Source organism: Labrys sp. (in: a-proteobacteria) (genome assembly GCF_047605565.1).
GTDB lineage: Bacteria > Pseudomonadota > Alphaproteobacteria > Rhizobiales > Labraceae > Labrys > Labrys neptuniae.
In genome coordinates this window covers 113,567-166,702 of record NZ_JASGFM010000009.1, presented here as the reverse complement: position 1 = coordinate 166,702, position 53,136 = coordinate 113,567, and the positions used below count along the sequence as shown (strand labels likewise).

Annotated in this window: 48 protein-coding genes (1 of these 48 running past the window's edge); 14 read left to right on the top strand and 34 right to left on the bottom strand. The window is 65.1% G+C overall.

What is annotated here, in order from left to right:
• Nucleotides 1-62 precede the first annotated feature (62 nt).
• The 11 genes from QM672_RS11410 to QM672_RS11360 all read right to left on the bottom strand — a co-directional run bounded on the left by QM672_RS11410 (nucleotide 63) and on the right by QM672_RS11360 (nucleotide 12,655).
• Complete coding sequence (locus tag QM672_RS11410; protein WP_415082644.1) at nucleotides 63-599, bottom strand: GFA family protein; 537 nt, start codon at nucleotides 597-599, stop codon at nucleotides 63-65.
• Nucleotides 596-1,231 (bottom strand): TetR/AcrR family transcriptional regulator, encoded by a 636-nt coding sequence (locus QM672_RS11405; protein WP_415082642.1) that lies wholly within the window; start codon nucleotides 1,229-1,231, stop codon nucleotides 596-598. The genes QM672_RS11410 and QM672_RS11405 overlap by 4 nt, the downstream gene beginning before the upstream one ends.
• 150 nt (nucleotides 1,232-1,381) lie before the next feature.
• Nucleotides 1,382-2,170, bottom strand: a complete 789-nt coding sequence (locus QM672_RS11400) for an enoyl-CoA hydratase-related protein (protein WP_149253381.1) — start codon at nucleotides 2,168-2,170, stop codon at nucleotides 1,382-1,384.
• Between the two features lie 242 nt (nucleotides 2,171-2,412).
• Entirely contained in the window at nucleotides 2,413-4,479 is a 2,067-nt protein-coding gene (locus QM672_RS11395) for an acetate--CoA ligase family protein (protein ID WP_311937945.1), read from the bottom strand.
• 163 nt (nucleotides 4,480-4,642) lie between these two features.
• The gene (locus tag QM672_RS11390; RefSeq protein WP_311937943.1) at nucleotides 4,643-5,380 is read right to left on the bottom strand and encodes an SIS domain-containing protein; all 738 of its coding nucleotides are present in this window, start codon (nucleotides 5,378-5,380) and stop codon (nucleotides 4,643-4,645) included.
• A 254-nt stretch (nucleotides 5,381-5,634) separates the two neighbouring features.
• Nucleotides 5,635-6,813 (bottom strand): acyl-CoA dehydrogenase family protein, encoded by a 1,179-nt coding sequence (locus tag QM672_RS11385; RefSeq protein WP_415082639.1) that lies wholly within the window; start codon nucleotides 6,811-6,813, stop codon nucleotides 5,635-5,637.
• Between the two features lie 86 nt (nucleotides 6,814-6,899).
• On the bottom strand, nucleotides 6,900-8,492 hold the full coding sequence (locus QM672_RS11380) for a 5-guanidino-2-oxopentanoate decarboxylase (RefSeq protein ID WP_415082637.1): 1,593 nt from the start codon (nucleotides 8,490-8,492) through the stop codon (nucleotides 6,900-6,902).
• A 176-nt stretch (nucleotides 8,493-8,668) separates the two neighbouring features.
• Nucleotides 8,669-9,856, bottom strand: a complete 1,188-nt coding sequence (locus tag QM672_RS11375) for a pyridoxal phosphate-dependent aminotransferase (protein ID WP_415082635.1) — start codon at nucleotides 9,854-9,856, stop codon at nucleotides 8,669-8,671.
• A gap of 185 nt (nucleotides 9,857-10,041) precedes the next feature.
• Complete coding sequence (locus tag QM672_RS11370) at nucleotides 10,042-10,932, bottom strand: hypothetical protein (RefSeq protein ID WP_415082633.1); 891 nt, start codon at nucleotides 10,930-10,932, stop codon at nucleotides 10,042-10,044.
• 188 nt (nucleotides 10,933-11,120) lie between these two features.
• Complete coding sequence (locus QM672_RS11365) at nucleotides 11,121-12,176, bottom strand: SPFH domain-containing protein (RefSeq protein WP_415082631.1); 1,056 nt, start codon at nucleotides 12,174-12,176, stop codon at nucleotides 11,121-11,123.
• 173 nt (nucleotides 12,177-12,349) lie between these two features.
• A complete protein-coding gene (locus QM672_RS11360) occupies nucleotides 12,350-12,655 on the bottom strand; it encodes a hypothetical protein (protein WP_415082629.1) in 306 nt (101 codons plus the stop codon).
• Nucleotides 12,656-12,889: 234 nt separating this feature from the next.
• Here QM672_RS11360 and QM672_RS11355 point away from each other — a divergent pair, with 234 nt between their 5' ends.
• The 4 genes from QM672_RS11355 (at nucleotide 12,890) to QM672_RS11340 (ending at nucleotide 17,192) form a co-directional block, all read left to right on the top strand.
• The gene (locus QM672_RS11355) at nucleotides 12,890-13,585 is read left to right on the top strand and encodes an NUDIX hydrolase (RefSeq protein WP_415082627.1); all 696 of its coding nucleotides are present in this window, start codon (nucleotides 12,890-12,892) and stop codon (nucleotides 13,583-13,585) included.
• 125 nt (nucleotides 13,586-13,710) lie between these two features.
• Nucleotides 13,711-14,130, top strand: coding sequence for a RidA family protein (locus tag QM672_RS11350; protein WP_394312529.1), 420 nt, complete (start codon nucleotides 13,711-13,713; stop codon nucleotides 14,128-14,130).
• Between the two features lie 120 nt (nucleotides 14,131-14,250).
• Nucleotides 14,251-15,609 carry a hypothetical protein gene (locus tag QM672_RS11345; protein ID WP_415082625.1) on the top strand — a complete coding sequence of 453 codons (1,359 nt, stop codon included), beginning with the start codon at nucleotides 14,251-14,253 and terminating at the stop codon, nucleotides 15,607-15,609.
• A 341-nt stretch (nucleotides 15,610-15,950) separates the two neighbouring features.
• The gene (locus QM672_RS11340; RefSeq protein WP_376717690.1) at nucleotides 15,951-17,192 is read left to right on the top strand and encodes an MFS transporter; all 1,242 of its coding nucleotides are present in this window, start codon (nucleotides 15,951-15,953) and stop codon (nucleotides 17,190-17,192) included.
• Nucleotides 17,193-17,223: 31 nt separating this feature from the next.
• Here QM672_RS11340 and QM672_RS11335 read toward each other — a convergent pair whose 3' ends face one another.
• A complete protein-coding gene (locus tag QM672_RS11335) occupies nucleotides 17,224-18,234 on the bottom strand; it encodes a GlxA family transcriptional regulator (RefSeq protein WP_311937918.1) in 1,011 nt (336 codons plus the stop codon).
• A 128-nt stretch (nucleotides 18,235-18,362) separates the two neighbouring features.
• On the opposite strand from QM672_RS11335, the gene QM672_RS11330 reads away from it, so the two are divergent.
• Entirely contained in the window at nucleotides 18,363-19,184 is an 822-nt protein-coding gene (locus QM672_RS11330; RefSeq protein ID WP_311937916.1) for an alpha/beta hydrolase, read from the top strand.
• A gap of 87 nt (nucleotides 19,185-19,271) precedes the next feature.
• Here the strand turns inward: QM672_RS11330 and QM672_RS11325 are convergent, their stop codons facing one another.
• Nucleotides 19,272-20,048, bottom strand: a complete 777-nt coding sequence (locus QM672_RS11325; RefSeq protein ID WP_394312536.1) for a HugZ family protein — start codon at nucleotides 20,046-20,048, stop codon at nucleotides 19,272-19,274.
• A gap of 201 nt (nucleotides 20,049-20,249) precedes the next feature.
• Between QM672_RS11325 and QM672_RS11320 the strand changes: the two genes are divergently transcribed.
• The 6 genes from QM672_RS11320 (at nucleotide 20,250) to htpG (ending at nucleotide 27,033) form a co-directional block, all read left to right on the top strand.
• Nucleotides 20,250-20,948 (top strand): response regulator transcription factor, encoded by a 699-nt coding sequence (locus tag QM672_RS11320; RefSeq protein ID WP_149253366.1) that lies wholly within the window; start codon nucleotides 20,250-20,252, stop codon nucleotides 20,946-20,948.
• A 130-nt stretch (nucleotides 20,949-21,078) separates the two neighbouring features.
• Nucleotides 21,079-22,821 (top strand): sensor histidine kinase, encoded by a 1,743-nt coding sequence (locus QM672_RS11315; protein WP_311937911.1) that lies wholly within the window; start codon nucleotides 21,079-21,081, stop codon nucleotides 22,819-22,821.
• A 3-nt stretch (nucleotides 22,822-22,824) separates the two neighbouring features.
• Entirely contained in the window at nucleotides 22,825-23,292 is a 468-nt protein-coding gene (locus tag QM672_RS11310; protein ID WP_367623872.1) for an HPr kinase/phosphorylase, read from the top strand.
• 294 nt (nucleotides 23,293-23,586) lie between these two features.
• Nucleotides 23,587-23,988 (top strand): PTS sugar transporter subunit IIA, encoded by a 402-nt coding sequence (locus tag QM672_RS11305; protein ID WP_068296680.1) that lies wholly within the window; start codon nucleotides 23,587-23,589, stop codon nucleotides 23,986-23,988.
• Between the two features lie 233 nt (nucleotides 23,989-24,221).
• Nucleotides 24,222-24,500, top strand: a complete 279-nt coding sequence (locus QM672_RS11300) for an HPr family phosphocarrier protein (protein ID WP_311938009.1) — start codon at nucleotides 24,222-24,224, stop codon at nucleotides 24,498-24,500.
• Between the two features lie 616 nt (nucleotides 24,501-25,116).
• Complete coding sequence (gene htpG, locus QM672_RS11295; RefSeq protein WP_415082620.1) at nucleotides 25,117-27,033, top strand: molecular chaperone HtpG; 1,917 nt, start codon at nucleotides 25,117-25,119, stop codon at nucleotides 27,031-27,033.
• Nucleotides 27,034-27,279: 246 nt separating this feature from the next.
• Here htpG and QM672_RS11290 read toward each other — a convergent pair whose 3' ends face one another.
• From QM672_RS11290 to QM672_RS11245, 10 genes are all read right to left on the bottom strand, one after another.
• Complete coding sequence (locus QM672_RS11290; RefSeq protein WP_415082618.1) at nucleotides 27,280-28,254, bottom strand: ABC transporter permease; 975 nt, start codon at nucleotides 28,252-28,254, stop codon at nucleotides 27,280-27,282.
• Nucleotides 28,255-28,503: 249 nt separating this feature from the next.
• On the bottom strand, nucleotides 28,504-30,381 hold the full coding sequence (locus QM672_RS11285) for a sugar ABC transporter ATP-binding protein (RefSeq protein WP_415082616.1): 1,878 nt from the start codon (nucleotides 30,379-30,381) through the stop codon (nucleotides 28,504-28,506).
• Between the two features lie 115 nt (nucleotides 30,382-30,496).
• Nucleotides 30,497-31,480 (bottom strand): substrate-binding domain-containing protein, encoded by a 984-nt coding sequence (locus QM672_RS11280; RefSeq protein WP_149253360.1) that lies wholly within the window; start codon nucleotides 31,478-31,480, stop codon nucleotides 30,497-30,499.
• 98 nt (nucleotides 31,481-31,578) lie between these two features.
• Entirely contained in the window at nucleotides 31,579-32,340 is a 762-nt protein-coding gene (locus QM672_RS11275) for a FadR/GntR family transcriptional regulator (RefSeq protein ID WP_415082613.1), read from the bottom strand.
• Nucleotides 32,341-32,572: 232 nt separating this feature from the next.
• On the bottom strand, nucleotides 32,573-33,340 hold the full coding sequence (locus QM672_RS11270) for an ABC transporter ATP-binding protein (protein ID WP_415082611.1): 768 nt from the start codon (nucleotides 33,338-33,340) through the stop codon (nucleotides 32,573-32,575).
• Nucleotides 33,341-33,636: 296 nt separating this feature from the next.
• The gene (locus QM672_RS11265) at nucleotides 33,637-34,995 is read right to left on the bottom strand and encodes an ABC transporter substrate-binding protein (RefSeq protein WP_311937894.1); all 1,359 of its coding nucleotides are present in this window, start codon (nucleotides 34,993-34,995) and stop codon (nucleotides 33,637-33,639) included.
• A 99-nt stretch (nucleotides 34,996-35,094) separates the two neighbouring features.
• The gene (locus tag QM672_RS11260; protein WP_415082609.1) at nucleotides 35,095-36,165 is read right to left on the bottom strand and encodes a branched-chain amino acid ABC transporter permease; all 1,071 of its coding nucleotides are present in this window, start codon (nucleotides 36,163-36,165) and stop codon (nucleotides 35,095-35,097) included.
• A 2-nt stretch (nucleotides 36,166-36,167) separates the two neighbouring features.
• Nucleotides 36,168-37,049, bottom strand: coding sequence for a branched-chain amino acid ABC transporter permease (locus QM672_RS11255; protein ID WP_415082607.1), 882 nt, complete (start codon nucleotides 37,047-37,049; stop codon nucleotides 36,168-36,170).
• A gap of 9 nt (nucleotides 37,050-37,058) precedes the next feature.
• On the bottom strand, nucleotides 37,059-37,829 hold the full coding sequence (locus QM672_RS11250) for an ABC transporter ATP-binding protein (protein ID WP_415082605.1): 771 nt from the start codon (nucleotides 37,827-37,829) through the stop codon (nucleotides 37,059-37,061).
• A gap of 5 nt (nucleotides 37,830-37,834) precedes the next feature.
• Nucleotides 37,835-39,259: an LLM class flavin-dependent oxidoreductase gene (locus QM672_RS11245; RefSeq protein ID WP_415082603.1), complete on the bottom strand. Its 1,425-nt coding sequence runs from the start codon at nucleotides 39,257-39,259 to the stop codon at nucleotides 37,835-37,837.
• A gap of 227 nt (nucleotides 39,260-39,486) precedes the next feature.
• Here QM672_RS11245 and QM672_RS11240 point away from each other — a divergent pair, with 227 nt between their 5' ends.
• Nucleotides 39,487-40,725 carry an acyl-CoA dehydrogenase family protein gene (locus QM672_RS11240; protein ID WP_367623861.1) on the top strand — a complete coding sequence of 413 codons (1,239 nt, stop codon included), beginning with the start codon at nucleotides 39,487-39,489 and terminating at the stop codon, nucleotides 40,723-40,725.
• Between the two features lie 251 nt (nucleotides 40,726-40,976).
• Complete coding sequence (locus tag QM672_RS11235; protein ID WP_415082600.1) at nucleotides 40,977-41,927, top strand: AEC family transporter; 951 nt, start codon at nucleotides 40,977-40,979, stop codon at nucleotides 41,925-41,927.
• Nucleotides 41,928-41,937: 10 nt separating this feature from the next.
• On the opposite strand, the gene QM672_RS11230 is transcribed toward QM672_RS11235, so the two are convergent.
• Entirely contained in the window at nucleotides 41,938-42,858 is a 921-nt protein-coding gene (locus QM672_RS11230) for a LysR family transcriptional regulator (RefSeq protein ID WP_415082598.1), read from the bottom strand.
• A gap of 95 nt (nucleotides 42,859-42,953) precedes the next feature.
• Between QM672_RS11230 and QM672_RS11225 the strand changes: the two genes are divergently transcribed.
• Nucleotides 42,954-44,972, top strand: a complete 2,019-nt coding sequence (locus QM672_RS11225; RefSeq protein WP_415082596.1) for an FUSC family protein — start codon at nucleotides 42,954-42,956, stop codon at nucleotides 44,970-44,972.
• A 324-nt stretch (nucleotides 44,973-45,296) separates the two neighbouring features.
• Here QM672_RS11225 and glnT read toward each other — a convergent pair whose 3' ends face one another.
• The 10 genes from glnT to QM672_RS11175 form a co-directional block, all read right to left on the bottom strand.
• Nucleotides 45,297-46,604: a type III glutamate--ammonia ligase gene (glnT, locus tag QM672_RS11220; protein ID WP_068296614.1), complete on the bottom strand. Its 1,308-nt coding sequence runs from the start codon at nucleotides 46,602-46,604 to the stop codon at nucleotides 45,297-45,299.
• 221 nt (nucleotides 46,605-46,825) lie between these two features.
• The gene (locus tag QM672_RS11215) at nucleotides 46,826-48,151 is read right to left on the bottom strand and encodes an FMN-binding glutamate synthase family protein (RefSeq protein ID WP_068296611.1); all 1,326 of its coding nucleotides are present in this window, start codon (nucleotides 48,149-48,151) and stop codon (nucleotides 46,826-46,828) included.
• A gap of 89 nt (nucleotides 48,152-48,240) precedes the next feature.
• Entirely contained in the window at nucleotides 48,241-48,939 is a 699-nt protein-coding gene (locus QM672_RS11210) for a GXGXG domain-containing protein (RefSeq protein ID WP_311937874.1), read from the bottom strand.
• A 33-nt stretch (nucleotides 48,940-48,972) separates the two neighbouring features.
• A complete protein-coding gene (locus QM672_RS11205) occupies nucleotides 48,973-49,869 on the bottom strand; it encodes a glutamine amidotransferase family protein (RefSeq protein ID WP_311937872.1) in 897 nt (298 codons plus the stop codon).
• A 146-nt stretch (nucleotides 49,870-50,015) separates the two neighbouring features.
• Nucleotides 50,016-50,297, bottom strand: a complete 282-nt coding sequence (locus QM672_RS11200) for a hypothetical protein (RefSeq protein WP_156771760.1) — start codon at nucleotides 50,295-50,297, stop codon at nucleotides 50,016-50,018.
• A 95-nt stretch (nucleotides 50,298-50,392) separates the two neighbouring features.
• Complete coding sequence (locus QM672_RS11195; RefSeq protein ID WP_394312556.1) at nucleotides 50,393-51,094, bottom strand: hypothetical protein; 702 nt, start codon at nucleotides 51,092-51,094, stop codon at nucleotides 50,393-50,395.
• Between the two features lie 21 nt (nucleotides 51,095-51,115).
• Nucleotides 51,116-52,537, bottom strand: coding sequence for an APC family permease (locus tag QM672_RS11190; protein ID WP_311937869.1), 1,422 nt, complete (start codon nucleotides 52,535-52,537; stop codon nucleotides 51,116-51,118).
• Nucleotides 52,534-52,716 (bottom strand): hypothetical protein, encoded by a 183-nt coding sequence (locus QM672_RS11185; protein ID WP_068296597.1) that lies wholly within the window; start codon nucleotides 52,714-52,716, stop codon nucleotides 52,534-52,536. Before QM672_RS11185 ends, QM672_RS11190 begins: the two co-directional genes overlap by 4 nt.
• A gap of 10 nt (nucleotides 52,717-52,726) precedes the next feature.
• Complete coding sequence (locus tag QM672_RS11180; RefSeq protein ID WP_068296588.1) at nucleotides 52,727-53,125, bottom strand: hypothetical protein; 399 nt, start codon at nucleotides 53,123-53,125, stop codon at nucleotides 52,727-52,729.
• Between the two features lie 9 nt (nucleotides 53,126-53,134).
• Nucleotides 53,135-53,136 carry a 2-nt sliver of a hypothetical protein gene (locus QM672_RS11175; protein ID WP_068296585.1) on the bottom strand. The gene runs 292 nt beyond the window's last position, so only 2 of the gene's 294 nt are visible here; its start codon lies beyond the right edge, outside the window — the gene reads right to left on this strand; its stop codon straddles the right edge of the window (only 2 of its three bases are visible, at nucleotides 53,135-53,136).

The window sequence follows — 53,136 nt, the reverse complement described above, 5'->3', positions numbered from 1 at the left end:
GTGCGAGATCAGACCCCCTTCAAGGCATGACACTCGCTCAACTACAGTTGCCGGAATCTCCCTCAGGCCTCGACCTTCGTCACGATGTTCAGCTTGGGAACGCGGAAGCCCATGGCGATCCATGCCCCCAGCAGCTTGGCGTAGAATGAGATCGTATGGGTCTTCAGATTGGGAATGTCATCGGGAAGGCCGGAGGCGTCGTTGAGGTCGCCGACCATGGTGCGCATCTCCACTTTCGGCCGCGCCTGTTCGGGCCATAGATGCAGATAGAGGCTGAGCCAATGCGCGCCCTTCATTTCCAGGAAGACGGGCGTGTTGCAGCAGGTGGCGACCACGCGGCGCGACCCGGCCTTGTCGGAAAGCCGAAATTCGCTCAGATGTTCGGCGCCGGAAAGGATGGTGATGCGATCCTTGCGATATTCGGCGCTGGGCGTGGCCTCGTGGCAGGTCAGCATGGGCCTGGCGCCGGGCAGCTTCGCCAGCCGCCCCGCTGCGGCCCGGCAAGAATTGCACAGGCATTCGGATACCAGGATCGGCGCGCCCCTGACCTCCAGGCGTGTCCGTCCGCAGTTGCAGCCGATCGTCATGGTCCCGCTCATGGTGTTTGCTCCCCGCTGAGATGAAACAGATGCCGGATATATCGGTCGAGATGATCGAGGCTTTCCCGCGCCAGTCCGGGATCGTTGCCGGCCTTGGCCAGCACGAAGCCGCCCTGGATGACGGCCTGTGTGTGCCGCGCCAGGCTTGCGGCCGTCCAGTCACCAGCCATGCCGCGCTCGCGCCGCGCCGCCTCGATATCGGCCTCCAGCGTGGCGGCATGGCCGAAGATGCTGTGCCCGCAGGCATCGCGGATGTCGGGGGCGGTCGCATAGACCTCCTGCGCCATGGTGCCGACCAGGCAGGTGAACTCGGGCAATTCGCCCACGATGATCGCCTTGCGAAAGGCGACATAGGCCAGAACGCGTTCCAGGGGATCGGCCGGGGCGTGATAGGGCGCCACCTGGAAGAAGCCGGCGGTCGTCTCCTCCCAATATTCGGCGGCGGCGACGCCCAGCGCTTCCTTGCTGCCGAAATGATGGAAGAACGCCCCCTTGGTGACATCGGCCGCGCGGCAGATGTCGTCGACGGAGGTGGCCGCGAAGCCCTTGGCGCGGATGACGTCCCGCGCCGCCTCCAGCAGGCGGTTTCGGGCATGGCCGCGTTCGGGCGATTGCTTGGTGGGTCTTGACATGTGATATACATACCAAATGGTTGGTATGCGTCAAGCGTGAAGTCAGAATGGCATTTCGGGAGGCCGGCCTTTCCCTGCCGGCCTCCCCTTCTGCGTTGGCGCAATGTTGTAAATGGATATTGTCAGGCGGCCTGAAGGTCCGGCCCCCGATCACCGGCCCTTCCAGACCGGCTCGCGCTTTTCGACGAAGGCCTTGGCGCCTTCGCGCGAATCCTCGGAAAGCTGCATGGCGCGGTGCTCGGGCACCTTGCCGGCATAGACATGCTCATAGGCCTCGCGCACACCCATGCCTTCGGTGGCGGCGAGGATAGCCTTGACTGCGGCGATGGACAGCGGCGCGTTGGCCGCGATGGTATCGGCCAGTTCCCGCGCCGTGGCCATCAGGTCGGCCATCGGCACGACGCGGTTGGCAAGGCCCCAGCCATGGGCCTCCTGCGCCGTGAAACGGCGGCCGGTGAGCAGCAATTCGCTGGCGATGGCGAGCGGAATACGGCGCGGCAGGCGCTGGATGCCGCCGGCATCGGCGACGAGGCCGACGGTGACTTCCGACAGGGCGAATTCGGCATGATCGGCCACCACCATGAGATCGGCGGCCAAAGCCAGCTCGCAGCCCCCGGCGATAGCGACGCCGTTGACCGCCGCGATCACCGGCTTGGTCAGCTCCCAGAAGGCAGTCAGGCCGGCAAAGCCGCCCGGTCCGAAATCGGTGTCGGGCTCTTCGGCACCGGAGGCGGCCGCCTTCAGGTCCCAGCCGGCCGAGAAGATGCGCTCGCCGCCCCCCGTGAGGATGGCGACGCGCAGCTCCGGATCGTCCTGCAGGGTGCGGAAGGCGGCATGCAGCGCCTTGGAGGTGGCGAGGTCGATGGCATTCGCCTTCGGACGATCCAGCGTGACCTCCAGCACCGCGCCGCGGCGTTCGAGCTTGACGGATTCAGACATGGCAATCTCCTGAAAATGCTAGCGCAACGATCGGCATGCGCAACTTTCACCCTCCCCTGGATGTCCGCAACTCTCTTGAGTTGCGTAGGGAGGGTCGGCCTGAAAGGCCGGGGTGGGGTGAGGAGGCACCGGCGGAAATGGCCAAAACGACTTCGCCTGCTGACGTCGTCACTCCACCCCGACACTGCGTGTCGACCCTCCCCCTCCAGGGGAGGGTGAAGGCTGTTCTGGCGCCCTTGGTCTCAATCCAGCATGCGAACGAGTGCATCGGCAGCGATGGCTCCGCGCCCCTCGGGCAACACAAAGAGCGGATTGACGTCGAGTTCGACCAACCGGTCGGCATGGCGTTCGGCAAAATCGGCGATCGCCAGGATGGCCTTGATGGTGCCACGGATGTCGCCGCGCGGCTTGCCGCGGAAGCCTTCGAGCAGGCGTGCGACGCGCAGGCTCATCAGCTTTTCGCGGATCTCCTCGGCGGTGACCGGCAGCAGCATCACGGCCGCGTCCTTGAGCATCTCGACCAGCACGCCGCCGGCGCCGACGGTGAGCGTCGGGCCGAACTGGGGGTCGCGCACCACCCCGACGATCAACTCGGCAACGGCGCCTTCCACCATACGCTCGACCAGGAAGCGGTCGCCCAGATGCGACATCGAGGCGACGGCGTCGGTCACGTCGGCCCGCGAACGCAGGCCGAGCTTGACGCCGCCGACATCCGATTTATGGGCAATCTTGTCGCTGTGGATCTTGATCGCCACCGGAAAGCCGAGGGCAGCCGCTGTGGACGGGGCCTCGACCGTGCCGGCGATACGGCTCGGCGGCAGCTCGAGGCCGTGGCGGCCGAGCAGATGCTTGGATTCATATTCGCTGAGCAGGCGTGCCTTGCCGACATCGATGCGCGCGACCTTGCGCAACGGGACGAGCTTCTCCCAGCCGGCACGCGCCATGGTGAAGTCGACGCCATGGGTGATGGCGGTCAGCGCATCGCCCATGCCCTGCATCGGCAGCACACCGTCGGCAAGCAGTGCCTTGGCATCGTCCTCCTGCATGTTCTCCGGCAGCGAGGACACCACGGCGGCGCGGGCGCCCGAGGCTGCGGCAGCACGGGTGATCGCCGCGCGAGCGGCGGCAAAGCCGCCATCCGGCACCAGGCCGCGATCGGTGCGCGGCTGATCCAGCACCAGGAGGTTAAGGTCGAAGCCCGAGTTCAGCATCTCGGTGAAGACAGCCTCGTTGGCCGGCTCGTTGCCCCAGATATAGGTGTGGTAGTCGAGCGGGTTGGAGACATGCACCTTGTCAGTGAGCAACTCCTGCAGGCGAGCGGCGTTTTCCGGCGGGATCGGCGCGAACTCGAGGTCGCGATCGGCCGCGAGGTCGGCGATCAGCGCCGCCTCGCCGCCCGAACAGCTCATCGAAGAGATGCGCTTGCCCGGCAGACCGCCGAACAGGTGCATGAGCTTGAGCGTCTCGACGAACGCCGGGACGTCGACAACACGCGCCACGCCGTAGCGGGCGAACAGGGCGTTGTAGAGCGCATCGGCGCCGGCGAGCGAGGAAGTATGGCTCATGGCGATCTCTGAGCCGATCTCCGAGCGCCCGGTCTTCAGCACGACCAGGGGCACGCCCTTTTCGAGCGCCTTGATCGCCGCCTGGGAGAACAGCGCGACGTCGTCGATCGATTCCACATGCAGGCCGATGGCCGTAACGCGCTCGTCCGCCAGCAGCGCCTCGATATAGTCACCATGGTCGCCGATCGCCTTGTTGCCGACGGCAATGACATAGGCGATGGGCAGCGCACGCCGCTGCATCGTCATGTTGAGGGCGATGTTGCCGGACTGGGTGATGATGGCGACGCCCTTCTCCACCCGCTCGGCGCCATGGGTATCGGGCCAGAGCACGCAGCCGTCGAGCAGGTTGAGCACGCCGTAGCAATTGGGGCCGACGATCGGCATGCCCTTGGCGAGCTCGACGAGCTTCTTCTGCAGCGCCGCGCCCTCCTCGCCGACCTCGGCGAAACCGGCGGCATAGCAGACGGCCGCACCGGCTCCCCGCTCGGCCAGCGCCGCGACGATGTCGACCGTGGGCTCACGCGGCGTCGCCACGAAAACGGCATCGGGCGCCTCCGGCAGATCGGCGACGGTCCTGTAGGCCTTGTGTCCCGCGATTTCGGTCTTGTCGGGATGAATGGGCCAGATCGGACCGGCATAGCCGATGCGGTCGCATTCACGGATGATCACGGAGGCCAATCGCCCCCCCGCGACGGCAATGTGGCGGGGTTTGAGCAGGCGGCGGAGGCCATCGACGACGGACATGCGGTGGGACCTATGGAGACAAAGCAGGCGGGAAACCTCGCACCCTAGGGAGGAGGCGTTGCTACAAGGTTGACGAGCACGGGACCGGCGTCAATCTGCTCATGTAGATTGATACCGCTTCGTGTAAAAATTCTGTCATGGACCGCCATCATCGACGACGATCTCAAAGATGCGGGTTGCGCGGCCGATACTGCGCAACCAGCCCGGCATTGATCTCCTTGGCGCCCGGCATGTTGGCGCTGCGATAGATCGGGGCATTGCCGCCCTCGGCCTGCAGGCGCGCCGCCGCTTCCGCGAAGACCGCGTTGAGCAGGGCCGCACCGATCGAGGTCGAGACCGGGCCCGTGCGCAATTCGCTGTCCGGCAGCGCCATCACGGCATCGCCGGGCGGTGCGCCATTGTCGAGCACGACATCGGCCAGATCGGCAAGCCGGGGCCGGCCCTGTGCTGCCTGGCTCGAATAAGCGAGCGAGGTAATGGCGACGATGGTGGCACCGGCCGCCCTGCCGATCTCCGCCGCCTCGATGATGGCGGCATTGACGCCGCTGTTGGAGGCGATGATCAGCATGTCCTTGGCCCCGATCGGATAGCGCGCCAGCACGGGCGCCACCATGCCCGGGATGCGCTCGAAAGCCGTGCTGGCCACCGAGCCGTCATGCAGCATGGTCACCGCCGACAGGATCGGCACGGTCAGGGCCAGGCCGCCGGCGCGATAATGCGCCTCCTCGGCCAGAATGTGGCTGTGGCCGGTGCCGAAGACATAGACCAGGCCGTCCTGCCGGGCCGTGCGCTCGACGGCAACAGCCGCTGCTGCGATGGCCTCGGCATTGGCCCAGAACAGGGCTCCGATGCGCCGGGTGAGATCGGCGAGATAGGCGGCGGCGGTCGGTATGTCGGTCATGGCAATCTTCCGGGAACTGGCTGCTGCATGCGGGAGAGGTGTTCCTTCCTGCACGATCATGATGCTCCCGCCAAGCGCCGCCATTTTGGGCTCATCCGTCACGAAACGAATCGAGATGGTTCGACCTCTGTCATTGCCGGGCTTGATCCGGCAATCCAGTTCCTCCCTCCGGATCTCGGCGACGGGGCCTCTGGATGCCCGGGTCAAGCCCGGGCATGACAAAGGTGGCGCCTCAATCGTTACGGGACATCGCCTCAACGCCCCTCGTGCGGGCGCAGCATCTGCCGCGCGATGATAAGGCGCTGGATCTCGCTGGTGCCGTCCCAGATGCGCTCGACCCTGGCGTCCTTCCACCAGCCGGCGATCGGCAGGGTGTCCATCAGGCCCATGCCGCCGAAGGTCTGGATCGCCCTGTCGGTCATTTTGCCGAGCATCTCGGAGGCCGCCAGCTTGGCCATGGCGAAATCGGCATCGGTCGCCTTGCCCTGGTCGAGCAGCCAGGCGGCCCGCAGGGTGAGAAGGTCGGCTGCTTCAAGCTCCACCGCGAGATCGGCGAGCGGGAAGGAAATACCCTGGAATTGCGAGATCGCCTGGCCGAACTGCTTGCGCTGGCCGGCCCAGGCCAAGGTCTCGTCCATCACCCGGCGCGCCCGGCCGACCGAGGTGGCCGCCACGGTGAGGCGTGTGGCGCCGAGCCATTCGCTCATCAGGTCGAAGCCCTTGCCTTCCTCGCCGAGAAGCTGGTCGGCCGGGATGACGCAGTCGTCGAAATAGAGCTCGCAATTGTGATAGCCGCGATGCGACAGCGCATGCGGGCCGGGGCGCACCGTCAGGCCGGGCGTGTCCTTGTCGACCAGGAAGCCGGAGATCTGGTTGCGGGGGCCGCGCTTGGTTTCCTCGGTGCCGGTGACGGCGAACAGGATGATGAAATCGGCCTTGTCGGCATGGCTGATGAAGTGCTTCTGGCCATTGATGACATAGCTGTCGCCCAATTTAGCGTCATGTCGGCAGACGGCCTTGGTCTTCATCGAGCGCACGTCGGAACCGGCGCCGGGCTCGGTCATGGCCAGGCAGTCGACGCGCTCGCCGCGGATCGCCGGCAGCAGCCAACGCTCGCGCTGGGCGCCCCGGCAGCCCTGGAGGATGTTGGAGGGGCGGGCCACCACCATCTGCAGGCCGTAATTGGCCCGGCCGAGCTCGCGCTCCAGCAAGGCGATGCCGACGGCATCGAGGCCGCCGCCCCCCAGTTCCACCGGCATGTTGGCGGCATAGAGCCCGAGCTCCATCGCCTTCTTCTTGATTTCGGCGGCGAGGTCGTCAGGCACTTCGTCGGTGCGCTCGACCAGCGCCTCATGCGGATAGAGCTCCTCCTCGACGAAACGGCGCACCGTTTCGACCAGCATGTCCTGCTCTTCGGTCAATGCGAACTGCATCGGCGTTTCCCCTCGGTACAACGGAAATTCGATCGGCGCCCTTTCTAGTCTTTTCATGGCGCCGATCATGCCGATCGCGACATGGATCAAGCGTATTGCGACGCATCCATCTCGACGATGGTGGTCACCGGCGCACCCGCGGCCGCGAGCAGGGCTTCCTTGACCTCGCCGAGGGAGCGGGCGGCGACATGCCTGGCGCCAAAGGCCTTGGCGGCGGCACTGAAATCGGTCGCCTGCAGGCGCACGCCGAGCGGGGCGATCTGGTTGCGGACCATGTATTCCTCGATCTCGCCATAGCGCTGGTCGTTCCAGAGCAGCACGATGATCGGGGCGCCGGCGTCGGCCGCGCTGGCGAGTTCGGGCAAGGTAAACTGGAAGCCGCCATCGCCGATGATGCAGACCACGGGCACCTTGGGACGGCCGACCTTGGCACCGATAGCCGCCGGCAAGGCATAACCGAGCGTGCCGAAGCCGGTGGCCGCACTCATCCAGCGTCGGGCCGCCGGCGGTTCGGCCATGAAGTTGCCGCCATAGCTGGCCGCGGTGGAATCGGCCGCGACGACGGCCTCGGGCAGTACCTGCCAGATCGCGTCGAGCAGCGGGCGATGCCGGACATAGCGTGGATCGGCCCCCTCGAGACGCGCGGCCTGCAACTGCCGGGCATAGGCGGCCCCACCCTCGATCGTCTTCACGAGCGGCGCCAGGGCGGCGGCAAAGCGCCCGGCATCGCCCACCACCGGCAGGGTTGGGCGGGCATTGCGATGCAGCTGGCGCGGATCGATGTCGACGCGGATCACCGCACCGTTGAGCTTCAGCCCATCGAGCTCATACCAGAACTCGGTTTCGCCCAACTCGGTGCCGAGGGCCAGCACGAGATCGGCCTCGCCGATCGCGCGGTGCAACGCAGGAGTAAGCATGCAGCCGCCGGCCAGCAGCTTATGCCCAGCCGGCAGGATGCCCTTGGCATTGGCAGTGAGCAGGGTGGCGGCGCCCAGCTTCTCGATCAGTTCACGAACGGCATCGGCCCCGGCAACCGCACCGCCGCCGGCGATCACCAGCGGCTTCTTCGCCCTGGCGATCAAGGCTGCAGCCGCTTCGACATCGTCGGCGCGTGGTACCGGCGGGCCGGCCGGCTTGCGCATAGCGGTCACGGGCCCCGGGAAGGGCTCGGACAACAGGTCGATCGGGATTTCGATCAGCACCGGGCCAGGACGCGCGGAGGCCATGAAGGCGAAGGCTTCGTCGAAGGCGGGAATGAGCTGGTCTGCGGTCCAGATCGTCAAGGCGAGGGCAGACACCTCGCGGCCGACCACGGACTGGCCGCGCAATTCGTGGAGATGCCCCTCGCCCCGGCCGAGGGTCTGGCGCGGATTGAGCGTGGTGATCACCAGCATGGGCACGCTGTCGGCCAAAGCCTGCCCCATGGCGGTGGCAATGTTGAGAAGCCCGGGGCCGGTGACGATGAAGCAGGCGGCAGGCTTGCCGGTCGCCCTGGCATAGCCGTCCGCCATGAAGCCGGCGCCCTGCTCGTGGCGCGGCGTGATATGGGTGAGGCCCGAGCCCGGAATGCCGCGATAAAGCTCGACCGTGTGCACGCCGGGAATGCCGAACACCGTATCGATGCCGCGTTCGACCAGCAATTGCGGAATGAGCGTGCCGAGATGAGGATGGTCGGCCATGGTTCCCCCGTGGATGCGGTTATTGTCTTGCAGGACACGTCTCCCTTCTCCCCTTGCGGGAGAAGGTCCCGGCAGGGGGATGAGGGGTGGCACGCCATATACGGCTGGCGTTGCAAGACCCCTCATCCGTCCCTTCGGGACACCTTCTCCCGCAAGGGGAGAAGGAAAATCTTGCCTCAGGCGGCCTTGCCCTGGCTCAGCCGGATCGCCAGGCTGACCATGCGGCTGGCGGCTTCGCGCAACTGCGAGGCATCGGAACTGAGGGCGACGCGCACATGGCCCGCTGCCTGCTGGCCGAAGGAGGCGCCGGGCATGACGGCGACCTTCTCCTCTTCGAGCAGGCGCCAGGCAAAGGCCTCGCCGTCAATGCCGGTGCCGGAGACGTCGACCATGGCGAACATGCCGCCTTCCGGCTTCGGGCAACGCAGGCCCGGCGCATTGGCGAGCATTTCCGGCAGGATCTCGGCCCGCACGCGGAAGCTCTCGGCGCTCTCGGCGCATTCGGCGAAGGTCTCGCTGAGCGCATAGGCCGCCATGTCCTGGATGAAGGGCTGGCCGCCGAACAGCATCATTTCCGACAGCGGCAGCAGGCGTTCGATGAACTCCACCGGCCCGACGCACCAGCCGGCGCGCATGCCCGGCAGCATATGCGACTTGGAGAGCGAGGATACCACCACGGTACGCTCGGTCCCCTCGGCCAAGTCGAAAGGCGAGGCGAAGGGGGCGCCATAGGACAGCATCTCATAGACTTCGTCGGAGACGATCCACAGATCGTGCCGCCGGCAGACATCGACGATGGCAGCGATTTCCTCGCGCGACAGGGTGGCACCGGTCGGATTGTGCGGGGAGTTGAGCAGCAGGACGCGCGAACGCGGCGTGATGCGGGCTTCCAGGTCCTCGGCACGCAGATGGAAGCCATTGACCGGGTCGAGCGGCACCAGCACGATATCGGCACCACTGGCACGGATCACGCCTTCATAGGTGGCATAGAGCGGATCGCCCACCAGGACCTCGTTGCCGGCTTCGGCCAGGGCGGCGAGCGCGGCATAGAGGGCGGTCTGGGTGCCTGGCATATAGGCGGTGTTGTCGGTGGTGATGGTGCGACCGGTGCGCTTGGAATATTTGGCAGCGATGGCCTGCAGCACGGATGGCTCGCCGCGCCCGCCCGAATAGCGGATGCGGCGTGCCTGCAGGCTGGCGATGGCGGTATCGATCAGGGCCTGCGGCGCCGGCGTGTCAGGCTCGCCGATGGTGAGCTCGATGATCGGCTCGCCAGCCGCGACACGGCGGCGCGCTTCGAAATGCACGGCCCATTTCGCCGCACCCAAATCGGCCAAACGATCGGTCACGGAAGCAAAGCGCACGGTACACTCCTAAGAACTGTCCTCCCGGGATGTCGGTGTTTCGGGGAGGAGACGCATCGAGGCCAACCTGATGAATGGTTGATGACACCGAATGAGATGAGCAAGCCGATACCATGGCGCGCGATCCGGCGTAACCCCCGCGACGTCTTGCCCCAAGGGCCAGCTCCAAGGGCCTTGCCCAAGGCTCACGGCACGGCCAGCCTCAGCCGCCTCGCCGAGGGCGCGATCTCGACACGGCGGCCCCAGTCGAAGGCGAGATGGTCGCTTTCGATGCCATCGGCGAAGATGGTGCCGCCATCCATTTCGGAGGTCACGACGACAGGCGCCTCCTCCACCAGCCCCCGTACCAGCTCGGTGCCGGTGGCGGGGCTCGGCCAGGCCTCGCGTACCAGGAAGCCGAGGCGCGGCTGCACCGGCGAGAGGTCCAGGCTGGCATGGGTGGCGTTGAGGATCGAGGCCGCCCAGCCGGTGGCACCGGTCCCGGTGGTGACGATCAGGCCGGAAGAGGACTGGCGTTCGCTTTGGCCGCCGCAGGACAATGTGTAGCGTGCCGACTGGTGGCTGGCATGGCCCACGAAGATCTCGTTGAGGGCGAGCAATCGCTCGCCCTGGTCGAGACGCGCTTCCGCCATCACGCGCTCCTCGACGCGGATACTGCCCTTCACGGCCTCCTGCAACGCGTCGCCGGTATCGCTCACCCCGAACCGCACCAGGACGCCAGCGTTCTGCCCCGGAAAGGGATCGATGCCGATGACGACCTGACCATCGAGATATTTGGCGACATTGGCGACCAGCCCATCCTGGCCGATTGCCAGCACGACATCCTCCGGACCGAAGACGAAACGTTCGACATCGGCCCGCAGGATGGTAGCCTGGCGCCAGTCGGCCGGGATGGCGGCCCTGATGCGATGCAGAGCCTCGGTAAAGCGCCGATGCGTGTCCTCCACCGCTTCCAGCGTCAGGCCCTTGCGCTCCAGTACGAAGCGTGCAGCGGCAGCGCTGGTGTAGCTTGCCCGGATGCGGTCGAGATCGGTCTCGCGCCGGACCAGGATGACACGGGGGGCGAGAAGGGACATGGCGGGCTCCGGGGTTCGCGGGATAGTTTCCTTCTCCCCTTGCGGGTGTCGTCAACTCTCTTGAGTTGACTAGAGGTCCCGGCGGGGGATGAGGGGGAGAAACGTGACCTTGTCGGCTAGGCGCCTCCACCCCTCATCCGCCCCTTCGGGGCACCTTCTCCCACAAGGGGAGAAGGCAAAAATGCCACTCAACCTGCCTGCTCCTCGCCCTTGGCCAGGGCCGCGCCGAGCACGGTACCGAGCTGGGCCAGCACGTCGGGGCCGAGATTGAGCGTGCCGATCCTGGCATTGGCGAAGGCCTCCTTGAGGGCTTCGGCCACCGGGATCAGCACTGGCAGGGTGTTGGCGATCTCGGCACGGACACGCTCGCCGGCGAGCTTGGCCTCGTCGAGCCGGCGGATCGCTTCGGCTTCGGCCTCCGAGGCGACACCGCGTGTCACAGCCTGGCTGCGCGCCGTTAGCTCGCGGGCCGTCGCCTCGCCCTCGGCCGCCACCATGTTCTTGTCGACAGCCGTGCGTGCCTGGGCGAGCTCGTTTTCGCGCTCGCGCTCAAACAGGCGCCCACGCTCTTCCTCCAGCCGGATCTTGGCCTTGGTCTCGTTCTCGGCGATCGCGGCCTCCTTCTCGACAGCGGCGGCGCGGCGGGCAAAGGTCGCCTCGTCGGCGGCCTGCTGCAGCTTTTCCGCCGTCGGCTGGCGCAGGGCCCTCACCAGTTCCGGTGCCGGCGTGAGATCGGACAAATGAATACCGGTGAGGGCAATGCCGATCGCCGACAGCGCGGCGGTAGCGGCAAGATCCCGCTCCACCTCGGCCAGCAATGTGCCGACGCCTTCGGCCAGCACGACACCGATGCTGCGGCTGGAAAGGAAACGCTCGACCGCGGTCTTCACCAGCCCGTCGATCAGGTTCTCGACCTGGCTCAAGGGATCGGCGCGATAGGCGCCGGTGCGCAGGTCGACGGAGAAGTCGATGCGCTCGGCCAGCAGCGCCGGCTCCTGGGCGCGCCAGCTCGCCAGCCCCTGCACGCTCACTGCCTGGAAATCGGCGGTGCGACCGGTGACGGCGACGATATGGTTGCGGTCGTCGGCCGGCACCTCGACCAGCGAGGTGCTGCCCTGGGGCGAGAACCACACGGCCTGGCCCCGGCCCGACCGGGCGAGGCGGCCGCGACGGTAGACGCCGAGGAAGGATGAGGCCTCGACGCGGGCGTGGCTGAAGAAGGGATAGCGGCGAATGGTGGCCATGGCTGGCTCCTGCGTTGTCGAGATCGATTGAACTCGTTTTAATTTATTAAATTACAAAGTGCAAATTGTATTTTGTATATTTATGCCATACTTACATCGACCCTGTGTCGAACAGCACATGCAGGTGGTCGGAGCGCACCAGCCTCGACCGGGAATGAGGGAGGCAGACGTCCCTACCGCCTATCCTTGGTCGGGTAGCCGTGCTTGTTGCACCAGCGATAGGAACTATGCGTGGGCGTGACGACCCCGGCACAATAATTTTCGTCAACCGAGTTCCCTGTCTGATCGAAGGAACTACTCGAGGAAGAAGGTGGTGCCGGCTCCGGCCGCGGAGGTTCCGGCAATCCGGCCGCCGCTTCGTAATTGCCGGGTATCCTCGGCACATGGCCGGTGAAGGGCTTGACGATGACCGTGGATTGCGGCGCCGCGCAGCCGGCGACGAGGGTGGCCAGCAAGGCAGACGACAGAAACGAGCGCATGTCTTCCTCTGCTCCGGATCGGATGCCGTTTCACCACGGATCGCACCATCGGTCAGTTCCCAAGCGAACAGGCGGCGACGGGAAGGCATCTGCGCCAGCCAATAAAATCACAAATTGCATTTTGCGCCTTGATCTCGCCACCGCTTCCGGCTGTGCTAGGACGATTTGACGGAATTGGCACCGCGGGCAGGGAGTGCCCTGGGTTCCACCGTTGCCCTGTTTATGGATGTCGAAATGCCTGTCGTTTCCTATGCCGGGCCTGAACAGCGCCCGATCGCCACGGTCGACATCGTTCTCGTCACCTTGAACGAAGACGGCCTGCGGCTCTGCCTGCAACGGCGCGAATACGATCCCCATGCCGGCGAACTCGCCCTGATCGGCGGCTATGTCAGGCCGGAGGAGGATGCCGACATCGAGGCGTCGGCGCGGCGCATCCTGACCAGCAAGGCCAGGCTCGATGGCCTCTATCTCGAACAGGTGCGCAGCTTTGGCGGCCCGGATCGCGACCCGCGCGGCTGGTCGATCGCCATCGTCTATCTGGCTTTGGTGCCGGACGAGCGCCTTGCCGCCGCCGAGGCAGCCGGCGCTCCCCGTTTCGAGCGCATCGATCCCGACCATTGCCCGCCTCTGCCCTTCGACCATGGTAGGCTGATCGCCGCCGCCCTGGAGCGACTGCGCTCGAAAGCGAGTTATTCCACCCTGCCGGCCTTCCTGCTCGGCGAGCAATTCACCCTGCCCGAGCTCAAGGCCGTCTATGAGAGGGCCATGGGCACGCCGCTCAACGACAGCGCCTTCCGCCGCAAGCTGATGGAAATGCAGATTCTCGAGGAGATCGATGCCAAGGCGAGCGCCACCGCCGAACGCAAGCGCCCGGCGCAGCTCTACCGGCTGGCCAGCCGGGCGCTGACGGAATTCGACAGGACGGTGTGATCCAACCTTTCTCCTTCCTTCATGCTTAGCCAAGAAGAACCCTGCCAGCCTTCCTGGATAATGCTCCAGTCGAGACAGCGTCATCATCGCCTGCGAAAACAGACCGACAGAGTAAGGAGACCATCATGCTGCGCCCTATCAATCCGCCCGGCTCCGCCATTCCCGGCATTTCCCAGGCCATGCTGGTCGAAAGCGGGCGGCTGCTGCTGCTTTCCGGCCACGTGCCCTTCGACGAAACGGGCAAGGTCGTCGGCGATGACCTCGCCTCCCAGCTCGACAAGGTCTTCGCCAACCTGCTCGCCACCCTGCAGGCGGCCGGCGGCGATTTCAGCGCGCTGGCCCGGGTGACCATCTATGTGCGAGACTACGATCCCAGCCAGTTGCCTGTGATCCGGGCGGTGCGTGATCGCTGGATCGGCAAGGAGCGGCCGCCGGCCAGTTCTCTCGTCGGCGTCGCCTCGCTGTTCCTCCCCGACGTCCTGGTGGAGATCGACGCCATCGCCGTGCTGCCGGAGCAGAAGGGAAGCACGGATACAGGCCGATAACGGGCGGGTCACGCGTCCCCCCTATTCAGTGGATACTCAAAACGCCGGACACCGCTAGTGTCGGCAAACCGAGAACATCCATCGCGAGACGACAGTACCGATCGCGAGAAGGAGGATCGCATGCCCCTCCGTGCGCGCGTAGGTCGCCACGCCTCGACCGGCGCCCAGTGCCAGAACTGGGCCGAAGACCAGCAGATCGTCATCGCACTCCTCAATCTCATTCCCAAGATTGACGGCGGAGCCCAAGCCGGTATTGCAGGCCGCGTCGTTGGCGGCATCGCCAGCGACGCGCTGTGCAGTGCCATCCTCACGTTCCAGAAGAAATACTTCCCGGCGCACCAGACAGGTTTCATCGAGCCCACCGGCGCAGCCATCGCCAAATTGGAGGAACTCGCCTCACGCCCCTCGCCGACGCCGGCTGCCACCCCGACCGGGCCTTGGGGCGTATTCCAGAGCAACTCGGTACCGAAAGCCCTGCGCGCGGCCTTGGCCGACGATCACCATCTCAACCATGTCGAGGTCGTCGAGATCCTGCGCGCCACCCTGCAGGACGGCCGGGTAACGCAGAGCGAACTCGCCGACCTGAAGATGATCGCAGAGAAGTCCAACACCATCATGCCGCGGTCGAAGGCGATGCTGGAGCGCTTCGTCGACCTGGCCGGCACGATGATCGCAAAATGGCCGTTCGACGTCTCATCGGTCCAGCGCAGCTATGCCGTCGGCCGTGCCTGCGACTTCATGCGCAAGCTCGGTCGCGGCCAATGGCCCAATCTCGACCGGGACGAAGTCGGCATCGGCATCATCATCCGCGTCGCCTATCCGGGCACGCTCGACCAGAACCAGACGAATTTGTGCGGACCAGCGGCTCTGGTCTTCAATGTCCTGCGCGACCGTCCGGGAACCTATGCCGCCTACGCCTGCGACATGTACGACAAGGGCGAGGGCGTGCTCTACAGACTTCCGATCAAGCCGAAAGCCGATCTGCGCCATGCCGCCCCCTCGTCCTCCGATATTGCCCCTGTCGACTGGCTGACGCTGGCGAGCATCCGCAACTCCAACGACTGGGCCATCCATTACGATTCGACCGACGGCGGATTCTCGGGCATGACGACCCCGATGGAGCTGGCCTACTGGTTCGACCAGGCCGGCTACACGGATGTGCGGGAGGATGCGAACTTCTTCCGCCACCAGCGCGACACCGACAACATGAAGGAAGCGAACCGCCTGCTCGCGGCGGGCTACCATGTCGTCCTGCTCATCGGCTCCAACATGGTCGATGGCCATCAGACCCAGAGCTCCGACATTCGCGACGATCACTGGGTCGTGCTGCAATCGCAGATGAAGGTGGAGAATGGCGAAGTCACGTTCCACATCTATACCTGGGGCGACGGCTATCGCGAGGTGCCCTTGAGCGGAACGCTCACGCTGGATGACTTCCTGATGAACTATTATGGCTATGTGGCTGCCAAGCCCTATTAGCCAGCATCAGGGTCACGGGCAGCCGTGCTCGGCCTTGGAAACAAGGCACCAGGCCAACCTCGTGAAGAACCCGGATAGAGGCTCCTGCGGCCGAAACTCCAGCTTTCCGGACCGCCGCATTTTCAAGCGCGGACGAGACGTCCGTTTCCCAGGCATAGCTCGGCCCCGAGCCATGCCGAAATGCAGACGTAAACCGATTTACATTTTCCCCTTCGGAAGCAATATTGCGGTGCAATACATCGTTCCCAAATCGTTGATTCAAGCCATTGCCAGCCTGCGGCCTCTCGCCGTGAGGTTTCTCATCTTGTTTGTTTCGCGCCATTCGCCCTGAAAGCCCTCCCGTGACCCATCCGGCCACCGCTTCCCTCGCCGATCTCAACGCCGACAGCCCCTCCCATCGCCATCGCGCCGCCTGGATCGAGTTCGCCCTTGCCGTCGGCGCTTTCGGCGTCGGCGCCGGCGAATTCGCCTCGATGGGCATCCTGCCCAACGTCGCCAACGGTCTCCTGGTCACCGAGCCGCAAGCCGGCCACATGATCAGCGCCTATGCGCTCGGCGTGGTCGTCGGTGCGCCGGTCATCGCCGTGCTTTCGGCCCGTATGGCGCGCCGCACCTTGCTGCTCTGGCTGATGGTGGTGTTCGCCGCGGCCAATGCCGCCAGCGCCCTGGCGGGCGGCTATTACCAGCTGATCGGCTTCCGCTTCCTGGCGGGCCTGCCGCATGGCGCCTATTTCGGCGTCTCCTTCCTGGTCGCCGCCGGCATGGCCGAGCCCAATCGGCGCGCCCAGGCGGTCGGGCGCGTGATGATGGGAATCACGCTCGCGACGCTGGTCGGCTCCCCCCTCGCCACCTGGCTCGGCCAGACCCTGGGCTGGCGCCTCGCCTTTGCGACCGTCGGCGCCATCGGCGCTCTTACCGCCGCGCTGATCCTGGCCTTCATGCCGCTCGACAAGGTCAAGCCCGGCGCCAGCCCGCTGCGTGAACTCGGCGCCCTCAAGCGCAAGCAGGTCTGGCTGACCCTGGCGATCCCGGCCATCGGCCTGGGCGGCATGTTCGCCGTCTACACCTATGTCGCCTCCACCCTCACCCAGCTCAGCGGCTTCTCGCCCGCTTTCGTGCCGGTGGCGCTTGTGCTGTTCGGCATCGGCATGAATGTCGGCAACATCGCCGGTTCCTGGCTGGCCGACCGCGCCCTGATGGCCACCATCGGCGGCATGCTGGTCTGGGTGATCGTGGTGATGGCGCTCTATGGCCTCACCGCATCCAATCCCTGGATGATCTCGCTCTGCATCTTCCTGATCGGCTGCAATTTCGCCATCTGCCCGGCGATCCAGACCCGCCTGATGGACGTGGCCGGCGATGCCCAGACGCTCGCGGCCGCGCTCAACCATTCGGCCTTCAACATCGCCAATGCCCTCGGCGCATGGCTCGGCGGTGTCGCCGTCGCGGCCGGCTTCGGCTGGGCCTCGACAGGCTGGGTGGGCGCCCTGCTGGCCGTGGCCGGCCTCGCGGTCTTCCTGGTGTCCTGGGGCCTGGAGCGGGCCGACAGGCGCGAGCCCGAAGCCGCCGCCGTCGCGGGTTAGGAGCGACGGGTTGGAGCTGCGGCGAGCCCGCTTAGGCCGCTGCCCCGATCGCCGGCCCGGCTCCGAAACGACGCCGGTAGTCGCGCGGCGACAGCCCCATCAGCTTGGCGAACACCTTGCGGAAGGCCGCCGGATCCTCATAGCCGACCGACCAGGCGATCTGGTCGACATTGCGATTGGTGGTTTCCAGCAGGGAACGGGCCCTGCTGACACGGATATGCTGGAAATACTCGGTCGGCTTCAGGCCCGTCGCCTTGTGGAAGCGGCGCAGGAAGGTGCGTTCCTCCAGGCCGGCCCTGTCAGCCATGGCTGCCAGGGAAACCGGACGCATGTCCTCCGCCGCCTCCTCCTGGTCCTGCAGCCAGCGCTGCACCTTGAGCACGGCCTCGTCGCCATGGCGCAGATTGGGCGTGAAATTCGAATAATAGCGCTGCTCCCGCCCCGGTGGGTCGACGAGCAGGAAACGCGCCGTCTCCAGCATGACCTCCTGCCCCAGGACCCTGTCCACCAGCGTCAGGCCAAGGTCCGTCCAGGCCATGATGCCGCCGGCTGTAATGATATCGCCATCGTCGACGATCATCTTGGCGGTATCGATCAGGATATCGGGAAAGCGCTGGGAAAGGGCCTGGGCGAAGCTCCAATGCGTGGTGACCAGCCGTCCGGTCAGCAGGCCGGTTTCCGCGAGCAGGAAGGCGCCGGCGCAGACCGAGCACAGCATGGCCCCCTCGTCATGGCGCTGGCGCAGCCAGGCGGCGAAAGGAGCGGAAACCGCATGGGACGGCAGATCGCCGAGCCCCGGCAGGGCAACGATCGCCACGGGCTTGTGGGGGGCTGGACCATGGCTGTCCGCCACGCAATCGATGCCGCCGCCCTCGGCGATCTTCCACTGGGAGATCCGAATGCCGATACCCGCATCGCCGGCCCGGCGGCGCGCGATGTCATTGGCTGCGTCGAAGAGATCGACCATGCCGTAGACGGCGGCCGTGCGCACGCCAGGATACAGCAGCAGGCCAATCTCAGGTAGAGTGCTACCCATTGCCATTTGTCAGTTTTGCCCCGAACAATGTCAGTTTCGCCAATCCGTATCACGCCCATGGCGCGGTATTCAATGTCTCACCAGGCCGCCACGTTCCGAGGCGCCCCGCATTTCAACCCAGCAGGAGACCGACGATGAGCACGATCACCACCGAAGACGGCACCCAGATCTTCTACCGCGATTTCGGCAGCGGGCAGCCCGTGGTCTTCTCCCATGGCTGGCCTCTGAGCGCCGATGCCTGGGACGCCCAGATGGTGTTCCTCGGGCAGCATGGCTACCGGGTGATTGCGCATGATCGCCGCAGCCATGGCCGCTCGACCCAGACCTGGGACGGCAACCATATGGACCAGTATGCCGATGACCTCGCCGAACTGATCGAGGAACTGAACCTGAAGGATGCCGTGCTCGTCGGCCACTCCACCGGCGGCGGCGAAGTTACCCGCTATCTCGGACGCCACGGCACCAAGCATGTCGCCAAGGCTGTCCTGGTCGGCGCCGTGCCGCCCTTGATGCTGAAGACCGACGCCAATCCCGGAGGCCTGCCGCTCGAAGTCTTCGACGGCATCCGCAAGGGCACCTTCGACGACCGCTCGCAGTTCTACAAGGACCTGACCCTGCCCTTCTACGGCTACAACCGCCCAGGCGCGAAGGTTTCCGAAGGCGCGCGCGAATCCTTCTGGCTGCAAGGCATGCTGGGGGGCCTCAAGGGCCAGCTCGACTGCATCAAGCAATTCTCGGAGACCGACTTCACCGAGGATCTGAAGAAGATCGACGTACCGACCCTGATCATCCATGGCGACGACGACCAGATCGTGCCGATCGGCGCTTCCGCCCATCAGTCGGTCAAGCTCATCCCCAACGCCACCCTCAAGGTCTATCCGGGTGGCTCGCATGGCCTGACCTTGACGCAGCAGGACCAGTTCAACGCCGACCTGCTTGCCTTCATCAGGGGCTGAAGTCAGTAGGAAAAGACGCAGCAATCCTTCTCCCCAGGTGGGAGAGGGATTGTCGCGCTTCACCCGTCTTGGTCGGAATAGCCGGCCTCAGCCTCGCGCCTTCTCGGCCAGATGTACCAGCGTCAGTCGCAGGGCGGTGGCGTCCAGGACCGGCTTGTCGAAGACGAGGCGCAGCGTGTCGTCGGCAAAGGCCAGATCCAGGCCTTCGGGATCAATGCCGCTGATGCGCCAGGGGCCGTCGCGGCCGCCGAGCAATTTGGTGGCGTAGAGCCTGACGGCATCGGCATGATCAGCGTTCATATGCTCGATCGCCCCGGCCTCCGCGGCGCGCAGGGCCTCCGCGCCCTTGACGTCGGTAAGGAGTTCCTCCGCCGACAGCAGGGCAGCGCGTGCAAAGCCGCCATTGAGATGCCCGCCGCTTACCGCCACGCGGAAAAAGCTGAAATCCGGGAAATCGGCGTAAAGCGCCGATTTGGGATGCCTGGCCAGAAAGCGCGCCTTGCAGAGAGCCCTGGCATCTTCATCCTCGACGATCTCAGCCAGGCCCTTCACGGTCAGGCGGGCATGGGCCAGCGGATCGCCCTTGCCGCCCTCGCTCAGCAGCAGGGAAATGCGCGCATCCTTCTCGATATTGCTGCGATGGGCTGCCAGCCGGGAGAGTAGAAGCAGCGGCGCACCATCGAAATCGGTGGCTGTATTGACGAGGCTGGCAAAGGGGGAGCCATCGCTCGAATCAAGTGTCGCCAGCGCGCCGGCGCGGATGCGCCTGAGCAGGGCCTTGCCCTCCGCTACGGGCTCGAAATCGGCAGGCTGGTTCGCCGGAACCGGCTGGCCGGGCAGACGCGTGGTATCGCTCGAAGACATCGCTCTGGAAGACTCGTTTGGATGGAAACAGTTTGAAAATGCCGTTTTGCCGGCGATTGGCAACAAGAAGTACCGTTTTGAACCGATAATTGTCACACTTCCGCCGGTTTAGGCGTAGAATGCGAAGGCAAGTATGGTGATTTGCCGCGCAAACCATCATAATAGCCTTTGGCGGTTACACCGCGTCATGAAAGGATTGCAATGCCGACGATTGCGCTGGTCGATGACGACCGCAACATTCTGACCTCGGTTTCCATCGCGCTGGAGGCGGAAGGCTATCGCATCCAGACCTACAATGACGGCATGTCGGCCCTGGACGGTCTGAAGGCCAATCCGCCGGATCTCGCCATCTTCGACATCAAGATGCCCCGCATGGACGGCATGGAGCTGCTGCGCCGCCTGCGCCAGAAATCCGAGCTGCCGGTGATCTTCCTCACCTCCAAGGACGAGGAGATCGACGAATTGTTCGGCCTGAAGATGGGCGCCGACGATTTCATCCGCAAACCCTTCTCGCAGCGCCTGCTGGTGGAGCGCGTGAAGGCGGTGCTGCGCCGTTTCCAGCCCAAGGATGCCGCCGCTGCCAAGGCTTCGGACGCCAAGATCCTGGAACGCGGCCTGTTGCGCATGGATCCCGAACGCCACACCTGCACCTGGAAGGGCGAGGCGGTGGTGCTCACCGTTACCGAGTTCCTCATCCTGCACGCCCTCGCCCAGCGCCCGGGCGTGGTCAAGAGCCGCAATGCCCTGATGGATGCGGCCTATGACGACCAGGTCTATGTCGACGATCGCACCATCGACAGCCACATCAAGCGCCTGCGCAAGAAGTTCAAGCAGGCCGACGACGATTTCGAGATGATCGAAACGCTCTATGGTGTCGGCTATCGCTTCAAGGAAGCGTGAGGGTTTCCTCCCGCCTCAACCTGGAGACCTTCTCCGCGCAGCGGGGAAGGCCATCCCCTGGAATGACGCCTTCTTCATGCCCTGAAGCAGGCTCTCGCGCTCCTCTCGATAGAATTTCGTACCAGACCCGATGAGCCCCGAGCGCGCGACCCCATCCGAGCACCCAAGGTCGAGATCGATCATCCGGCGGCGCCTGCGGCTGGCCCTGCGCGCGATCACCGTGCAGACCTTCTCCAGCCTGACACGGCGCATCGTCGTGCTGAACCTGGCCGGCCTGGTCGCCCTGGTCGTCGGTATCTTCTACCTCAACCAGTTCCGCGAAGGCCTGATCGACGCGCGTGTGCAGGCGCTGCTCACCCAGGGCGAAATCATGGCGAGCGCCGTGGCCGCTTCGGCTTCCGTCGAGACCGGCTCGATCCGCATCGATCCGGAAAAACTCCTGGAACAGCAGGCGGCGGGCGAGGACGAGAGCGACGACGCAAGTTCGCTCGACTTTCCGATCAATCCGGAAAAGGTCGCGCCGCTGATGCGGCGCCTGATCTCGCCGACGAAATTGCGCGCCCGGGTCTATGATCGCGACGGCAATCTGGTGATCGATTCCAGGGCCCTGTTCATCTATTCCGATATCGTCCGCACCGACCTGCCGCAGCCCAAGCAGGAACAGAACCTGGCGGAACGGGTCTGGAACACGGTCAAGCGCTATCTCTTCCGTTCCGACGCGCCGCTCTACAAGGAGCTCGGCAACCAGAACGGCAAGGGCTATCCGGAAGTGATAACGGCGCTCAGCGGCGCTCCCTCCACCCAGGTGAGCATCAACGAGCAGAACGAATCCATCGTCTCGGTTGCCGTGCCGATCCAGCGCTTCAAGTCGGTGCTGGGCGTGCTGCTGCTCTCGACACGCCCCGGCGAGATCGACGAGATCGTGACGGCCGAGCGCCTTGCCATCCTCCGGGTCTTTGCCGTCGCCGCGGTGGTGATGGTGATCCTGTCGATCCTGTTGGCAAGCACCATCGCCGGCCCGATCCGCCAGCTGGCGCGAGCGGCAGAGCGGGTGCGCTACGGCGTGAAATCGCGCCAGGAAATCCCCGATTTCACCGAGCGCTCCGACGAGATCGGCCATCTTTCCGGCGCCCTGCGCGACATGACCAATGCATTGTTCAAGCGGATCGAGGCGATCGAGAGCTTCGCGGCCGATGTCGCCCATGAGCTCAAGAACCCGCTGACATCGCTGCGCTCGGCCGTCGAGACCCTGCCGCTCGCCCGCAACGACACCTCGCGCAACCGGCTGCTCGAAGTGATCCAGCACGATGTCCGCCGGCTCGACCGGCTGATCTCGGACATTTCCGATGCCTCGCGCCTGGATGCCGAACTGTTGCGGTCCGGCGCCGAGCCCGTCGATCTCGCCAGGCTGCTCACCGCCCTCACCGGCGTGTTCAACTCGGTCGAGCGCGAGGACGGGGTCAAGGTGCGCCTGTCGATGCCCACGGGCCTGCCGCCGCAAGCCCTTTTCATCAATGGCCATGATTCCAGGCTCGGCCAGGTCATCAACAATCTCGTCGACAATGCCCGCTCCTTCTCGCCCCGGGACGGCGAGGTGCGGGTCGAATTGCGGCGGAACAAGAACGACGTCGAGATCGCGGTGGAGGATGATGGTCCGGGCGTGCCGGACCATGCCATCGAGCGGATCTTCGAGCGCTTCTACACCGACCGTCCCGAGGAACAGGGTTTCGGCCAGAATTCGGGCCTCGGCCTGTCCATCTCCAAGCAGATCATCGAGGCCCATGGCGGCAAGCTCTGGGTCGAGAACCGCAAGGATGGCGACAAGGTGCTCGGCGCCCGTTTCGTCGCCCGCCTGCCGGCCGCGCAGGCCTAAGCCATGCCAACCTCGCCCACCGTACATGCCACCTGCATCGTCATCGACGGGCGGGGCATTCTGCTGCGCGGCGCCTCCGGCGCCGGCAAGAGCCGGCTGGCCCTGCATTTCATCGAGACCGCGCCGGCCCAGGGCCGCCTGGCCCGCCTGGTAGGAGACGACCGCGTCTATCTCGAAGCCGTCGAGGGCAGGCTGATCGCCTCCGTGCCATCAACCATCGCCGGCCTGATCGAGCGACGCAGCAGCGGCCTGCGGGATGCCGGCATCGAACGGATCGACTGGCAGCCCTCGGCACCTGTCGGCCTGGTTGTGGATATTCTCGACGATGACGCAGAGATCGTCATCCCCAGCAAAAATATTCGGCACATCAGGCTGGAAGGCGTGGACCTGCCCTATTTGCCGGTTCCTCGCGATTTTCAGGCAGCTGTCGCCCTGATTGAGGCCATCTTGCCGCAATTGCCGCCGGTTTGACCGGATTCCAGGCCCGATCCGCGCCAGTCTGCGTTAACGAAACGTTGATGCCTATGGCCTTCATGTGACGAGACTGCGACAATGTGAGCCGGAGAGAGGCTTGTTTTTGTGCAGCGCGGGAATAATATCAGGCCTCGGAGCTACGGGTTGCAGGTTGTCCGAAGGGCATCCTGGCCGTGCGTTGCGGAGGCGTCGTCTCATTTTGCTCAACACCGGGTGGCGCGAAAGCGAAACGGACCTGGATTGTTGTCGCGATCGCGACGGCGACCGGAAAGATTCAATGCGGATCATCCTATGATCGGCATGGTGCTTGTCACGCATGGTCATCTGGCGACCGAGTTCCTGTCGGCTCTCGAGCACGTCGTAGGGCCGCAACGTAATGTCGAGGCCATCGATATCGGCCCCGAAGACGATGTCGAGCAACGCCGCCGCGACATCATCGATGCCATCGGCCGGGTCGAAGACGGTTCCGGCGTGGCGGTTCTCACGGATATGTTCGGAGGAACACCTTCAAATCTGGCGATTTCCGTGATGAGCGGCCCCTCCATCGAGGTCGTGGCCGGCATCAACCTTCCCATGCTCGTCAAACTGGCGCGGCTGCGCAGCGAGGTCCCCCTCGCCGAGGCAGTCACGCGCGCCCAAGAGGCTGGCAGGAAATATATCAATATTGCCAGTCGTGTGTTGTCAGGCCAATGATTCGACGTTCATTCAACTATGCTGGTCACGGCCAGAAACTTGCCGAGGCGGCTCTTGCGGTACCGCTCGCATTCAGCAATCCTTGGGCCAAATGTTGGGGCAGCAGTGCCCCAAGCGGGTGCACCCCGGTGCAGATGCAGGCGGAGACCTCCTCGATGCACAAGCAGCAGATGCAAACCGGCAGCACCGACGAGCAAGCCTGCGAAGAACCGGAAGCGGCTCCCACCCCCACCATGGACGGCGGTATCGTACGCATCCTCCCCATCATCAATCTCAAGGGCCTGCACGCCCGCGCCTCGGCGAAATTCGTGCAGACGGCCGAAGGCTTCGATGCCACCGTCAAGGTGACGCGGTGCGGCGAAACGGTCGGTGGCCAGTCGATCATGGGCCTGATGATGCTGGCCGCAGCCCGTGGCACCACCATCGTGGTCGAGACTGCCGGCCATGATGCCCAGGCTTGCATGGACGCCCTGGAAGCCTTGTTGGCCGACAAGTTCGGCGAGGAAGCCTGAAGGCAAACGACGCCCAGCCTGCGGCGTCGAAGCAGCAGCGGCGATAAAAGGCGACATCCGCCCCCTTCCCCAATCCCCATTTCGTCAGGCCCCGCTGGCCCTGCAGCGGCGGCATTTTCGTGCGTGGATTGCAGGCCTCCCGGCAGGTTGTTTGCTGCAGCGCACACCGGAAATATAACTTCACCAAAAGTCACGACTTTGCCGCAATCCAGCCAAGGGGCCGCCCCAGCCCAGCGCGACTTTTCTTCTCGTTACCTCGGCACCCGGTCCGGCGTAAGCCGGAAACCTCAGCCCCCCAGCCCCCCGACTTTGTCGGACCGGGTCCGCCGAGGTGGCGTTAGATGACCCAAGAAGTGCAGGCCGGCTCCTCTGGAACCGGCCTTTCTTTTTGCGCCGATCTCCGGGTGCGCGGACGTGGCCGCGTAATCGGCTTTGCCGATCGTCGCGACCGCGGTTCTTCCTCTCCCGTGAGCGCCACGTTTCCGGGAGCGGACGAGACGTCCGCGCCCCCGCAGATGCAAGCCTGCTCTTGAATCCCTCGCCGAGATTGTCCATCTGTGCAGCGGCGTTCCCGCCACCCAGTCCCAAGACGATCATCAAGCAAGAGTGAGTTTTCATGAGCGCTGAAGCCGCAAGCGCCGGCCCGGATAGTGCCGCGCCGCAGAGCCATACCTTCGAGGCCGACGTCGCCAAGCTGCTGCATCTGATGGTGCACTCGGTCTATTCCGACAAGGATGTCTTCCTGCGCGAATTGATCTCCAACGCGGCCGATGCCTGCGAGAAGCTGCGCTATGAGTCCCTGTCCGATCCCGCTTTGCTCGGAGAAGACCAGAAGGGGGTGATCCGCATCACCCTCGATGCCGAGGCCAGGCGCATCACGGTCGCCGACAACGGCATCGGCATGAGCGCGGAGGAGATGATCGAGGCTCTCGGCACCATCGCGCGATCCGGCACCAAGGCCTTCGTCGAGCGGCTGGAAACGGCCCAGCAGGCCGAAGGCAGCCAGTTGATCGGCCAGTTCGGCGTCGGCTTCTATTCGACCTTCATGGTAGCCGACAAGGTGGAAGTCTTCTCCCGCAGAGCCGGCAGCGATATTGCCAATCTCTGGAGTTCGGACGGCAAGGGGTCCTATTCGGTGGCGCCTGTCGGTCTCGACGAGGCCCCCGCGCGTGGCACCAAGGTGGTGCTGCATCTGATGGAGGACGCCAAGTCCTACGCCGAGACCTACACCATCGAGCGGCTGATCAAGACCCATTCCGGCCATGTGCCGGTGCCGATCCTGCTCGCCGACAAGCCGGATGCCGAGCCGCAGCAGATCGCTGATGGGGCAGCCCTGTGGACTCGCCCGAAGTCGGATATTTCCGAGGCCGATTACACCGATTTCTACCGCAGCGTCGCCGGCCAGTTCGACGATCCAGCGCTTACCATCCACTTCCGCGCCGAAGGCCGGCAGGAATACACGATGCTGGCCTTCGTGCCGGGCTCGCGTCCCTTCGACCTGTTCGATCCCCAGCGCAAGGGTCGCATGAAGCTCTATGTGCGGCGTGTGCTGATCACCGACGAGGCCGACCTGCTTCCCGGCTATCTGCGCTTCGTGCGCGGCCTGATCGATTCCGCCGACCTGCCGCTCAACGTCTCACGCGAAATGATCCAGGAAAGCCCGCTGCTGACGGCGATCCGCAAGGCGGCAACCGGCCGCGTGCTGGGAGACCTCGAGAAGCTGGCCACCTCGGACGCCGCAGCCTATGCGAAGGTCTGGGAGAACTTCGGCTCTGTCCTGAAGGAAGGCCTTTACGAGGACTTCGAGCGCCGCGACGCCCTGCTCGGCCTCGCCCGCTTCAAGAGCACGGTTTCGGGCGGCGAATGGCGTTCGCTCAAGGACTACATCGCCAGCCTCAAGGACAACCAGACGGCGATCTATTATCTCGCCGGCGACGATGCCAAGCGCCTGGAGAACTCGCCCCACATCGAGGGCTTCCGCGCTCGTGGCATCGAGGTACTGCTGCTCTCCGATCCGGTCGACAGCTTCTGGGTGACCTCGGCGCTCGGCTTCGAAGGCAAGCCCTTCAAGTCGGTGACGCAGGGCGCCGCCGAGCTCGACCTGATCCCGCTCGCCGAAAAGCCGGAGGAGCAGACCCCGGAAGTGAGCGCGGCGATCGCCTCCTACATCGCCTATCTCAAGACCACGCTGGGCGATGACGTTTCCGACGTGCGCGCCTCCGAGCGCCTGACCTCCAGCGCAGTCTGCCTGGTGGCGCCCGATAACGGCATGGACAAGCGCATGGAGCAGATCCTGGCCAGCGCCGGCAAGCTCGACGGCGCCCTGCAGAAGCCGATCCTGGAGATCAATCCGCGCCACGCCCTGGTGACGCGCCTCGCCACCGCGCGCGAGGCCAGCGGCGATACCGCCTTCATCGAGAGCGCCACGCGGCTGCTGCTCGACGAGGCCCGTATCCTCGACGGCACGGTGCCCACCGATCCGGCCGGCTTTGCCGAGCGCCTGTCGCAGGTGCTGGCCAAGAGCCTCGGTTAAGTTTGGGGGGCGGGTCTTCGGACCCGCTTCTCTCGTTCAAGCACGGCGCTTTGAGGCGCCTCTGAGGAGGTTGATGGAAGAGTCCCAGCAAGCCGAGAAATGCTCAATTTTGTCATGCCCGGACTTCGTCCTGGGCACCCAGATACCCAACGTATCAAGCTTGTGGCCGCTGGATCACCGGGCCAAAGCCCGGTGATGACAAAGGTCGAGGTTCTCTCGATTCTCAAGCCAGGCTCTCAAGTCCCCTCACCGTCCCGCCCGTTGCCCGATCAGGCGCTCGAACAGCAGCGCCACGATGATGATGGTGCCGATGGCCGAGCCCTGCCAGAAGGGCGAGACGCCCATCAGATTGAGGCCGTTGCGGATCATCACCATGATCAGGACGCCGATCAGCGTGCCGATGATCGAGCCCCGCCCGCCGAACAGGCTGGCACCGCCGATCACCACGGCGGCAATGGCGTCGAGCTCCCAGGCATTGCCCATCAGCGGATCGGCCGAGAGGATCTGGCCGATCGAGAAGGTGATCGCCACGGCCGAAAGCGCCCCCGAAATCACATAGGGCAGGATGGAATAGAACATCACGCTGAGGCCCGCTGCCCGCGCCGCCTCCTTGTTGGAGCCGACGGCATAGATGGTGCGCCCGCCCTTGGTATAGGTCAGATAGGCCCAGGCGACGAGATAGAGCAGCGCCAGGAACAGCACGTTGGAGGGAATGCCCAGGACATCGGTATAGACGATGGCCTGCATGGAATCGGGGATCGAGGCGATGGCCGTCTGGCCCGAGAGGATATAGGCGAGGCTGCGGCCGATCGCCATCACGCCCAGCGTCACCACGAAGGCCGCGAGCCCGAAATAGGCGATCAGAATGCCCGAGATCAGGCCGATGCCGGCTCCACTGAGGATGGCGAGCGCCACGGCCAGGGCCGGCGGATAGTGCTGCACGGCCAGGCCCAGGACAATGCCGGTCAGGCCGGCGACAGACCCGACCGAAAGATCGATGCCGCCGGTCAGGATGACGAAGGTCATGCCGACGGCAACGATGCCGATCACCACCGACTGGTCGAGGATGTTGAAGATGTTCGACCGTGTCAGGAAATAGGGCGACAGCAGCGACAGGCAGACCGCCAGCACGATGGCAAGGCCGAGCATGCGCACTTCGAGCCGCCCCGTCAGCCAGCCGAGACGCCGTCGCGTGGGATCGGGAGAGGTGGTTGAGGTCATATGGCGATCCCGGAACTTGTGGTGAAGGACGGACGAATGGAACGGCTTAGCGAGATGAACCCTTGAAGGACAAAGCACCACGCCGAAGTCCCCTCGCCCCGCTTGCGGGGAGAGGATAGAGGTGAGGGGCTACGCTTAGCCCTATCTGCACGCACCACGCCGCCCCTCACCCTTACCCTCTCCCCGTAAGTACGGGGCGAGGGAGCGGTAAGCGTCGTGGTTTCAAAACACGATCGTCGCATCGGCCGCCTACAGTGTTGCAGCGAGTTCGGCGACACGGCTGCGGACGATTTCGGGGGATGGCAGGGCGGCGCCCTGCGGCAGCGTGAGGCCGACCCAGCCGAGATCGTGCCCGCGGGGGCTGACGATCGGCAGGAGCAAAGTCGAGCGCGAGCCGTCCGGCTCCGGCATGAAGACGGGTTCGCGCCCGGCCAGCGCCGCGGCGATGCGGGTCGCGGAGAGCGGCTTCACCTCGCCGGCCGCAAAGCCCGGCTCGGCCGCCTTGTCGGCGGTGACGAGGTTGAGGCAGATCAGGCGGTCCTGGTCGATCAAGGCCCAGAAGCCGGCGCCGCCGCATTCGCCCGTCAGGCCGCGCAGGACTTCGGTATTGCGGGCCATCGAGGTGCGCGGCGCCGCCAGCAAGGTGAGCTTCTCTTCATCGAGCAGGTCGGCAGGCAGGTCGGCCACGCTGGTGCCGTCGCTGATGACGACGATGCGGTGCGAGAGCCCCAGCAATTCCTCGAAATCGGACGACACCACCACGACGGCGACACCCTTGGCGGCAATGTCGCGCAGAATCGCATAGATCGAGGCGCGGGTGCCGATATCGACGCCCTTGGTGGGTTCGTCGAGAATCAGTACGCGCGGCTCCAGCAGCAGCCAGCGCGCGATGATGATCTTCTGCTGCATGCCGCCCGAGAAGTTGAGCATGTTGGCGTCGAGCAGGCGGTCGGGCGGCAGGCCAAGGCTCTTGAGCAGTGCATCGACCGCCTTTTCGCGGCTGCGATAGCCGACGCCGAAGCCCCGATGTGCGCCGAGATGGGCGAGCAGCAGATTCTCCTTCACCGACAGGTCGGGCACGATGTTCTGCGAGCGCCGGTCCTCGGCCACGAAGCCGATGCCGGCCCTCACCGCCTGCGCCGGCTTGCGCGGATCGATCGGCTTGCCGTCGACGAGGATGGTGCCGGCGCTGCGCGGCCTCAGGCCGAAAATGGCCTCCACGGTTTCCGAACGCCCGGCGCCGACCAGGCCGCCCAGCCCCAGGATCTCGCCGTGGCGGACCTGGAAGGAAACGTTGCGGACCAGGGGCGGCGTCGCCAATCCCTTGACCTCCAGGGCAATCGGCGCGTCCTTGGCCGTCCCGTCCACATCCCGCGCATAGATGGCGCCGACATCCTGGCCGACCATGTGGCGGATGAGTTCGGCCTGGCTCAGGCTGGCGGTCGCGAGCGAAGCCGCCACCGTGCGCCCCTCGCGCATGATGGTGACGCGATCGGTGATGGCGAAGACTTCCTCGAGCCGATGCGAGACGAAGACGAGCCCGCGCCCATCCGCCCTGAGCCGCGCCATGATGTCGAACAGGCGCTCGACCTCGCTCGGGCTCAGTGACGAGGTGGGTTCGTCGAAAATGATCAGCTTGGCGTTGACGCCGAGTGCCTTGGCGATCTCGACGAGCTGGCGCTGGGCCGCCGACAGGCGGCGCACCTCGACGTCGAGGGGCAGGGCATCGCCCTGGCCGAGCACCGAGAGCAATTCGGCCCCGCGTCGATGCAGCGCCGAATAGGACAAGCGCCCCGGCCGGCCGAGTTCGGGCAGGAAGATGTTCTCGGCGACGCTGAGGTCCGGCACCAGGCTCGTCTCCTGCATCACGATGGCGATGCCGATATCGAGCGCGTCACGGGTGGAACGCAGCCGCACGGAGCGGCCGCGATAGACGAGATCGCCCTCGTCCGGCCTGACATGGCCTGAAATCACCTTGGACAGGGTCGACTTGCCGGCGCCATTGGCACCAAGCAGGCCATGGACTTCGCCCGCGCGCAGCTCGAAGCCGGCCCCCGCCAGAGCGCGGGTGCGGTCGAAGGTCTTGGCGACGCCGGTGGCGACCAGCAGGGGTTCGATGGCAGGCAAGAAAGGCTCCTGGATGGCGTTGGTTCCTGGGACCGCTGGCTTCCAAGCCGGCTCTTGGAAACACCGCATTTAACGGTGAGGAAGTGCCGGCTGGAAGCCGGCGGTCCCAGCATGCTCACTTCATCTCGTTGGCGAACACCGTCTCCTTCACGATGGGCAGCTCCTTGTCGATATTCTCGCTGGTCACCACCAGGATCGGCACCGAGACTTCCTTCTCCACCGTGCCGCCGGCGAGCTTGGCCAGCAGGGCCTCGCCCGACTTCTGGCCCATCAGATAGGGCTGCTGCATGCCGGAGGCGACGATCTGCTTGGACTTGAGGAGATCGACGAATTCCGGGATGCCGTCGAAGGCCGCGACCAGCAGGTCCGAACCGCGACGTGCCGCCTTGATGGCGCGCAGGGCGCCCAGGGCCGGCTGGTCGGTCTGGATGAACAGGCCGCGCATGTCCGGATTGGCGGTGAGCATGTCCTGGGTGAACTTGAAGGTCTCGTCCGTCGTATAGGATTGCATCTGCTGCAGCCCCGCCTCCTTGCCGGTCCAGCCGCCGGCTGCAAGGCCGTCCCGGAAACCCTTGGTGCGGGCCTGGCCGTTCTTGCGGGCCTGCGAGATGGTGATGAGGCCGACCGAGCCGCCCTCCCAACCCTTGGCCTTGAGCGCGGCAGCCAGCGCCTCGCCCACGCCCTTGGCGCCGTCATAATTGTTGGAGATGATGAAGGAGGCGTAGTCGCCGCTATTGGTGCCGATATCGCCGATCACCACCGGGATCCCCGCCTTGGCGGCCAGCGCCAGCACGCTCGGCGCGGTGGAGGAATCGGTCGGCGAGATCACGATGCCCGCCACGCCCTTGGCGATCGAATCCTGGGCGTTCTGCAACTGCGTCTGCGGGCTGTTGTGGGAATCGAGCGCCTGGAAACCATAGCCCTTGGCCTTGGCGGCGGATTCGACGCCCTTGGCGAGATAGCGCCAGAACGGCAGGTCGAGGCCCGGCGTCAGATAGACGATATCCTTGCCGGCGGCCCTTGCCGGTTGGAAGCCGAGGCTGCCGGTACCGGCCAAGGCGGCGCCGGCCGCAAGCTGCAGGAACGTTCTTCTCTTCATAGTATCCTCCCTCCCGCCCTCGGGCGGCTCCAACGGTTCTTTTCCGGCCATTACAGGCTCTTTGTCTTGGAAAGCGGGCCTTCTTTCTCAGGTCCGTTTCACGTATGCGGCAACACAGCCTCCTCCTCGAGGATGGAGCGCGTGCTGGCATAGATCCTGTCGAGATGAATGCCGAAGGCCTCGACGACGGCCCGGGGATCCCGGGCATGCAACCCTGCCAGGATGGCGGCATGGTCCTGGCAGCTCTGGGCGATCGCACCCGGCCGCGACACGGCCTTGCGCCGATGGGCCATGGCATAGAAATAGAGATCGACGACAAAATCGGCGAGGAGGTCGTTGCCGCAGGACCGGTAGATCGCGGCATGGAACTCGCGATCGCAGATCAGGAAGCGGACGGGATCGTCGAGGGCCTCGCGCTGCGTTTGCAGCGAGGCGTCGAGCATGGCGAGTGTCTCGTCATCGATGCGCCGCGCCGCCTCCTCGACCACCGGGCGCTCGACCAGCAGGCGGGCGGCATGGATGGCTTCGATATCGTAGCTGTTGATCAGTTTCGGCTCGCGCGCGCCGATCGCCAGCGAACCGACCTCGGCGCTGAGCACGCGGGTGCGGGCCCCTTGCGAAATGGCAATGATGTCGCGCGCGGCCAGAATCTGCAGGGCACCACGCACCGTCTCGCGGCTGACCTGCAGGGCCACGGCAAGATCGCGCTCGCTCGGCAAGGCCTCGCCGACCTGCAGCATGCCCGCCGCGATCAGGGAGGCGAGCTTGTCGGCGACGAGTTCACGCACATTGCGCCTGACAACGCCGTAGCGCAGCTCGGGCACGCGTTCGAACACCGAAAGGGCAGTGGGCAGGTTCATCGGAGTGGCGCTTGGAAACGACGCTCGGCATCTGATCTACTGGACCAGCCAGCAGACCAGTTAGGCCAAGTTTTCGGCGGGGTGTCAAGCGGTAGATGAGTAATGGTCTGACGAGTGGGAGGACGGCGAGGTGAGCCTGGGACCGCCAGCATCCTGCCGGCTCTTGGAACCATCGCGCCTGAAGGTAGAAAGAGCCAGCAGGATGCTGGCGGTCCCAGGAATATTCAAGTTTTTACCGAGCCCCGCCGAGATAGAAGGCCTTCACATCCTCGCGTGCCGCGAGGTCGGCGGCCGGCCCCGCAGCGGCGACGCGGCCGTTCTCGAGAATATAGCCGTAATCGGCATGGCGCAGGGCCAGTGCGGCATTCTGTTCGGCCACCAGGAAGCTCACACCCTGTTCGCGATTGAGGGTGCGGATGATCTCGAAGATCTCCTGCACCACGATCGGTGCGAGGCCCATCGAAGGCTCGTCGAGCAGTACCAACCTGGGCTTGGTCATCAAGGCCCGCCCGATGGCGGCCATCTGCTGCTCGCCGCCCGAGGTCAGGCCCGCCTTGGTGCGGCGCTTGTGCTTCAGGCGCGGGAACCAGGCATAGATCTGCTCGAGATCCTCCGCGATCTGCCGCCGGCCTGGGCGCCGCAGGAAGGCGCCGGAGAGAAGATTCTCCTCGATGGTGAGCTGGGCAAAGCAATGGCGCCCCTCCAGCACCTGCACCACGCCCCGCGCCACCAGGACGGCGGGGGTCAGGCGGCTGATCGGCTCGCCCCGCCAGGAGATACTGCCGCGCGTGACGGTACCCCGCTCCGGGCCGAGCAGGTTGGAGATCGCCTTCAGCGTGGTCGATTTGCCCGCGCCATTGGCACCGAGCAGCGCGACCACAGCGCCATCATCGACGGAGAGGGACACGTCCCTGACAGCCAGGATCGCCTGGTAATGCACCTCGATGCCGGCGACATCGAGGAAGTCGTTCGTGCGCGGCACGGCCGATGGTTCGCTCATCGGACCACCTCCAAGAGCGTTTTGCCGGAGAATGTGCTCTCTAGCCGGAGTTCGCCAGGAAGCACGGCCCAGTGGCGAAGAGCGCAACGCCGACCGCCCCTTCGCCCCGTTCTCACGGGGAGAAGGTAAGGATGAGGGGCAGCACGCCGGGTACAAAATTGAGAAGCACGCTGCCCCTCACCTCTATCCTCTCCCCGCAAGCGGGGCGAGGGGGCGCGAGCGTCGCGCTCCTTCGTCAACCTCACCATCTCGCACATCCCTCCTCATTGCGCTTCAGCTAGCTGCTCCGGCCCCGCTCAGTTGGTCTGGGCCACCGGCGTGATGCCCTTCTCCTGGGCATAGGCGGCGGCCTTGGCGCGGATGGTCTCGGCAAAGAGCGAGGCGTCGGCCTTGATCCAGTCGGTCAGCGCGGTCCAGGACTTGCCGTCCCACTGGATGATCTTGGCCGCGACGGTCTCGCCCTTGTGGTTCGCCGGCGAGGTCTTCAACGGCGAGATCAGGCCCTGGGCGCCCAGTTCGGCGATGCGCTTGTCATCGATGTTGAGGTTTTCCAGGGCCCAGCGGCCTTCCTCGGCGGTGAGGGGGCGGTTGCCGAACTTCTTGTGCCCGACGCGCAGGGCTTCCACGAAGGTGATCGCCTCGATCACCCCGTAATTGTAGTAGACCGTGCCGAACTTGCTCTTGTCCTTGAGATCGCTCTTGCCGGCGTCGACGATCTTCTCCTTCAGCGTCTTGATGATGCCGTAGTCGGTTCCGGGCGGAAACACCGAGACGGCGAGATAGCCTTTAGCGGCGCTGCCGGCCGGGCGGGCATCGTCCTCCGAGCCGCTCCAGATGTCGCCGATGATGCGATCGGCCGGAAAGCCCACGCGCGCCGCCGTCTTGATGCCCACCGGCGTCATCACGCCCCAACCGCGCAGGAACACCCAGTCGGCACCGGCGCTGCGGATCTGCTGCCATTGCGCCTGCTGCTGCTCGCCGGGATGGGGCACCGGGATCTGGATGTCGGTGAAACCGTATTTCTTGGCGAGAATGCCGAGCGGCTCGATCGTGTCACGGCCATAGCCGGAGTCATGATAGAGCGTGGCGATCTTGACGCCCTTGAGCTTGTCGTAGCCGCCGGATTTTTGGGCGATGTAGTCGACGATGATCTGGGCTTCGCTCCAATAGTCGAAGATCAGCGGATATTGATAGGGGAAGACCCGTCCGTCGGTGGCGATGTTCTGGCCGCCGCCCGGCGAGACGATCGGCACCTTGTCGATGCGCGCCTTGTCGGTGAGCGCCACGTCGAGGCCGCTGGAATGGGGGTATATCGCCGCCGTCGGCGCGCCGTCATAGCCGTTCTTGTAGCGTTCGTAGCATTCGATGCCGCGTTCGATCGTATAGGCCGTCTCGCATTCCTGGATCAGGATCTTGACGCCGTCGACCCCGCCTTCGACCTCGTTGATATAGGTCAGATAGTCCCGGTTTCCGGCGCCGAAGGGGATGAAGGAAGGCGCATAGGGACCGGTACGATAGGTGAAGAGCGGATAGAGCTGCTCGTTCTTGTGGTCCTGGGCCATGGCCGGGCCGGCGGCCGCAAGAGCGGCCAGGCCAACGCCTGCAAAGCCGAGCCCGGTCGCCAGTGCGAGAGCCTTGATAAGGGAGGGTGACATCCGGTTCGTCTCCATTCGGTTGGGATGTTCGAGGGCGCAGCTCTCCCGTCGGCGGAAATGACGTCCGCTTTTTCGGGATGCAGAGGGTGGGAGGTTTGCTCAGTCCCCGGTAGCGGCGGCTGCCGGCCGCCGCCGCGGCAGGCGGATCCGCCTCACCAGGCGGGCGAGTCCTTCCGGCTCCTTGATCAGCAGCGCGATGATGATCACGCCGAAGATGATGTGCTGGATATTGGCAAGCGCCCCCTGGTCGGCCAGGAACTGCAGGCCGGTGAGCGGGGCGAGGCGGTCGAGCAGGATCGGCATCAGCACGATGAAGGCTGCGCCGAGGAAATTGCCGGCGAGGGTGGCGGTGCCGCCGATCAGCACGATGAACAGCACCTGGAAAGACTTGTCCAGGTTGAAGGCATGGGCATCCGCGGTGCCGAGATAGCCGAAAGCCCAGAGCGCACCGGCAATGCCGCAGATGAAAGAACTGATAGCAAAGGACAGGAGCTTGCGGCTGGCGACATGGATGCCGATCACCGAGGCGGCGGTGTCCATGTCGCGGATCGCCATCCATTCGCGTCCGACGCGGCTCTTCACCACCGCATGGGCGAAGGCGATCAGCGCAGCCGCCGTCACCGCCACCAGGAGATAGCGCCCCGTCGCCGAGGTGAGGTCATGGCCGAGGAATTGCAGCCGCGGCGCCGAGATGGTGAGGGACTGGCTACCGTTCGAAAACCAGTTGTAATTGGTGAACAGCCATTCGAAGAAGAACTGGGCGCCGAGCGTCGAGGCCCCGAGATAGAAACCCTTGATGCGCAGGCTCGGCAGGCCGAAGACGATACCCGCCGCCGCCGCGATCAGGCCTGCCAGCACCAGCACCACGGGCAGCGGCAGGAACGGGGCGCGCAGCAGGAGATTGTAGCTCGCAAAGGCGCCGACCGACATGAAGGCGGCCGAGCCGAGCGACACCAGGCCGGTATAGCCCATCAGGAGGTTGAGGCCGAGGCCGGCCACGCCCATCACCAGGGTGGGGATGATGATGGAGGAAAGCCAGTAGTCGCTGGCGATGAGGGGCACGACCACCAAACTTACCGCCAGCGAGGCGGCGACGACGAAGAGGCGGGGATTGAGGCTGCGGCCCTGCGACAGGATGAGGCCTTCGCCGGATTGCGATAGGAGGGACATCGCTAGACCCTTTCGATGGCGCGGTCGCCGAACAGCCCGGCCGGACGCACCAGCAGGAAGGCCACGGCGAGGATATAGGCGAACCAGGTCGACACGCTGCCTTGCAGCAGCGGCCCCAGATAGATGTCCGCCAGGGCTTCTGCGGCGCCGACCAGGAGGCCGCCGACGATGGCGCCCGGCACGGAGGAGAAACCGCCGATGATCAGCACCGGCAGGGCCTTCAACGTCACCAGCGACAGCGAATATTGCACACCCTGGCGGGCACCCCAGACCAGGCCGGCAACCAGAGCGACGATGCCGGCCACGCTCCAGACGATGCGCCAGATCGTCGGCAGGCGGATGCCGATCGACTGGGCGGCGAGCGTGTCGTCGGCGACGGCCCGGAGCGAAATGCCCATGCGGGTGCGGTCGAACAGGATGGAAAGCACCACCACCAGGACGAGGGCGCCGCCGGAGACGAAGAGATCGAACTGGCTGATCGAGAGGCCCGCGACCGAGATCGGCACGTCGTCGATGCCGAGATCGAGCATGTGCACGTCCGAGCCCATCAGCAATTGCGCCAGCCCTTCGATCACGAAGGTAAGGCCGAGGGTCGCCATGAACAGGGTCAGCGCATCGCGATTGACCAGGGGCCGCAGGACCAGGCGCTCGATCAGCACCGCGCCGAAGACCATCACCGCGACGGTCAGCGCGATCGCGGCCCAGAACGGCACCTCGCGCTCGACCAGCGTCACGAAAGTGAGGGTGGCGAACAGCAGCATGGCGCCTTGCGCGAAATTGAAGACGCCGGAAGCCTTGTAGATCAGCACGAAGCCGATCGCGACCAGGCCGTACATCACTCCGGCGAGGAGGCCACCGATCAGGGTTTCGAGGAAAAAGGCCATGACGATCCCTCAGTGAACCGTGCCGAGATAGGCGGCGATGACATCGGGATTTTCGCGTACGGCATCCGGCGTGCCATCACCAACCTTGCGGCCGTAATCGAGCACGACGACGTGGTGGGCGAGGCCCATCACGATGCCGATATCGTGCTCGATCAGCACGATGGTGGTGCCGAGCTTGCCGTTCACATCGGCGATGAGCCGGCTCATCGCCTGCTTTTCCTCCTGGTTCATGCCGGCCATGGGCTCGTCCAGGAGCAGCAGTTTCGGCCAGGCCGCCAAAGCGCGGGCGAGGTCGACGCGCTTCTGCAGGCCATAGGGCAGCGTGGACACGACCGTGTTGGCATGGCGCTCCAGGCCGAGAAAGCCGAGAATCTCATGCGTACGTGCTTCGAAGCGCCAGCGTTCCGCGGCATCCCGCCCCACCCGGAAGATGTTCTCCACGAAGGTCGCACGGCCCCAGCGCGCCAACCCCGCCTTGACGTTCTCGACGACGCTCAACCTGTCGAAGAGGGCGTTGTGCTGGAAGGTCCTGCCGATGCCGAGATGGGCTGCCTTGTAGGGATGGATCGCCTCGAACCTGGCGCCGTCGAAGACGACATCGCCTTCGTCGGCCCGGTAGACGCCGTTGATCACATTGAGAAGGGAGCTCTTGCCGGCGCCGTTGGGTCCGATCAGCGCGCAAATCTCCCCCTGCTCGACCGAAAAGCTCAGCCGGCTCAAGGCGCTGACGCCCTTGAAGGACAGGGAGACGTCGTGAAGCTGCAGCAAAGGCGCCGGCATCGGCATCACCGTCCAGCGGCGAGGCGCGAGACACCGGCCTCGCGCTCGTCAGCCTCGCGGCGCTTCACCGCCTCGATGTCGCGATAGGCATGGGCCGGATGGCTCGCCGGCAGATAGGGGCCCTCGCCGAACAGCTTCTCGCGCAGCGTGCCCGGCTGGTAGGCGGTGGGATAGGCCCCGCGCTTCTGCAATTCCGGCACGAGATAGCCGACGGCGTCCTCGAAGCTCTCGGGCGTGACCGCATAGGCGAGGTTGAAGCCGTCGACATCGGTCTCCTCGACCCATTCCTGCAGCGTGTCGGCGATATGAGAGGCCGAACCGACGAAAACCGGGCCGAGGCCACCAATGCCGCCCCAGCGTGCCAGTTCCTCCATGGTCCAGGTCTTGTCCTCGCCGGCGAAATGCTCGACCACCGAGATGATGGCATTGGTCTCGACCTTCTTGATCGGATCGCTGGGCGCATATTGGCCGAAATCGATGCCGCTCCAGCCGGAGAGGAAGACCAGCGAGCCGTCATAGGAGGTATAGGACTGATAGTCCTTGAACTTGACCTGTGCCTTGGCCTCGGTCTCGTCGACGATCACCGTGGTGAGGTTATAAATCAGGATCTTGCGCGGATCGCGGCCGGCAGCCGCAGCCTGGCGACGGATATCGGCGACATAGGCCTTCAGCAGCGACTTGGTCGGCGCTGCCACGAAGACGCATTCGGCATGGCCGGCGGCAAAGGCCTTGCCCGGCCCGGAGGCACCGGCCTGGTAGAGCACCGGCGTGCGCTGCGGCGAGGGTTCGGTAAGCTGGTAGCCGGGCACCTCGAAATATTTGCCCTTGTGGCCGATCTCATGAACCTTGTCGGGATCGGTGAAGATGCGGTTCTCGCGGTCGCGCCGCACCGCCCCTTCCTCCCAGGAGCCTTCCAGGAGCTTGTAGAGCACCTCGACATATTCGCTGGCGACTTCGTAGCGGTTGTTGTGCTGGCGCAGGCCGCCCTGGCTGATGTTCTTGGCGCCGCTCTCCAGATAGGAGGTGACGATGTTCCAGCCGACGCGGCCCTTGCTGTGATGATCGGCCGTGGCGAGGCGCCGGGCGAAGGTATAGGGATGCTCGAAGGAGGTCGATGCGGTGATGCCGATGCCCAGATGCTCGGTGGCCAGCGCGATCGGGGCCGCCAGCTGCAGGGGGTCGTTGACCGGGATCTGTGCCGCCTGGTGGATGGCGTGGTAGTTCGAGCCCTTGTAGACGTCGTAATAGCCGATGACGTCGGCGATGAAGATGCCGTCGAAGATGCCCTTCTCCAGCGTCCGCGCCAGATCCTGCCAGTAGTCGAGATCCTTGTATTTCCACGATTTGTCGCGCGGATGCGCCCACAGGCCCGGCGATTGATGGCCCACGCAATTCATATCGAAGGCGTTGAAGCGTATTTGGCGGGGCATTCCAATCTCCACATCTGAAACAGCGTCGGTACCGCGGCTCTGAAACAGCGGCGAGGCCGCACCCGGCTACCGCGTCGGACTGTTCCTATGAAAACGTTCCGCAAACTAAATGTCTAGTATTTTTATAGAGAATATATACAAAATGAATGGAATCGACGCCGCTGCGGGCCGGAAAGGCCGTCGTCCAGGCGTCGAGTCACTCGATAAAACCCAAGAGAATCAGATAGATGACACAGAAGGCATCGACAGTGGCGGCAGGCTGGGGCAGCGGGCCGGGACATAATTACAACGACCTCGCCGCCACCTTCCGCCCCGTCTTCGATCGCATCCGCGCGGGTGCCGTCGAACGGGAGCTCAATCGCACCTTGCCGCATGAGCCGATCGGCTGGCTCAAGGATGCCCGCTTCGGCGCCTTGCGCGTGCCGGAAAAGGACGGCGGCTTCGGTGCCAGCCTGCCGCAGCTCTTCGCCCTCCTGATCGAATTGTCCCACGCCGATTCCAACGTCACGCAGGCCCTGCGCGCCCATTTCGGTTTCGCCGAGGACATCGTCAATGCCCGCGCGCAGGATCGCCGCGACCGTTGGCTGCCGCGCCTCTCCCGGGGCGAGATCACCGGCAGCGCCTGGACGGAGATCGGTGAAGCAAGGCAGGCCGCCTTCTCCACCATCGTAAAGCTTGGGGACGGCAAGGCCGCCTCCGTCACGGGCGCCAAATATTACACGACCGGTTCCCTCTTCGCCGACTGGATCGACATCGGCGCCAGCGGCGAGGAGGGCCAGTCGCTTTCGGCGACGGTCGCCCGCCATGCGCCGGGCGTCGACGTGATCGACGACTGGGACGGCTTCGGCCAGATCCTCACCGCCAGCGGCACCACCACCTTTACCGATACGCCCGTCGACCCCGCCGATGTCGTCATCGATGACGACCGCTTCAAATATTCGGCCGCCTTCTACCAGCTGGTGCATCTGGCGACGCTCGCCGGCATCGGGCGCGCCGCCAGCGACGACGTCGCCAAGGCGGTGAAGGCCCGCCGCCGCAGCTATTCCAACGCCCCCTCCCCGCGCCCCAGCGAGGATGCCCAGGTCCTGCAGGTGGTCGGCCGGATCCGCGGCGCAGCCTATTGCGCCAGTGCCATCGTGCTCAAGGCCGCCGAGGCCGTGCAGCACGCCTTCGACACCCGCTTTGCCGGCGACGCGGCGGCGGAGGAAGCGGCCAATGCCGTCGCCGAGCTCGAGGTGGCGCAGGCCCAGACCGTGGTCACCACCCTGATCCTCGAAGCTTCCACCATCGTGTTCGACGCCCTCGGCGCCTCCGCCACGCAGCGCTCCGCCGCCCTCGACCGCCACTGGCGCAATGCGCGTACCCTCTCCTCGCACAATCCCCGCATCTACAAGGATCGCATCATCGGGGACTTCGCCGTCAACGGCACGCCGCCGCCCTATCAATGGCGCATCGGGCAGGTGTGAGGGGGCGAAGATGCCCCAAACAGGTGCCACTTCACTTTACTCACCAGGGCCGGCATAGACACATTGCTTGAGCCCTCTGGAAAGAGCGCAGACATCCTTCCCCGGTTTCGGGGAAGGATTTCTTCGCTTTACTCGATCAATCGAGACGCCACCCCTCTCCGCCCGCCATTTGACGGAATCACCCGTCATTGCGAGATCTTGGAGCAGGAAGAAGCGGTACTGTGCCGCCGCCCGAACGCCCCAAGGAGCCGATGTCACCTCTGGTCGAAACCGTGCTGTTCGTCTTCGGCCTGGTCGCGCTCGGTTATGGTGCGGGGGCAAGCGGCTATCTCAAGGCAGCGACCGGCGACGCCCTTTCCGATTTCGCCGTCCGCGTGGCCCTGCCGCTGCTGCTGTTCCGCACCATGGTCACCTCCAGTTTCCACGGCTCGGCGCCCTGGCAGTTATGGGCCACCTATTTCACCGCCGTCATCGTGGCCTGGATCGCCGGCCACCTGGCGATCACCCGCCTGTTCCAGCGTGACGGACAGGCCGGTGTGATCGGCGGGGTCTCTTCCGCCTTCTCCAATCTGGTGCTGCTCGGCATTCCCTTCATGCTCGGCGTCTTCGGCAATGAAGGCTTCGAAATCCTGTCGCTGATCATCTCGGTGCATCTGCCCACCATGCTGATGGCCTCGATCCTGCTGTTCCACTGGTTCGGGCCACGGCGCCAGGAGCCGCTGCATCCCCTGGCGGTCATTCACGACTTCCTGCGCAGGCTGCTCACCAATCCCCTGATCATCGGCATCTTTGCCGGCCTCGCCTGGCGGGCAAGCGGCATTGCCCTGCCTGCTATCGCCAATCGCTTCGTCGACGCCCTCGCCGACGTGGCCGGGCCGATCGCCCTGTTCGCCATGGGCCTCGGCCTGAAGAAGTTCGGGCTGACAGGCAATCTCAAGCCGGCTCTGCTCCTGTCCGGCCTGAAACTGCTGCTGATGCCGGCCGTCGCCCTCGCCGCCGCCTGGCTGTTCGGCCTGCCGCCTTTCCCGGCCAAGGTGGCCGTGGCCGCGGCGAGCCTGCCGTCGGGCGTAAACTCCTATCTGATCGCGATCCAGCTCAAGACGGAGCAATCCCTGGCTTCCAACCAGATCACCATCGCCACCGCCTTTTCCGTGGTGACGACCGCTTTCTGGCTCGAGATCGCCACCACGCTGCTGGGCTGAGGGAGGTCCTTCAGACCGCCTCTTCGTCCGGATCCCGCGTCCAGGGCGCGAAGATCTCGGCCGCGAATTCCACGAAGGCCTGGATCTTGCGGTCGCGCGTGGCGCGCTTGGAGTAGAGCGCCCAGACCTCGGCATCCTCGGCCCGGTGCCAGTCCGGCAGGACGATCTCGAAGGACTGGTCTCCGGCCCGGTTGGCCATCAGCCGGGTGGACACCAGGGCAATGCCGGCTCCCTTGAGCATCTGGCGGATGATGGTGTCGGATTCGTTCGACATCAGGATCGGGCGGACGGCGACCTCGACTTCGGCCCCGGCCTTGCTTCTCAGCCGCCAGGTGGTCAGGAACTCTCCCGGCCCATGCGCCAGCACGGCATGATTGGAAAGCTCCTGCGGCGAGGCGGGGCGCCCGGCGCGATCGAGATAAGAGGGGCTCGCAAGCAGGCGCGCCCGCGATCGCCCCAGGCGCCGGGCCACATAGCTGGAATCGGGCAGCACGCCCGTCCGCAACGCCACGTCGAAGCCATGCTCCACCAGATCGAGCGGATGGTTGTCGAAGGTCAGCGCCAGCCTGATCCTGGGATAGCGGCGGCGGAACTCCTCCAGAGCCGGTTCCAGCGCGATCAGGCCGAGGGCATAGGGAACCAGGAGGCGCAGCGTGCCCTCCGGCTCTGTCCTCAAGGCGCGGACCGACAGATCGGCTTCCTCCAGGATCTCCTCGGCGAGGCTGCAGCGTTCGTAAAAATCGCGCCCGGCTTCGGTGAGCGACACGCGCCTCGTCGTCCGGTTGAGCAGGCGCACGCCGAGATCCTCCTCGAGCGCCGTGACACGCCGGCTCACCGTGCTCAGCGGCAGGCCGAGCTGGCTCGCCGCGGCGGTGAAGCCGCCCCTTTCGACCACGCGCAGGAAGATCCAAAGGCTCTGGAGATTGTGCAATCGCACGCTCCGTGAAAACTATTCCATATTTAGCAATAGTTTTTGCCAAATAGCCATAGTTATTCCATTCCTGTTGCCACGCTATAAGCGTTCCCATGACCGCCCTGTCCACGTCCACACATGGGCCGATGCCCTTCTGGACCCGGCTGACCCAGGCACCGCCCGGTACCAGCTGGAGCGGCATCGCTTTTGCGCTGCGGACGACGGCTGCCTCGCTGATCGCGCTCTACATCGCCTTCCTGATCAATCTGGACAGCCCGAAATGGGCGGCGATGACGGTTTGGATCGTCGCCCAGGGCAGCCGTGGCATGACGCTGTCGAAGGCGCGCTATCGCGTTCTCGGCACCTTCGCGGGAACGGGTATCGCCGTCACCCTCACGGCCTTGTTCGCCCAGGCGCCGGAATTGCTTCTGTGCGCTCTCGCTATCTGGATCGGGCTGTGCACCGGCGTCGCCACGGCGCTGCGGAATTTCCGGGCCTATGGCGCGGTGCTCGCCGGCTATACCGCGGCGATCATCACCCTGGATGCGGCGGCCACCCCCTCGCAGATCTTCGACGTCGCCGAGGCGCGTCTCATCTATATCCTGCTCGGTATCGGGGTGGAGGCAACGCTGAGCGCCATCCTTGCCCCCTCCCGCCCCCTGGACGACGTCCGCGCCGGCCTGGGCGCCTATATCCGGCAAGCCGCCGGCATCTGCGCCCGTGCCCTCGGCGGAGAGGCGGCAGCGACCCCGGCGCTGCAGCGCCTGTTCGCCAAGGCCCTCGCCCTGGACACCACGGCCGAATATGCCGCGTCCGCCTCCACCGTCGCGCGCGGCGCCCTCGGACATGTCCGCGCCGCCGCGAGCGCAACCCTGGTCCAGCTCGCCGCCGCGCACAGCCTGCGTGACTATCTGGCCCGACGGGACAGCGGGGAAGATGCGTTGCTGGCCGAGAGCGCGGCGGTGCTGCAAGCTGTCGCCAATGGCAACACCAACGAGCAGGCGACAATCGTCGCCTTGCGTGAGCGCCTGGGTGCGGCCTGCCCTGGTGACCATGGCGAACACGGGAACGAGCGGTCGTTCCTGCATGACCGGCTCGACGCGCTGCTCTCTTCCCTGCAGACGGCCTTGATGCGCCAGGCTCTCCTGGCGCGGCCAGCGCCACCGCCCTCGCGCCTAGACTTCGCCTTCCACATCGACTTGACGGCCGCGCTGCATAACGGCATCCGCGCCATCGCTGCCGTCCTGCTGGCCTCAGCCGCCTGGATCCTGACGGCAGCGCCGACGGGCTCGGGCTTCGTCACCATCGTCAGCGTGGTCTGCGCCCTGTTCGCCACGCGGGACAATCCCGTCGCCGCCGGCCTCGGTTTCCTGAAAGGCACCGGCTGGGCCTTTGCCGCGAGCGCCATCTGCAATTTCGCGCTGATCCCGATGATCTCCGGCTTCCCTCTGCTCGCCGTCGTGATCAGCCTGTTCATGCTTCCTGCCGGGATCGCCATGCGCCATCCACGCACCGCGGCCCCCGCCGCGAGCTTTGCCATCTTCTTCTGGGACCTGGTGGGGCCGAGCAACGACGTGCGCACCGAGGCTGCCGGCTTCTTCAATGGCAGCCTGACGCTGCTGGCCGGCATCGCCTGCGGTACGCTCGCCTTCGCCTTGCTGTTCCCGCCGAATGTCCAGGCGACGCGACGACGCCTGCACCGGGCCATACGGCGCGATCTCGCCTTGATCGGCAGCACCCCGGGGATCTGGACCTCGGTGGAATGGTTCAGCCGGACCGCGGACCGCTTCGGCCGGCAGCTTGCCGCTGAAAAAGCCCTGCCCGCCACCGTGATGGACCAGGACATGGCCGGCATGCTGGCGGCGCTGACCATCGGCGCGGCCGCCATGGACCTCGACAGTCTGGCCAAGACCCAGAAGGCCGCCATCCGACCAATTCGCTCCGTACTGCGCCGTCTGGCTTCAGCCGATCCGCAGGCCCTGGCCCGGGCTGCCCGGCAGGCAGCAGCGCGTCTGCTTCGGCAGGCCCGGCGGGCGGACAACCACGCCTCGCGCGAGCTGTATCGGGCCGGGGTGCTGCTGCAGGAAATCGCGCGCGAAGCCACGGAACAGGCCGCGTTTCTGCAGGGGTGAGAACACCGTTCGGAAGAGGGCGGTGGTGGCACCGCCATGGGCTTATGCGGTGGCACCGCCCCTCACCCTTACCCTCTCTCCGCAAGGAGCGGGGCGAGGGAGGCACAGGCGTCGCGATTTATCCTCAGATCTCCCATCTCGACCAACGGTTGGGCGAGATGAGACCGTTTCAGCATAAGCGCGCCACCGAAGTCCCCCTCGCCCCGCTCCTTGCGGGGAGAGGGTAAGGGTGAGGGGCAGCACAAGCCTCTGTGGGCGATTCCAAAAAAGAAAGGCGCCGGATGGCTCCGGCGCCCCTTGATCTTTCTGGCCTGTCCGCAGGGATCAGATGTCGAGCGTGTGGTCACGTTCCCACTGGGTCAGATGGCTGGCGTAGCTGTTCCATTCCTGACGCTTGAGCTTGAGATAGGCAGCCGAAAAGTCATTGCCCAAAGCGGCCTTCAGTGACTCGTCCGCGTCGAAATTGCGCAGAGCATCGAGCAGGTTCAGCGGCAGCTTGGGCGCGTCCGTCACAGTATGGCCCATCTGATACATGTCGATGTCGTAGCGCTTGCCGGGATCGGCCTTGGAATGGATGCCGTCGAGGCCGGCGGCGACGATCACGGCCTGCATCAGATAGGGATTGGCGGCGCCGTCGGGCAGGCGCAGCTCGAAGCGGCCCTTGCCGGGCACGCGCACCATGTGGGTGCGGTTGTTGCCGGTCCAGGTCACCGAATTCGGGGCCCAGGTCGCGCCCGAGATGGTGCGGGGGGCGTTGATGCGCTTGTAGGAATTCACCGTCGGATTGGTGATCGCCGACAGGCTTTCGGCATGCTTCATGATGCCGCCGAGGAAGTGATAGCCCTGCCGCGACAGGCCCATCTCGTCCTTGTTGTCGTAGAACATGTTGACCTTGCCGGTCTCGTCCCACACCGAGATATGGGCATGGCAGCCCGAGCCGGTCAGCCCCATGAAGGGCTTGGGCATGAAGGTGGCGCGCAGGCCGTGCTTCTCGGCGACCGAGCGCACCATGAACTTGAAGAAGGAGTGCCGATCGGCCGTGATGAGGCAGTCGTCGAAGTTCCAGTTCATCTCGAACTGGCCGTTGGCGTCCTCGTGGTCGTTCTGGTAGGGGCCCCAGCCCAGTTCCAGCATGTAGTCGCAGATCTCGGCGATGACATCATAGCGGCGCATCAGCGCCTGCTGGTCGTAGCAGGGCTTGGCGGCGCAATCCATGGCATCGGAGATGGCGGTGCCGTCGGCATCGATCAGGAAGAACTCGGCCTCGACGCCGGTCTTCACATAGAGCCCTTCCTTGGCCGCATTGGCCATGACGTTCTTGAGCACCACGCGCGGCGCCTGGCCGACATGCTTGTCTTCCATGACGCAATCGGCGGGGACCCAGGCAACCTCCTTCTTCCAGGGCAGCTGGATCACCGCGCTGGGATCGGGCAGGCCGAAAAGATCGGGATGGGCCGGTGTCAGGTCCAGAAAGGTGGCAAAGCCGGCGAAACCGGCACCGTCCTTCTGCATGTCGGCGATCGCTGCTGCCGGAACCAGCTTGGCACGCTGGGCGCCGAACAGGTCCGTATAGGAAATCATAAAATAGCGAATGCCTTTTTCCCTAGCGAGCGTCGCCAGATCCTGGGTCATGGTCAAAGTTCCTGGTTCGGGATGTCTATCGTTTTGATTTATAAGGTATTCTGTCATTCCCGTTGGCTTCGGCCCTGATACCTTCCTATCCCGGGGGATCGGAAGGCCTACTCGGCTCTTTGAAGCCCACTGCGAAATCCGACGTCCGGAGAACCGAATTTCACCTGGGGATGGCAGTACGCAAAGGGCGCCCGCCTGCTGGCGAGCGCCCTTTCATGATGTCAGAAACCCTGCCCGGGAATCCAGCTCGTACCGGCCAGCGGTACGCGGGCCATGGCCGCAGCCTCGATGGTGAGGGCGCACAGATCTTCCGGCTCGAGATTATGCACGTGGTTCTTGCCGCAGGCACGGGCGATGGTCTGGGCCTCCAGCGTCATCACCTTGAGATAGTTGGCCAGGCGACGGCCAGCCTTGACCGGATCGAGCCTTTCCATCAACTCGGGATCCTGGGTGGTGATGCCGGCAGGGTCCTTGCCCTCGTGCCAATCGTCATAGGCGCCGGCAGTGGTGCCGAGCTTGCGGTATTCGTCCTCAAGCGCGGGATCATTGTCGCCGAGGGCGATCAGGGCGGCCGAACCAACGGAAACCGCATCCGCGCCGAGCGCCAGGGCCTTGGCGACATCGGCCCCGTTGCGGATACCGCCGGAGACGATCAACTGCACCTTGCGATGCATGTTGAGATCCTGCAGCGCCTGCACGGCGGGACGGATACAGGCAAGGGTGGGCTGACCGACATTCTCGATGAAGACTTCCTGGGTGGCGGCCGTGCCGCCCTGCATGCCGTCGAGCACCACCACGTCGGCACCGGCCTTCACCGCCAGCGCCACGTCGTAATAGGGCCTGGCGCCGCCGACCTTCACATAGATCGGCTTTTCCCAATCGGTGATTTCGCGCAGCTCCAGGATCTTGATCTCGAGATCGTCCGGCCCGGTCCAGTCGGGATGGCGGCAGGCGGAGCGCTGGTCGATGCCCTTGGGCAGCGTGCGCATCTGGGCGACGCGGTCGGAGATCTTCTGGCCGAGCAGCATGCCGCCGCCGCCGGGCTTGGCGCCCTGGCCGACCACGACCTCGATGGCGTCGGCCTTGCGCAGATCATCCGGATTCATGCCGTAGCGCGAAGGCAGATATTGGTAGACCAGGGTCTTGGACTGGCCGCGCTCTTCCGGCGTCATGCCGCCGTCGCCGGTGGTGGTCGAGGTGCCTGCCAGCGAGGCACCGCGCCCGAGGGCTTCCTTGGCCCGGCCCGACAGCGAGCCGAAGCTCATGCCGGCGACGGTGATCGGGATCTTCAGTTCGATCGGCTTCTTGGCGAAGCGCGAACCGAGCACGACATTGGTGGCGCAGCGCTCGCGATAGCCTTCCAGCGGATAGCGCGAGATCGAGGCGCCGAGGAAGAGCAGGTCGTCGAAATGCGGGACCTTGCGCTTGGCGCCGCCGCCGCGGATGTCATAGATGCCGGTGGTGGCGGCGCGGCGGATCTCGGACAGGGTGTAATCGTCGAAGGTCGCGGACTTGCGCGGAACGGTCGGCGGATTGTGATAGCTCATGAGGTCAATCCTGGGATCGCAGGCCTATAGCCTGCTCTTGAAACAGTCGATGCAGCGGGAAGAGCAGGCCGAAAGCCCGCGATCCCAGGTCAATAGGCATCCGCATTGTCGATGTTGAAGTTGTAGAGCGTACGGGCCGAGCCGTAGCGCTTGAACTCCTCGGGCTTGACGTCGGTGAAGCCGGCCTTGGCCAGCAGCCCACCGAGGATTTCCAGATGCTCGGGGCGCATCTCCTTCTCGATGCAGTCGGCCCCCAGGCTCTTCACCTTGCCGCGCACGAACAAACGGGCTTCGTAGATCGAGTCGCCCAGGGCATCGCCGGCATCGCCGCAGACCACCAGATTGCCCGACTGCGCCATGAAGGCCGACATGTGGCCGATATTGCCCTTCACCACGATGTCGATGCCCTTCATCGAGATGCCGCAGCGCGAGGAGGCATTGCCTTCGATCACCAGGATACCGCCCTTGCCGGTGGCGCCGGCATATTGGCTGGCATCGCCCTTGATGCGGACTTCGCCCGACATCATGTTCTCGGCCACGCCCGGGCCGGCGGAGCCGTGCACGACGACAGTGGCTTCCTTGTTCATGCCGGCACAGTAATAGCCGACACTGCCCTTGACATCGATGCGCACGGGCGCGTCGACACCCACGGCCAGGGCATGCGAGCCCTTGGGATTGCTCACCTCCCAGGACGTGGCGTTGGTGCCGGCCTTGAGGGCGTGCAGGGCCTGGTTGAGCTCGCGCAGCGGCGTCTTGGCCAGATCGATCTTTTCAACGTCCGTGCTCACGCTCGCGACTTTCTTCGCAAGTTGATCCATGCCTCAGCGCTCCCAGAAATAGACGGTGGCGGGCTCGGGCTCCCACACCTTGGCATCCTCGATGCCGGGCAGGTTGACCAGAGCGCGATATTCGGACCCGAAGGCGACATATTGATCGGTCTCGGCGAGCACGGCCGGCTTGCACGCGACAGGATCGCGCACGACCCCGAAGCCGTCCTTGGTGCCGACCACGAAGGTGAAGAAGCCGTCGAGATCGTCGAGACCCTTCTCCATGGCCTCGCCGAGATTGAGGCCCTGATTCATGCGCCAGGTCAGATAGGCGGCCGCGACCTCGGAGTCGTTCTCGGTCTCGAAGCTCATGCCGTCATGCTTGAGCTCGCGGCGCAGATTGTTATGGTTGGACAGCGAGCCATTGTGCACGAGGCACTCGTCGGCGCCGGTCGAGAAGGGATGGGCGCCGAGCGTGGTTACCGCCGATTCCGTCGCCATGCGGGTATGGCCAATGCCATGGCTGCCCGTCATCTCGGCGAGACCGAAGCGCTTGGCGACCTCGGTGGGGTAGCCCACTTCCTTGTAGATCTCGATCGCTTCACCCGCGCCCATGATGCGGATCGAAGGGCGCTCCGCCTTGATGGCCTGGCGAGCCGCCTCGGCCTTGTCGGCATCGAGGACGAGAACGGCGTGGGTGTCCTTCGGCGAGATGGAGACCTTGGCACCCACGGCCTTTTCGACCAGGGCGGCGAGGCCCTCGAAATCCTTGGCTGGATCGGCCGACTGGACGGTGATCTTGGCCTTGCCGGCTTGCGGCGCGCCATAGATCGCGAACCCGGCCGAGTCCGGGCCGCGGTCGCACATGGTGGCGAGCATACCCGACAGGAGCGTACCCAATTGGGGCTCCAGGCTCTTATCCTTCAGAAACAGGCCGACAATGCCACACATAGCACGGGTCCCTCATGCGATTGATTTCAGGGAGGCTAGCAATTTCCTGAGGCGCCAGCAATATCCACCTGAACATTTTTTTCCTGTGAGGAATATTTTTTTGGAAACGGATTTTCCTCACAGGAAACAGCCAAAAAATGAAGCTCTCAGGCCTGCTGGCGCCAGCGTTCCCAGCGCAGGCGCGCCACCCGGTAGGCATCCGGGATCGAAAGCGCCCAGACGAACAGGCCTCCCGCCATGCGGCCGATCGGAGACGTCTCCGGTGTCGACAAATGCCAACTCAGAAAGGCGAATAGGAGCGTGAAGAACGCAAATCCCAACCCGCGCATCTGGCGGCCGAGAGCGACATGGCCGACCCCCGGAAGCGCAACGGCGAGGGCGAGGATGAGATAGGGATGAAAGGGTTTCGCGAGCATGGCTGCGGCCATGGCGCCCTCCTGACGGTGATTCATGCATTGCGATTCTGGTTCAATCGCCATTGCGGGAGCGGCGAAGCAATCCAGACGTCCATTCATAACAGCCTCTAGGCCCGCTGGCCGCGCGTCTGCGCCAACTGCGCTGGCATCGGTGCGGGCGACAGCCTGCGGGCGATCTCCTCCAGGCCGTCATAAAGCCGCATGAACAAAGCGGGATCGAAACCTGCGTCGCCGAAATCGCATTGGCGCAGTAGCAGATGCTGGCCTCGCTGCCCTTCGGCGGCCTGAAAGATCACCCTCAAGCCGGCCGGCATCACCAGCACTTCCTTGACCCTAGGGTCGGCCATCAGGTCTGCGATCGCCCGCTCCGCCTGGGCCAGGAAGGCTGCACCGCGCCGCCGGCCTCGTACCATCACGTCCTCGGGCAGGCTGGCGGGCGGCTCGAGACGCGCCGGCAAATCGGGCGTGCGGGCGTAGAACTCGCTGCCGGAAGGGCGCGCCAACACGCCGAAGGCAGCTCCCCCCGGCAGCGGCGTCATGACCGTCAGTGAAAGCCAAAGCTGCGGCAAGCGCCGCAGCGTCATCGTATCGGGCATCAATTCGACGATGACGCGACGGCCGGCGATCTCACCGGACAACCGGGGAAATCCCCCGACGCCATCCGCCTGCTCCACCCGCTCGAACAGCGGGTGGCAATCGGCCAGCAGGGCCCTCCGCCGGCGCCAAAGCGCCGACCTCTCGCGATTCAACAGCCAGCCCAGGCCGGCAAAGCCCGCCGCCAGGACTGCAAGAAATGCGAACAAGGTCATGCTGGCCGCCTCCTCATCGCCTCAATATCCCCTGGGTCGAGGCCAGGGCATGGTGAACTGGTCGCCGCGCCGCACATATTTGTAGCGGTGGAAGGCAAACCACATCGAGACCACGATATAGAACACCATCATGGCGATGAGCTGGGTGCCATAGCCCAGGAACACCGCGAAATAGGCGGTCGAGCACAGCAGGAACAGCACGATCGCCGGCAGCGGATGCAGGGGATGCACATAGCCGCGCTTGATGCTGCCCACCGGCCATTTCCAGCGGAACATCATCACGTTGAACGTCATGTAGGAGTAGCCGAGCAGGCCCGACAGGATCGAGAAGGTCACCACCTGGTCGAGCGGCGCTCCCAGGGCGAAGATCAGCGCGATCGGCACCAGGAAGAAGATCGACCGGAAGGGCGTGCGGTATTTCGGATGCACGGCGCCGAACCAGGCCGGCATGTAGCGATCACGCCCCATCGAGAACCAGGCACGCGAAGCATCGTTGATGCAGCCATTGGCCGAAGCCAGCGTGGCGAAGATGGTGCCCACGAACAACAGGACCATCAGTCCGGTCGAGCCGGTCATGCGGGCCGCGTCAAACAAGGGCGTTGTGGCCTGGCCGAGATATTCCCAGGGCATCAGGCTGACGCAGACATACCAGGTCATGGCGGCGGCGATCAGCAGGGTGATCATGCCGAGCATGGTGCCGAACGGCAGCGAGCGAGCGGGCGAACGCACCTCCTCGGCCGCCTGGCAGGTGCCCTCGATGCCGAGATAGAACCACAGGCCGAAATGCAGCGAAGCAACCACGCCGAGCCAGCCATAGGGCAGGCCCGTCAGCAATTCGGCAGGCTTGAGCAGGTCCTCCGACCACGGCTTGGCGCCGACGAACAGGAAGACGATGGCGAGGAAGGCGATGGCGGTGATCACCAGGTTGAAGGTGAGCGTGGCATAGACGCCGCGATAGTTCAGCAGGGCCAGGCCCATGATGGTGAGCACGATGAAGGGCTTGTCATGCACCGCATCGAAACCGGCCATGCCGCCCACCGTCTGGATCAGATAGCCGGCGGTGATCGCATTGGCCGCTTCGAGCATGGTGTAGGCCATCACCAGATAGAGGCCGACATTGAAGGCCATCAACGGGCCGACGATGTGCTTGGCCTGGGCATATTGGCCACCGGCCGCAGCGACGGTCGAGGTCACCTCGGAATCGATCATGGCCACGCAGGTATAGAGCAGGCCCGCCGTCCAGCACGCGATCAGGGCAGCGAGCGCCCCGCCCTTGCCGACGGCGAAGTTCCAGCCCATGAACTCGCCGACCAGCACGATGCCGACCCCGAGCGCCCAGACATGGGCGGGGCCGAGCACGCGCAGCAGCGAGATCTTCTCGCCATGGATGACGGTCTGCTGGACATGCGCCGAAGCCCCCGCATTGGAGGTGATCTCACTCATTTTGCACCTCTATGCGTTGGGTCGATGATCAGCTCATCTTCGATTTCGCCTTCGCGGGAGGACATCAGCATGTCCTCCGAATAGGTCGCGTTGGTCTTGATCAGGTCGTAGAGCATCCAGGCGCCGATCAGGATCGAGATCGCCCAGGCCGCATATTCGAGAAGATGGAACGTATTCACGGCAGCGCCCTCACTTGTCGCCGAAGCGTTCGGCGATCACATCCCGGTATTCCTTTTCCGAGAAGTAGATCAGGAAGCCGAAATAGATCACGATGATCGCCGCAGTGAGCAGGAAGGCCAGCAGCGAGAAGGAATAATCGAAGCGCGAGGCGATGATCGGCGCTGCCGTTTCGGCGGTATAGCCGAGCTTTTCCCACAGCGACTGGGCGAACGACGATTGTCCCATGCCGGCCCAGCTCTTGTCCGAAAAGGTCAGATCCACCTTGCCCCCCCCGGCAAGCCCAAGGGCGATGGGCGCGAACAGGCTGGCGATCACTAAGGCGAGTAGCACGATGGAATCGATGACCTGGCCGAGCGCCGATTGTTCGGGCGGCTGATAGGGTGTCTTGCCTGAAGGTGTCTTGGCCATGTCAGCTCCTC

Excerpts from the sequence above, each read along its gene's own strand:
- QM672_RS11410 (WP_415082644.1), bottom strand. The coding sequence starts at position 599 with ATGAGCGGGACCATGACGATCGGCTGCAACTGCGGACGGACACGCCTG.
- QM672_RS11405 (WP_415082642.1), bottom strand. The coding sequence starts at position 1,231 with ATGTCAAGACCCACCAAGCAATCGCCCGAACGCGGCCATGCCCGAAAC.
- QM672_RS11400 (WP_149253381.1), bottom strand. The coding sequence starts at position 2,170 with ATGTCTGAATCCGTCAAGCTCGAACGCCGCGGCGCGGTGCTGGAGGTC.
- QM672_RS11395 (WP_311937945.1), bottom strand. The coding sequence starts at position 4,479 with ATGTCCGTCGTCGATGGCCTCCGCCGCCTGCTCAAACCCCGCCACATT.
- QM672_RS11390 (WP_311937943.1), bottom strand. The coding sequence starts at position 5,380 with ATGACCGACATACCGACCGCCGCCGCCTATCTCGCCGATCTCACCCGG.
- QM672_RS11385 (WP_415082639.1), bottom strand. The coding sequence starts at position 6,813 with ATGCAGTTCGCATTGACCGAAGAGCAGGACATGCTGGTCGAAACGGTG.
- QM672_RS11380 (WP_415082637.1), bottom strand. The coding sequence starts at position 8,492 with ATGGCCGACCATCCTCATCTCGGCACGCTCATTCCGCAATTGCTGGTC.
- QM672_RS11370 (WP_415082633.1), bottom strand. The coding sequence starts at position 10,932 with ATGTCCCTTCTCGCCCCCCGTGTCATCCTGGTCCGGCGCGAGACCGAT.
- QM672_RS11365 (WP_415082631.1), bottom strand. The coding sequence starts at position 12,176 with ATGGCCACCATTCGCCGCTATCCCTTCTTCAGCCACGCCCGCGTCGAG.
- QM672_RS11360 (WP_415082629.1), bottom strand. The coding sequence starts at position 12,655 with ATGCGCTCGTTTCTGTCGTCTGCCTTGCTGGCCACCCTCGTCGCCGGC.
- QM672_RS11355 (WP_415082627.1), top strand. The coding sequence starts at position 12,890 with ATGCCTGTCGTTTCCTATGCCGGGCCTGAACAGCGCCCGATCGCCACG.
- QM672_RS11350 (WP_394312529.1), top strand. The coding sequence starts at position 13,711 with ATGCTGCGCCCTATCAATCCGCCCGGCTCCGCCATTCCCGGCATTTCC.
- QM672_RS11345 (WP_415082625.1), top strand. The coding sequence starts at position 14,251 with ATGCCCCTCCGTGCGCGCGTAGGTCGCCACGCCTCGACCGGCGCCCAG.
- QM672_RS11335 (WP_311937918.1), bottom strand. The coding sequence starts at position 18,234 with ATGGCAATGGGTAGCACTCTACCTGAGATTGGCCTGCTGCTGTATCCT.
- QM672_RS11330 (WP_311937916.1), top strand. The coding sequence starts at position 18,363 with ATGAGCACGATCACCACCGAAGACGGCACCCAGATCTTCTACCGCGAT.
- QM672_RS11325 (WP_394312536.1), bottom strand. The coding sequence starts at position 20,048 with ATGTCTTCGAGCGATACCACGCGTCTGCCCGGCCAGCCGGTTCCGGCG.
- QM672_RS11320 (WP_149253366.1), top strand. The coding sequence starts at position 20,250 with ATGCCGACGATTGCGCTGGTCGATGACGACCGCAACATTCTGACCTCG.
- QM672_RS11315 (WP_311937911.1), top strand. The coding sequence starts at position 21,079 with ATGAGCCCCGAGCGCGCGACCCCATCCGAGCACCCAAGGTCGAGATCG.
- QM672_RS11310 (WP_367623872.1), top strand. The coding sequence starts at position 22,825 with ATGCCAACCTCGCCCACCGTACATGCCACCTGCATCGTCATCGACGGG.
- QM672_RS11305 (WP_068296680.1), top strand. The coding sequence starts at position 23,587 with ATGATCGGCATGGTGCTTGTCACGCATGGTCATCTGGCGACCGAGTTC.
- QM672_RS11300 (WP_311938009.1), top strand. The coding sequence starts at position 24,222 with ATGGACGGCGGTATCGTACGCATCCTCCCCATCATCAATCTCAAGGGC.
- htpG (WP_415082620.1), top strand. The coding sequence starts at position 25,117 with ATGAGCGCTGAAGCCGCAAGCGCCGGCCCGGATAGTGCCGCGCCGCAG.
- QM672_RS11290 (WP_415082618.1), bottom strand. The coding sequence starts at position 28,254 with ATGACCTCAACCACCTCTCCCGATCCCACGCGACGGCGTCTCGGCTGG.
- QM672_RS11280 (WP_149253360.1), bottom strand. The coding sequence starts at position 31,480 with ATGAAGAGAAGAACGTTCCTGCAGCTTGCGGCCGGCGCCGCCTTGGCC.
- QM672_RS11275 (WP_415082613.1), bottom strand. The coding sequence starts at position 32,340 with ATGAACCTGCCCACTGCCCTTTCGGTGTTCGAACGCGTGCCCGAGCTG.
- QM672_RS11270 (WP_415082611.1), bottom strand. The coding sequence starts at position 33,340 with ATGAGCGAACCATCGGCCGTGCCGCGCACGAACGACTTCCTCGATGTC.
- QM672_RS11265 (WP_311937894.1), bottom strand. The coding sequence starts at position 34,995 with ATGTCACCCTCCCTTATCAAGGCTCTCGCACTGGCGACCGGGCTCGGC.
- QM672_RS11260 (WP_415082609.1), bottom strand. The coding sequence starts at position 36,165 with ATGTCCCTCCTATCGCAATCCGGCGAAGGCCTCATCCTGTCGCAGGGC.
- QM672_RS11255 (WP_415082607.1), bottom strand. The coding sequence starts at position 37,049 with ATGGCCTTTTTCCTCGAAACCCTGATCGGTGGCCTCCTCGCCGGAGTG.
- QM672_RS11250 (WP_415082605.1), bottom strand. The coding sequence starts at position 37,829 with ATGCCGGCGCCTTTGCTGCAGCTTCACGACGTCTCCCTGTCCTTCAAG.
- QM672_RS11245 (WP_415082603.1), bottom strand. The coding sequence starts at position 39,259 with ATGCCCCGCCAAATACGCTTCAACGCCTTCGATATGAATTGCGTGGGC.
- QM672_RS11240 (WP_367623861.1), top strand. The coding sequence starts at position 39,487 with ATGACACAGAAGGCATCGACAGTGGCGGCAGGCTGGGGCAGCGGGCCG.
- QM672_RS11235 (WP_415082600.1), top strand. The coding sequence starts at position 40,977 with ATGTCACCTCTGGTCGAAACCGTGCTGTTCGTCTTCGGCCTGGTCGCG.
- QM672_RS11225 (WP_415082596.1), top strand. The coding sequence starts at position 42,954 with ATGACCGCCCTGTCCACGTCCACACATGGGCCGATGCCCTTCTGGACC.
- glnT (WP_068296614.1), bottom strand. The coding sequence starts at position 46,604 with ATGACCCAGGATCTGGCGACGCTCGCTAGGGAAAAAGGCATTCGCTAT.
- QM672_RS11215 (WP_068296611.1), bottom strand. The coding sequence starts at position 48,151 with ATGAGCTATCACAATCCGCCGACCGTTCCGCGCAAGTCCGCGACCTTC.
- QM672_RS11205 (WP_311937872.1), bottom strand. The coding sequence starts at position 49,869 with ATGTGTGGCATTGTCGGCCTGTTTCTGAAGGATAAGAGCCTGGAGCCC.
- QM672_RS11200 (WP_156771760.1), bottom strand. The coding sequence starts at position 50,297 with ATGGCCGCAGCCATGCTCGCGAAACCCTTTCATCCCTATCTCATCCTC.
- QM672_RS11195 (WP_394312556.1), bottom strand. The coding sequence starts at position 51,094 with ATGACCTTGTTCGCATTTCTTGCAGTCCTGGCGGCGGGCTTTGCCGGC.
- QM672_RS11190 (WP_311937869.1), bottom strand. The coding sequence starts at position 52,537 with ATGAGTGAGATCACCTCCAATGCGGGGGCTTCGGCGCATGTCCAGCAG.
- QM672_RS11180 (WP_068296588.1), bottom strand. The coding sequence starts at position 53,125 with ATGGCCAAGACACCTTCAGGCAAGACACCCTATCAGCCGCCCGAACAA.